The sequence below is a fragment of the Halomonas sp. C22 genome, assembly GCF_007655045.1.
Taxonomy (GTDB): domain Bacteria; phylum Pseudomonadota; class Gammaproteobacteria; order Pseudomonadales; family Halomonadaceae; genus Vreelandella; species Vreelandella hamiltonii.
Genome location: NZ_VBVC01000004.1, coordinates 229,037 through 286,197, shown reverse-complemented (window position 1 = coordinate 286,197; position 57,161 = coordinate 229,037). Strand labels below are relative to the sequence as shown.

Sequence of the window (57,161 nt, the reverse complement as noted above, 5' to 3'; positions counted from 1 at the left end):
ATGGGGCCATGCTCCCGATCCAGCACCATATCGGTGCCGAGGTACCCCAGCCCGGTCATTTCATAGCAGCCCGCTGCGAGGTGCAGCAGCGTTTCCCACTGAGGTACCACCAGGCTAGCCAGATCATGCCCGGTGTCCGGGTGGCTGAAGCAGGGGCGGTCGAACTGCACACCGCGCAGCGCGGCTCCCGTGGCGATGTTCAGCCCTACACCCACTGCTCCCTGGTGGAGGTTGGCCTTGCCATCCGAGGCCGCCGTGGACAGGCGCATCATGGCCATGACCGGATACCCCTTGAACACGATGACGCGAATGTCCGGCACGCCTTCGTAGGTATACTCCAGCAGGCTCTCGTCGAAGTTGATCAGCGTTTCGATGACCGCGACGTCAGGGGAGCCCCCCAACGAATAGAGCCCCGAGAGCAGGTTCGAGACATGTCGCTCGATATCTTCCATGGTCAAGGAAGCGCCGCTGGGCTTGAAGAACAGGCCATCCTCGACCCGCTCGATCACCAGTATTCCCTTGCCGCCGCTGCCTTTGGCGGGCTTGATGACGAAACCATGGTGACCTACCAGCATCTCGCTCATGTGTTTGACGCCGAATTGCGTGGTCACGGTACCGATCAGTTTGGGCGTGGTAATGCCGTACTGCTCGGCCAGCAGCTTGGTCTTGAGCTTGTCATCCACCAGCGGATAAAGATGGCGCGCGTTATATCGGCCGATATAACGAATATTGCGCCGATTCATGCCAATGATGCCTTTATCCCTCAGCCTGGTCGGCCAGGTCCAGTTTTCGAACCAACTCATGAGGGCTTCTCGTCATCGGTGATGGGTTTGAAGCGACGCAGTTCCAGCAGGCGATAGCCGGTGTAGTTGCCCAGCAGCAGAATGAACGCCATCAGGATCAGCTGTACGCCAAGGAAGTTGAAGGTGATGTGGCGCACCCAGGGGTTGTTCATGGCCAGGTAAGCCAGCACCGCCGTGAGCAGGCTGCCGCCGCCCTGGATCAGTACTTGCTTGGGGCCTTCCTCTTCCCAGAGGATCGACATGCGTTCGATGGTCCAGGCAAGAATGATCATCGGGAAGAAGGTCACCGTCAGACCCGCACTCAGGCCCATGCGGTAGGCGAGTACCGTAAAGATGGAGATGATCGCGATGACCGTGATGATCACCGCCGACACCCTCGCCACCAGCAGCAGGTTGAGGTAGGAAAGGTAGTTGCGGATGATCAGACCAACGCTGACGATCAGCAGGAAACCGATCAGACCGGTCAACAGGGTGGTCTGGATAAAGGCCAGGGCAATCAGCACGGGCATGAAGGTGCCCGACGTTTTCACGCCCACCAGCACGCGCAAGAAGACCACCACCAGCGCGCCAATCGGGATCAGCAGAATCGTCTGGAACAGCGCTTGCTCTTCCAGGGGCAGGCTGTGAATCGAGAAGTTGAGCAGCGTATCATCGGAGTAGTGGTTGCGAACCGCCGCTGACGCGGGCTGATTGTGGGTCAGCATGGAGAACGATACTCGCGAGTTGGTACCGCCCTGTACTTCGAGCACGGCACGCCCGCCGGTTTCCCAGAGCAGCAGGTTCTCAGGGCGACCGCGCTCGCCGGTGGCAGGGTTGAACAACGCCCACTCTTCGGCGGTCTGGTCGAATACCTGGATCCAGCTACTCAGGTTCTGGCGACGCCGTCCATCCTCGAGCAGCAGGCCACTCACTTCACGGGCCTGAACGCCCGCCTGGTTGAGCAGACGTACGATCAGCGGCGAAGGCTGCATCTGGGTCAGCAATAGACGGGCATTTTCCCCTTGGCGTTCGCCAGTGATGTCGAGGATGAGCTCGCGGGCAAAGGTCGCGTTGTTGGCGCTACGCGCCCAGGCACGCTCGATGAGCTGGCTGGCGGCCGTGTCATAGGGGCTTTCCCAAGGGGTAATGCTGGGGATCCCTGGTGGCGTTTGAATGGGAGAGCGAGCGTCGGGGGATACCAGCATCTGCACGGAGTAGTAAAGCTGCTGACTACCGGCCGCATCACGAATGGTCCACTGCGCCTGACGACCCATCTCATCGGCCTGGTACGCCAATCCATAGCCGGAAGACGCAGTATTTTCAGTCAATACGCGGTAACCCGCCTGATGAGAAGGCAGCGCGAAGTCTACCTGCACCGGCCCGTTCTGCGCATTGAAATTGATGACGGCTTCGATTTCCCATACCTGCCGCTGTTCACCCGGAAACCAGGGTATTTCGAACTGCAGATGCCTATGCACACTGGTGGCAATACCCGCCAACAGCAGCAACCCAACGATAAAATAAAATGGTAACCGGGACATGATGATTCCTTTCAGCGTAAAGCGGCAGGGGAGTGATATTACTCTTCGGTATCGTCTTGATCGGCCGCTTCATCATCAGCCGCCTGCTCAGAAGGTTCACCGCCTGGAAATTCGGGGCGTTCATGAAGGTAGGTTTCCGCCACGTCGATAGTGGCAATGTCCATCATGAAGCGGCGACCCAGCAGCACCGGAAAATCCAGATGGGTACGGTCGTTCAGGGTGAACTCGACGTTCTCGCGGATCGGCCCCAGAGTCATCAGCAGCGAGATCACCGGACGCGACTCTTCGCCAGAAGCTTGCACGATTCTGACACGACGCTGGATGGGCGCCTCGATCCACTCGTCCCGAACGCGATCTACGACCACATCGTCTTCATTGAGTGCCAGCTTGAAGCGCACCCAGTTTTCACCGTCACGCTCAAAGCGCGTAATGTCCGAGGCGGACAGCGAGGAAGTATTGGCGCCAGAATCCACTCGGGCCTTGAGGTACGTCCCGATGCCGGGAAAGCCGACCCATTCGCTGCGCCCAAGCAGCGTCTTGCCGTCTTCGACGGCTTCTGTCGGACACTCTTCACGAATGATCACGGGCTCCTCACCACGTGCTTCGAGATTGGCGACATCGTCACGCAGCAGGCGCAGGAGGCTTCCCACTTCGCGCACGTCGGCGGTCAGGGTGCGCTGCTGGACAAGCTGCTGTTCATTGAGCGCCGAAGAAGCCTGACACTGTTGCTGCAAGCTGGATTCGAGTTCAAGGATACGCGTGTTGAACGACGCCTCGCTTAGTGGCGGGGGCTCATTCGATTCGGGCTGCGTCACTGCACAGCCTGCAAGCGACATCGACAAACCGGCCATTAGCCATAAAACACCTGAGCGCATAACGAGGGATATCCTTAAACAATAAGAGCACGAATGATAAGGAGAAGGGTATCTGCTTGTCCAACGTCACGACGGCTTTTCATGGGCTCGCAAGGTGTTTGCGGCACCCTATTTAACATAATATATATTATGCGAACTTATGTGCCTGAAAAGACGCGGATGAACGCTCATAGGCAGAACTGCAAGTGGCGCCAACCGACGACTGACGCAAAGCGGCCTGGCACCAGGCCAGGCCGCAAACACCTACGTCCGACGATCAGTCGTCAGCGGGTGCGTAGGATCCATCTTCACGGTGCACTTCGTTGCCGGTAATCGGCGGCGTGAACACACAGGCCAAGTGCATGGTCTTGTGGGCACGCAGCAAGTGCTCATCGTGCTGGTCGAGGATGTAGATGTCGCCCGGCTTGATGGGCCAGATCTTGCCATCTGCCAGGGTTTCCACTTCGCCTTCGCCTTCGATGCAGTAGACGGATTCGTAGTGGTGCTTGTAGTGAATATGAGTCTCGGTCCCTTCAAAGATGCGCGTGATATGGAACGAGAAATTGCCGCCGTCATTGGCCAATACCAGGCGCGTGCTATCCCAGTTGCCGTTTTCGGCCGTGACGAGACGGTCGGTCTTGCGAGCTTCTTCGATATTACGAACGATCATGGGCGTACTCCATAACGTGGCAGCCAAGGCGGCTGCCGTTCCATTAAGCGTTGATGACTTTCTTGACCGACGCTTCCAGAATATCCAGCGCTTCGAGCAGGTCGGCATCCGGAATGGTCAGCGGGCACAGACATTTGACCACTTCGCCATCCTGGCCACTGGTTTCGATGATCAGACCCTCCTCGAAAGCCTTGCTGGTGATCTTGTCGGCAATCTCACCCGAGACCACATCGATACCACGCATCAGGCCACGACCGCGCTCTGTAGCAGGCATGCCGTTCTCGCTGAGCAGCGCTGCCAGGGCCTTGAAACGTTCTTCGACGATACGCGCTTTACGCTGAACGTCGCGTTCGAAGGTATCGTTGGACCAGTATTTTTTCAGCGCCGCCGTGGCAGTCACCATGGCGAGATTGAAACCACGGAACGTACCGTTGTATTGGCCTGGCTTCCACTTGTCGAGCTCCGGGCGCATCAATACGTGGGCGAACGGCAAGCCAAAACCTGACAGCGACTTGGAGTTGGTCACGATGTCTGGCGTGATGCCTGCATGCTCGAAGCTGAAGAATTTGCCGGTACGGCCACAGCCTGCCTGAATGTCGTCCACGATGAGCAGAATGTCGTGGGCACGGCAAATCTGTTCCAGGCGCTTGAGCCACTCCAGGCCCGCCACGTTGATACCGCCCTCCCCCTGCACGGTCTCGACGATGACGCCGGCCGGAACATCGAGACCACCCGACTTGTCGTTGAGCAGCTTCTCGAAGTAATCCAGCGTATCGGCGTGCTCGCCCATGTAGCCATCGAACGGCAGAAAGCTGGCGCCCTGAGTGGGAATACCGCCGGTGGCTTCGCGGAACTTGCGATTACCGGTGGTGGCCAGTGCGCCCATGGTGACACCGTGGAAACCGTTGGTGAAGGTCACAATGTTATGGCGACCTTTAGCAACACGGGCCAGGCGAATGGCCGCTTCCACTGCATTGGTGCCTGTGGGCCCCGGCAGATGCACCTTGTAATCCAGACCCCGTGGTTTGAGGATCACATTTTCCAACGTTTCAAGATAGTCACGCTTGGCGCTGGTCCACATGTCCAGGCCATGTACGACACCATCCGTAGCCAGATAGTCGATCATTGCCTGCTTCAAGTGCGGGTTGTTATGACCGTAGTTGAGCGTGCCGGCACCGGCAAGAAAATCGATGTACTCACGCCCATTCTCATCGGTCAGGCGTGCGTTCTGGGCCTTTTTGAAGACGACAGGAAAAGAACGTGAATAGGTACGAACATTGGATTCCATGCGTTCGAGCGTCTGGGTCTGCATAAGCGACCTCCTTATCAGTCGGGTCTGGTTGGCCTGATCGGCAAAAAGTGGCAGCCGGGGCAACACAAGCGGGAAAACCGTTAACCTTGAAAGCTGTCAGAGACTGCCAGTTTGAAACGGGCCGATTCTTACCAGGTTTTCCGGATCGTGCTCTCCTCCGAGCTGCTCGGTCGAAAAGTATTCACGGCTGTTCAACGGGGCCTGCCAGCGGGCAGCCAAGCGGCGAAAGAGCCCCCAGGATGCCTGATTGTCAGGGGTGATGGTGGTTTCGAGGTGGTGCACGTCATCCAGTTCAGGACGCGACATGATCGCCTCTACCAGCCGCCGTGCAAGCCCTGTACCACGCGCTTTCTCGCCTACGGCGACTTGCCACAGGAAGTAGGTATCAGGGGCATTGTCTTTCACATAACCTGAGACGAAGCCGACGATCTCACCCTCTTCGTTGGTGGCCACCGCACAGGTATCTCGAAACTGGGTCGCCAGCAAAAGATAGGCATATGCGGAATTGACATCCAGCGGCGGGCACGCCTTGACCAGTTCGTAGATGCCCCAACCGTCATCGGCATTGGGCTTGCGAATGAACAGCGGCGCTTCGGCATGGCCCACGACGGCATCGGCCACGGTGGGTCTGGCGAGCTCTGCTGAGGGTGTAAAAGGCTTGATAGGCGTACTCATGGTTATGCTTCGCTGTAGCGAATTTGAGCTTCATTATAACAGCTGATTATGAGCAATTCAAAAATCATATTATTTATCCGAAGGTTTTCCATAATCCAGGATTATCAAAGTGGCCCTGCCGCTCACAGGACTGGCCTGCACGATCACGATTCACTGAGGATTCACTGAGGATTCACTGAGTCTAGAACACCCTCACGGATGCGCGAGACAAAAAAGGCGAGCATCAGCTCGCCTCTCTTTTTTGCACTGTTATCCTGGTGGCGCAACGTTCAATAGCGTGATGGAGTGCGTAAAGTGACAAACTCTTCAGCAGCCGTCGGGTGAATCCCTACGGTGCGATCGAAGTCTTCCTTGGTCAGCCCTGCGCGCACGGCAATGGCAATACCCTGGATCAGCTCCCCCGCCTCTTCACCTACCATATGAGCCCCCACCACGACGTCAGTCGCATCGTCGACGATCAGCTTCATCAACACACGCTCATCGCTCCCCGAGAGCGTGTGCTTCATGGGCTTGAAATCGGTGCGATAGACTCGGATGCCGTCGAACTGCTCTCTGGCGGCTTCTTCGGAGAGCCCTACCGTGCCGATATTGGGATGACAGAAAACGGCGGTCGGTATCGTGTGGTAATCCAGAGGTCGCGGAGCACGCTGATGAAAGTGTATGTCGACCAGCTGCATGGCTTCTGCCAGCGCGACGGGCGTCAGTTCAGGGCCCGCGGTCAAATCCCCCAAGGCCAGAACGGAGGGCACACGGGTCTGGAATCGAGCGTCTACCGGTACTTTGCCGTCCGCATCAAGCTCGATCTGCAGCGCCTCGAGTCCCAGTCCTGCCGTATTGGATTTTCGACCCGTCGCTGCCAGCACAGCGTCTACTTCCAATACGTCGCCGTTGGTCAGCTCCACTCGGAGCGCGCCACACTCCAGCGCATCGATACGAACGATGTTGACACCGAAATGAAGATTGACGCCTTTCTTGGCCATTTCCGCGCGGGTGAACTCCCGGACTTCTTGATCGAACCCTTTCAGGAACCTCTCACCGCGATAAATGAGGTGGGTGTCGCTCCCCAGCCCATTGAAGATGCTGGCAAACTCCACCGCGATATAGCCGCCCCCCAGCACCAGGAAACGCTCTGGGAAGCGTTCGAGATCAAACACCTGATTGGAGGTGAGCGCCAGTTCGCTGCCCGGGAACTCGGGCACCCATGGCCAGCCACCCGTCGCCAGCAGGATCTTCTCGGCACTGTAAGTGATTTCCTGACCCTCTTGGGTCAACACAACCTGGTGCGGCCCTGCCAACCGTGCACGGCCATTGAGCAGCGTGACGCCCGCACCTTCCAGCATACGCTGGTAAATGCCATTGAGACGCTTGATTTCGCTGGTCTTGTTGTCGCGCAAGGTGGACCAGTCAAAGGTCGGCGGCGCACTCATTTGCCAGCCAAAACCGGCCGCATCGTCAAAGCTATCGTGAAAATGCGCAGCGTAGGAGTAAAGCTTCTTGGGCACACAGCCCACGTTGACACAGGTGCCACCCAGGTAACGATCCTCAGCCACTGCTACCCGAGCGCCCGTCGCGGCGGCCATGCGCGCGGCACGCACCCCACCCGATCCCGCCCCAATCACCAGTAAATCGTAATCATGCGCCGTTTTGGCTGACCCGGTGTCTGACATCGTTTCTGACATGGTTGCTTCTACTCCTTGCTTGAAGCTGCCGCACTTGATAGGCAGCCCCCGATTGATCTGGAACTGACGAGACGCATAAAACTCGTTACTCTGTACGCCCTCGGCAGCATTGGCATGCTGCTTCTACGATGGAACCTGTGCTCCTGGGAGACTCAATTGTCCGATAAAATTGCCACGCTGCTGGAAAACAACCGCGCCTGGGCCGAGCGGATGTGTCAGGAAGACCCTGATTATTTCAAGCGCCTCTCGAGCCAGCAAAAGCCAGACTACTTGTGGATTGGCTGCTCCGATAGCCGCGTACCGGCCAATCAGATCATCGCGTTGCCGCCTGGCGAAGTGTTCGTTCACCGCAACGTCGCGAATCTTTTGCACCATACCGACATGAACGCCCTGTCGGTGGTGCAGTATGCGGTCGACGTCCTCAAGGTCAGTCATATCATGATCGTTGGCCACTACGGCTGCGGGGGCATCAAGGCCGCCGTCACCGGAGGCGAGTGCGGCGTTGTGGACTACTGGCTGCACTCGGTGCGTGAGCAGTACAACCAGCACCGCCAAACGCTGGAAGCCCTGCCTCTCGACGCGCAAATCGATCGAATGTGTGAACTCAACGTACAGGCGCAAGTGAACAGCCTGTGTCGCACCAAGATCCTCCAGCGCGCCTGGCAGCGTGGCCAGAAGATCTCGGTGCATGGTTGGGTATATGGCCTGGACGACGGCCGGGTGAAAGACCTCGATTGCACCATAAGCGGGCTCGAACAGGTCGAAACCCTCTACCGCATCGACCGCGTTCAGTCGGGCGATTGAGCATAGGCCATCGCGCTAGTTGTAGCGATAAGCGCGGTGGCAGCTCCGGCAGCTGAGACTCACGTCCGAAAAGGCCCGCGTAGCGGCACGGTAATCCTCCTGCTGTGCGGCCTCCACCAGGTCGGCTACTTTTTCTTCCAGGTCAACGAAGCCCGCTGAGAAATCTTCCCACTCCTGCCATATTTCCGGCCGAGCATCGGAACCACGCCCATGGGTGCCTTCGATGAAGGCAGGCAAGAAGTGCGCTTGCGTGGCTTTCTGCTGCAGCTCCTCCAGGCGAGGTTCGGCCCCACGAGCATCACGATTATTGACCAGGTCAAAACGCAGCTGACGCAGTAGCCGCTCCAGATCCTTAAGCTCATCCTGACGCCAAATGACGGCGTCTCGTTCGCTGGCAAAAGGCGTGCCCTCTGCCGAGGTCGGCATATCCGACGGGCTGGCTTGAGCCATGGAGCCCATCATCAAAAGTACGCACCCTGCCAGGCTGCTGTGCCATACATCATTGCGTCTACGCTGCCGCATCGTTAGTTTCCTGTTCAAACGGATATCGTGGGCTAGCCAATGGCACAGGTCACACCCGTACCCTTCAACCCGCAGTAGCCGCCGGGATTTTTATCGAGGTACTGCTGGTGATACGCCTCGGCATAGTAGAACGTATCCAGCGGTTTGATTTCGGTGGTGATACGCCCTTTGCCCGCCGCTTCCAGCGCCTGTTGAAACGCGGCTGCACTCTGCTGGGCACGCGCCAACTGCTGCTCGGTGGTGGTGAAGATCGCTGAACGGTACTGGCTGCCGATATCGTTACCCTGGCGATTCCCTTGAGTGGGATCGTGCTCTTCCCAGAAAATCTGCAGCAGCTTTTCCAGCCCGATCACACTCGGATCATAAACGACCCGCACGACTTCCGTATGACCGGTAAGCCCGGTACAGGTCTCCTGATAAGTGGGGTTGGGAGTGGTACCGCCCGCATAACCTGCAGCCGTGACGACCACACCGGGCTGCCGCCAGAAAAGACGCTCCACGCCCCAGAAGCAGCCCATCCCCAGCACGATTTCCTCGCAGCCAGCTGGAAATGGCGGATGTAGCGACGCCCCCGTCACGGTATGCACCTCACTGGTCTCGATAGGCGTGCTGCGGCCTTCGGGTGCCGTCTGGCGAGATGTAAAAAACGACATCGATGTTCTCCTATTGCTGCGGATAGACGTAAGGATCGCCCGAGCGGGTAAAGGTGTAAATCAGGTCAACCGCTTGATTCGCACCAGACACCGCCTGGAGGTACAAGTTCCGCCACAGGGTGTAGCGCAGCGTCAGCTCAGCGATGGGTGAGAAAATGCCTACCCCGTAGCTGATGCGCAGGTCATCGGTCAATTGACCACTGACGGCAACCTGACTTTCATCGCCAGCCCCCGTGGTATCCAGCGTCAGGTCATCGATCCCGAAGGCTTGTCCCAGAGATCCGACAGCCCCACCGGTCCGACCCAATGACATGCCGATCAGTGCCGTGGTCAAAGCACTATCGATACCGCCACCCGAGGCGTCGGGAGCACGACCACGCAACAGATACGAAAGCGCGCGGGTCTCGTCCATGGAGGGCTCGGCAAAGATCAACACGTTCGGCTCTTCGGCGTTGCCCGAGACCCGCAGCCCGGCAATGACCTCGTCCTCGGTGATGTCCGGGTTACGGATCGCTTCGAAATCCAGCACGGGCAAGCCAGGCGGACCGCTGAACAGCAGTTGCCCACGCCGGATCAGCAAGTCCTGCCCAAAGGCCTGGAAACGGCCATCGACCAGATTCACATCACCAAACAGTTGCAGCACACCGCTCTCCTGGCGTATCTCCAGGCTACCTCCCAAGCCTGACTCCAGACCGTAGGCGGAAATCTGCATATCGCGACCCAGGGTCAAGGTGATCAGGACATCGATGGCCATGCCCGTAGCCGCCAGTTCCTGTGCGGCGCTGGGATCTTCACCCACCTCGATGGCGCGCTGGCGCGCCTGTTCGGCTTCTCGATCATCACGTTCGGTAATGATGATTTCATCAGGGCTGGGTGACGTGGCCGACGAGGGAAGATCGCCTATTTCCAGCCGCGCCCAGGGCAAATCGACATTGCCTCTGACCTGCAAACGCTCTGGCGTGATACGCACACGAATATCCGGCGCAGCTTCCAGGCGGCCAAACTGGGGCAGCACCACCAGCAGGGGCTCTCGAGAGGCATTGAGGTCTACACCAATCCGCCACGCATCGCTGGCCGGCCAGTAAGCCTCGCCAGTGATATTCAGCCGCCCTCTTTCCGCGGCCACGAAGCCGTCGATATCGCCTTGTTCGCCGTCGAACGTGATGCTGATTTCACCGTCCTGTACATCCACCGGAATATCTGGGCCGTGTACACGTAGGCCACGTAGGGCGAGCTGACCCTGCAGATCGGGTTGCTGAGTGCTACCGGCAATCTGAACGTTGCCATTCAATGCCCCCTCCAGGCGGTCCATGCCCAGCATCATCGGGCGATAGGGCTCCAGAGAGACGTTGTTGGCCCGCAGCTCACCCGCTAAAGCACCCTGCCCCAGAGGGTCGTTGACGGAGACGTTGAGCGTCATTTCTCCGGCCTCGGACAGTGAGAGCAACAGGTTGGCATCCGCCTGTGATTGGTTGGCCTCGATTTGGGTATCCAGGCTCAATACCGGCAGGGCCACCGGCTGGCCGTAATCGTTGATGGCGGTAATCGCCAGCTCACTGAGCACCTGCACGTCGGCTTGCCAGCGCGCACCACCCTGACGCCAGCTGGCCGCCAGCTCGGCGGTTGTGGCGCCTTCGAAGCTCCACTCTTCGGGCAGGAAAGGCTCGAGCATCTCCATGGGAACTTCGCTGAGCCGGAGGCTGGCCTGCCCTTGCTCTGCCGACGCTGTCATGGGGCCATCCGAGCAGATCAGGCCACCTTCCAGCCGCCGCAAGCAGAATGGCGACAGCCGCGCTTGACCATTGGCCAGGTTGTAGCCGATATCCAGCGGCGCCTCGAGGCGAATACTGCCCGCCTCACTGTCCAGCTCCAGCGGCATCAGCCGGGCTTGATACTGCTCGGCGGCCTGATTGAAGCGCCCGCTCAGGGCGAGCGATGCGGCGCTGAGCACGTTGCCTGGCGCACCGTCGACAGTGACGTTCAGGGTGTGCTGGGACAAGCGCCCGTTCAGATTGATGGCCAGATTGGATAACGCCTGACCACCGGCATTGACGTTTTGAGCATCGAGTTCGATACGCAAGGTGGGATCATCTATCCCTTGTACATTGGCTGCCAAACCCAGGTTGTCGATACGATTCTCTGCAAATCTCAGCTGGTTGCCGGTCAGCCTTGCCACCAGCGCGGGTGCGCTGAAGCTGCCGGTGGCACGCAGGTCACCATTGAGGCGCCCTGCCAGCTCCGGATGCAGCGTTTGCAGTTCGGTGAGCGCAATATCCGCCTGCAGCGACATGGCTTGTTCACTCACTTGGCCGGAAGCCGTCAAGCGGTTGTTACCCTGGGTGAACAGCAGTCGTTCGATATCGACTTCCAGATCGCTATTGGCCTCCAGCGCGGCCGCCAGCGTCAGCGGATACTCTTGCAGCTCACCGTCGATGGCCAGCTCAGGGAGAGCGATGTCCCAACGCTCTCCCTGCTGCTGAACGCTGGCAGTAATGCGCCCATTCAGGTTGCCTTCCAGCTGATCGACGAATAGCGAGGGATCAAGGTTACTCAATTGCACATTGGCATCGATGCGCAGTGCGTCGGCCCAGTTCACTTGGCCTTCGCTGGTCAAGCGGCTCTCTTCGATACGCAGATTCAAGGGCGCCCAGCGGAAGGAAGTCATGTCACCCTCGCCGGTCAAGTCGATGGAAGTACCCGGCACTTGAGGTGCCTGGGTATCGACCAGCAGTCTGACGGCGTAGGCATCCAAGTTGCCGTTGATGGTCAAATCCAACGCCTGCGCCACGTAGGTGTTGTCTGCATCACGCTCCATGCTTTCCAACGGCCACTCGACGCGTTCGCTTTGCAAACGCGCGGTAAAGGGCACATCAGGCGCGAGGACATCTGCCTCGGCCGCCAGGGTCGCGTTGATCTGCCCCGACACATCCAGCTCCGCCGACAGATCCGCCAGCGAGCCCGAAAGCCTTAGCGTCAGCGTTTCTCCGCTCAAGGCCGGGAAGAGTTCCGGCAACAGGAGTACGCTTTGCAACTCGGCCTCCAACGGGTAATCGTCTACCAGCGTTACCTCCGCCATCAATCGTGCCGTGGCATCTTGGGTATCCACTTCAAGCGTAGAAAGCACCACGTTGTCACGCTCTGCATGTCCAGCCAGCAGCACCCGCTCCACATTGTAGGTAAACGCACCGGCCACGCTGATATCAGTGACCAGCAACGACGTAATGGCGACATCAATAGGGAGCTCGATGGCAGGCAGCGACAGCCGTTCACGCGGTGCCAGGGAACCCGCTATTGGATCCTCGTCGTGGGGCTGACTCACTTGGATGGCACTATCGATACCGACGGCTGTCAGCGGAGTGTCGATATCCTCCGTAAGCTGCCCACCTGGAGACAGCGGCAGATGAACGGCCAAGCGTTCGAGGCGAGTCGGTTCGATGATGACCTGCTGCTGCGCGGCGGAGATGGAGGTAGTAAAGCGCTCCCAAGCCACATGAGTGCCATCGGCCAAGTGCAGCTGAACGTCGCTGAGATCGATATCGCGCAGTTCGATGGGGAATGGCAAATGAATGCGCGAGAGCGGTGCCGATTCACTGTCGGGCTCTTCAGATGCATCGCTGGCAGTCAGGCGGATATCGGCACCTGAAAGATGCAACCTTTCCAGGCATAGCCTTCCCGATAGCAGGCAGTCATCTGCCCAGACAAGCTCCACCCGATCCAGGGTCACCCGAGTGCCGCCCATCGCCAAGTGAAAGCCCTGAAGTCGGAAGCTCTCCAGCAGCGCGCCTTCTTGCTGCTCGTAGCTGAACCAGCCACGCTGCTCGCCTTGCGAAAACAGCTGCCCTGTCCCCCAGGGGGAAAGCGCCGTCCCCAGCAGCAGCGCTACCAGGCCCAGCACCCAAAGGGGTAGCCATATGACCAGCCTCAGCAGACTCCACAGCGTCAGCCACAGACGACGCCGGGTAGAGAGCATCTCGCGGTTTGGGGGTGTCGTTACATCAACCTTGGCCAAAGAGCTCTCCTAGAATTCTGGTCCGATCGAAAAGTGCACTCGGTAGTCATCGTCGTTGTCGAACGGGTGCGCAACGTCAAAACGTATTGGGCCCACCGGCGATACCCAGCGCACGCCTACCCCTGCCCCGGTTTTCAGCTCCTCGGGGCCCCAGTTATCGAATGCATCACCGCTGTCGATGAAGGTAGCGCCCCACCAGTCGCCTGTCACACGGCGCTGATATTCCAGGGTGGACGTCAGCATCTGCTGACCGCCGCGCAAACGACCCTGCTCATTACGGGGCGATAGGCTTTCGTAGGAGTACCCGCGCACGCTGCGATCCCCTCCGGCAAAAAAGCGCAGCGATGGGGGCAGCTTGTCGAAGTCATCGGTTTCGATAGCCCCGATGCTCAGGCGAGCCACGAAGCGGTTGTCGCTGCCCAGCATACGAATCCATTCGGTGTCTCCCGTAAGACGGGCAAAGTCGGCATCGGAGCCCCAGGCACTGTCGGAGTATTCTAGTGACAGCTGCTGGCGATCCCCCCAGAGGGGAAAGCGCTGGGGGCGAGTCCGTGTGCGCGACCATTGAATGCCGGGATAGAAAAGCCATACCTGGTCGGCCTGACCCCCTTGGGTAAAGTCCTCATAGGTGGTTCTGAAGTAAAGCGTTTGCACCCAGCGGTTCTCGAACTCCCAGCGACGCGCTACCTCGACCGTACCCTGCAGTGAGCGGGTATCGCTGTCATCGATATTGCGCACGCCGTACTGGAGGCGATAGTTATCGCGGATCGGGTCTTCTAGCGGAATGTTATACACCCCGGTGAAGCGCTGTTCCGGCGCTGAGAGGTAGAGATTGTGTTCCAGACTGTGGCCCAACGAATTGATCCACGGCTGACGCCAGCCAAAACGCAGCCTGGGGCCTACATCGGTGGCAAACCCTATCCCCACCTCGTACTGATGGCGGTCGGCGGGTTGCACGTTGACATCAACAGGAAGGCGCGTATCGTCGCGGCTATGAAGACTCAGCGCGCTGGCCAGTGCCGCACCGCTGATACGCGGCCGAACAGGCTGTGAGGCCACGGCTTCGCTCCACCAGGGGGAGCCTCCCGTTGGCGGCGCAATGATCAGTTCCCGAGCGGTTTCAAGGCGTGGTCGCACCGACACCGAGCTGAACCAGCCGGTTTCGGCCAGGCGCTGGTTGTAGAGGGCCAGGGACTCCGCCAGGTAAGGGTCGCCTTCGTCGAATGTCTGCATCTGTCGCAGGCGTTCAGGGTCGATGTGACTACCGGTAATCAGCGTATTGCCGAACTGGTAGCGAGGCCCGCTATCGAACCCCATGTAGAGTCTGGCACTTTCCAGGTAGGGACGTACTTCCATACGGCGGTCCGAAAACCCCCAGTCGAAATAGCCGCGCTCGATGGCCAGCCCGGAAAACTGGTTGCGCAGTCGGTCCCAGGGTGCGTGACGCAAAGGGTCTCCCACTTTGAGCGGAAAGTCGTCTAGCGCTTCCTGGAAGGGGGGGTCATCCGCCGCATCGCCAGTGACGTTGATCTCGAGTACGTCTATCGTCACCCGTGGCCCAGGCTCGATACGAACGGCAATCGGAGTCTCTTCGAGAGAGACACGCACCTCGGGCTGGTAATAGCCATATACCCGCATGGCTTCCTGAGTGCGCTGGCGAATTTCACCTTCCAAGCGCACATCGGTGTACTGTTCGGCGTCGATGTTTTCCAGATAGGCATCGATATTGTTACGCACTTGCTGATCGACACCGCTGATGTTGGCTTCCAGCCCCCATACCGACACCGAAGCCGCCAATAACGGTAGTGCACAAGCCATGCGCACCATGCCAGGCCATTGCCGTTGTCTTCCCATACGTCTTTATCCCTAACCCCAAATTATCGGCGTGTGGCGTGCTAGTTACGCAGCATCTCCATTTGTGCGCTAAATGCCAGTTGGGCTTGCCGCACCTGTCGTACATCGCTTTCGAGGGTCGCCAACCGCTGCGACCACTCGGCTTCCAGTGACGCCAGCTCGGACTGGCTTGCAAACGTGGCGGTGGTGTCATCCTCCAGCGCTTCAGAGAGCTGGGCAAGCTGTTGCTCCATGGTATCACGCCACTGCTGCTGCTCGGCCAAGACAGCCTGCTCGCTGGCCAGTTGCTGCTCCAGCTGCTCGAGTCGTTGGCCGAAGGACTGTTCCAGATAAGACACCTCTTCAAGCAGATTTTGTCTACCGGAAGTCCCTACCTGCTCCAGCGCATTCAGCGAGGCACGAATCGCTGCCAGCTGGTTGTCTCGCATGGCAGCCTGCTCCTCCAGACGCTCGAACTGCTGAGCGACGGAGTTCAGCGCATCACTGGAGGCACTGGCCTCATGGTCAGTGAGCAGGCCATACAACTCTTCACGCGTGGTGGAGAGCGCAATGGCAAGTTGCTCCTGCTCCTGGAACAGTGTGGCCATTTGAGCCTGTACAAAGGTTATCTCATCCTGAGCATCGGTGTCACCCGAGTCCAATCTCGCATGAAGATTGGAGACCTCGCCACTCACCCGGTTGACTTGTCGCAGGAGCTCTTCACGCTCGTACCACAACAGCACCGATGCCCCGGCCAAGGCCACGACGAGCAGCATCAGGAAACACCATAATGGCCAGAGCCTTGGGCCTTTGCGATGCCGCAAGTGCTGCGCAGTGAAGCTCTGGTCGACATCCGGCACGATACGAGGTGATGAGGTGGCGTCAGACATGATTTTTCCTTAGGGCAACATCGGGTCGGCGCGTCGTCCAATTCCCCGGTAGTGTAGGCCACAGCTGGCGACAAAAGCAGGGTCATAAATATTGCGGCCATCCAGTACCAGTTTTTCTCCCAGCAGCGTCGCCAGGCGATGCCAATCCGGGTTCCAGTAAGTCTTCCATTCCGTCACCAGCATCAAGGCATCTGCCCCTTGGCACGCCTGGTAAGGGTCGCCTTGGACGGTAATCAAGTCATCGCGCTGGCCGACGGCTTCATGCAGGGCCGGCAGTGCTGCCGGGTCATGCAACTTGACCGTTACGCCCTGCGCCCAAAGGGCTTCCAGCAGTGTCAGCACAGGGGCGTGGTCGATTCGTGCCGTTCCCGGCTTGAAGGCAGCCCCCCACACGGCAATCGTCTTGCCTGCCAGGTTACCATCGAAAAACGCCCACAATTTTCTGAACAAGGTCTCTTTCTTTTGCTCGTTGATATCCATGACCTGCTCCAGCAAAGCGGAGTAACGGCCATGCGCCGATTGAACATCGGCCAGGCCCATCAGATCACGGGAGAAATTGGGGCCACCAAAACCACAGCCGGGATAGAGATATTCGAAACCGATTCGGCTATCCGCCCCCATCCCCTGGCGCACATGCTCCACGTCCACACCCAATGTATCCGCCAAGCCAGCAACTTCATTCATGTAGCTGATACGCGTGGCCAACATACCATTGATGGCCAGCTTGGTCAGTTCAGCCGCTCGACAGGGCATACGCTGAAACACTTCGCTGCGGCGATTGAAGGCCCGCAACAACTCACGCGTGACCTGCTCACCGTGAGCATCATCACAGCCCAGTAGCCAACGCACCGGCCGAGTGAAAGCGGACCATGCCCGGCCTTCTTCCAACGTGTCAGGCAGCGCCACACGGCTATGCTGATGGCCCATCAACGCATGAAGGCGCTCGGTTTCACCCACAGGGAAAGTCGAGTTATTGATCAGCACGCCGCCTTGATAATCAGCAAACGTGGAACTGTTGAGCAGACGGCGCGCTGAATCACGTTGGCTAGGTGACAGAGCCAGCCAGACCACATCGGGCGCGTGAGACGAGTCGAGTGTTTCGATGACGCGCAGTTGCCCCGACGCCAAGGCCTGTTCCAGCTGCGCCATGAGCGAAGGCTCACGGCGCAGCCAATCGACCTGAGCCAATGATGACCAGGGCATGTCTTCGTGCAACAGCCAGTCCACCTGATGACCTACCCAGGCGAGGGCGGCAGCCGCCGTGGCGGCACTCAGCTCGCTACCGTGCAGTAATACCCGCATTCAAAGGCTCTCCATGGCAAACAACCGTCGATAAAATAGGGGGTTGGGCATCATGCCTCGCTCCTTTTCATGCGTTCCGCTCCGGGAGTGGTTAGAATACTCCCATACTCAACGATAGAAGGGTGATGGGCAAGGCATTGCCCTCTCCGCTTTATTGCCGACTTGCTCAGGGAGCCATACCATGTCATCGACTCTTCAGGATAGCACCACTGACCGCCTACAGGGCAACGTTGATGCGGCAGAAGTTGCCAAATTTGAAGCACTTGCCAGCCGCTGGTGGGATCCTCACAGTGAGTTCAAGCCACTGCACGACATCAACCCTTTGCGGCTGGACTTCATTGATGCTCGCGCTGGCCTGGCAGGCAAACAAGTGCTGGATGTAGGTTGTGGGGGCGGCATCTTGAGCGAAGCCATGGCGCACCGTGGCGCACGCGTGACCGGTATCGACATGGGCGAAGCACCGCTGGGAGTGGCCAGACTGCACGCTGAAGAGAGTGGTGTGGCTATCGACTACCAGCACATCAGTGTCGAAGCACTGGCAGCCCAGCAGCCTGGCACGTTCGATGTGGTCACCTGCATGGAGATGCTGGAGCACGTGCCAGACCCGGCTTCTATCATCCGTGCCTGCAGTCAACTGGTGCGGCCAGGCGGCCACGTGTTCTTTTCTACGCTGAACCGCACGCCCAAGTCCTACGCCTTCGCTATCGTCGGTGCCGAATACCTGCTCAAGCTACTTCCCCGTGGCACCCACGACTATGCAAAATTCATTCGCCCCTCCGAAATGGCCCACTGGGCGCGTAGCGCCTCGCTGGAAGTGCGTGAGCAGAGCGGTTTGACCTATAACCCGCTGACACGACACTACCGCCTGGTGGCCCATGACGTATCGGTCAACTACATGATGCACTGTCGCAAGGTGAGCGAATAGATGCGCCCTTCTGCCCCCCACGCCGTGATCTTCGACCTGGATGGCACGCTGGTGGACACAGCGCCGGATCTGGCCGCCGCCACCAATGCCTTGAGAGCCCATCATGGCCTCGCGGCCCTGCCCTTCGAACAGATTCGCGGGCAGGTCTCCAATGGTGGCAGTGCTCTGGTCTCGCTGGCTCTGGGTCTTGACAGCGGCAGTGACGAGCATGAGCAGGCGCGTGACTTTCTACTCGATGCCTACGAGCAGAAAGTCGCCGTACACAGCCGCCTGTTTTCTCCGCTGGACGTGTGGCTGCATGCCTGGCAAGAACGCGCTCGCCCTTGGGGAATCGTCACCAACAAACCAAGGCGCTATACCGTTCCGTTATTGGATGCCTTGGAACTCACACCTGGGGCACTGCTGTGTGCCGATGACCTGAGCGTCAAGAAGCCTGCGCCGGAACCCTTGTGGGAGGCCGCCAGACAGCTGGGAGTCGCGCCTGAGCGGTGCTGGTACATTGGCGATCACGTCAGGGACATGCAGGCAGCGCGAGCGGCTGGCATGCTGGCCGTTGCGGTGGGCTATGGCTACATCAGTGAAGAGGACGACTATCAGCAGTGGCCTGCCGATGTCTGGTTTGCGACGTGCGAGGAGCTGGTGGCCGCGTTAGACGACCACCACTCCCAGTGACATGCTCATCGGCCCATGGGGCCGATGGCGCACTTGCTGCATCCTTCAGGCAAATCAACTACGCGGCGGCTGGGCATCGTACTTCTGGCCGCTGACCCCTTGGCTGTCCGGGCCCATCAGCCATAGGTAGGTGGGCATGATCTCTTCTGGCGTGCGCAGCGTCAGCGGGTCTTCGCCAGGATAGGCCGAACGCCGCATCTGGGTTCGCGTGGCACCAGGATTGAGCGTGTTCACCCGCACATGCGGCTGATTTTCGAGCTCGTCTGCCAGCACTTCCATGAACCCTTCGGTGGCAAACTTGGAGACTGAGTAGGCGCCCCAATAAGCACGACCTTTACGACCGACGCTAGAGGAGGTAAAGATCACCGACGCGTCATCAGACGCCTGCAGCAGCGGCAACAGCGCCTGCGTCATCCAGATGGGGCCGTTGATGTTCACCTGCATGACCTGTTCCCACAGCTCGGGATTGTACTGGTCGAAGGGGGTGATACGGCCCAACAGCCCTGCATTGTGCAACAAACCATCCAGCCGACCGAACTCGTTGTTCAACGTCTCGGCCATGTCGTGGAAGTCTTTTAACGTAGCGCCTTCGAAGTTCAACGGGAAAATGGCTGGCTGAGGACCGCCTTGAGCTTCGATTTCATCGTAAACGCGTTCCAGCTTGGCAATGGTACGACCAAGCAAAATCACGGTTGCCCCATGTTTGGCATACTCAAGCGCTGCAACACGCCCTATGCCATCGCCCGCACCGGTTACCAACACGACGCGGTTTTCAAGCAAGCCAGGCGCTGGTTGATAGTCGATTTTGCAGTTCATGAGGATTCCTTGATCCAAGAAAGCCGATTAACCGGCTGATTGACGGAGAAAATCATTGGCAAGGCCAGCAGCGCTGCTTTGCGGGTAGTCGTCACGCACTTGCTCCAACAGCTCACGACTGCGTGCCGCTTCCCCTTTACGCGCCTTGACCAGTCCCAGCTTGTAAAGCGCATCAGGCACTTTGGAGCTGCCACTGTATTGCTCGATGACACGTGTAAAGGCCTGATCTGCCGCGTCCAACTCACCTTCTGCCGCGTACAGTTCGCCCAGCCAGTAATGGCCATTGGCAGTCAGGCTGCTGTCCGGGTGGTCGGCCACGAACGATTCGAAAGCCGCAATGGCATCGCCGAACTGGCGCGCCTGCACATGAGCAAAGGCAGCCTGGTAATCGGCCTGAGCGTCGTCACTGACGTTGCGGGTCGATGGGGCCTGGGCTACCTGCTCGGCAACTTCCGGTTCGACTTGGGGCGTGGACTGCTCGATCTGACTGGGGCCGCTGCTCATCAGGCGGTCTTCGATATCCAGATACTGCTGCTGAGACTGTCTACGCAGCTGTTCCAACTGGTGACGCAGCTCTTCGATCTGCCCCCGCAACTGCTGGATTTCCTGCTGGTGCTCTTGAACCTGATTGAACAGCACCAGGTTGCCACCCGAGGACTCCTGACGCTGCGTCTGTTGGTAGAAACCCGAAGAACCAGAAGAGAGATCTTGCACCAGCGGCTGCTGAGCAACGGCGGAGGCAGTAAACAGGGATAAGGGCAATACGGACAGCGGGAGCACCAAGGCTCCCGCACCGCACAGCCTCTCAAAATAGCGTTTGAGACTGTGATTCATTGATAGCTCCGAAAGGCCATTGGCGTGCCTGATGGCAGGCACGCCAACGCTATCAGTAGTTGAAGACTACGCGACGGTTCTGAGAGTAAGCGCTTTCGCTCTGACCGCTCACTGCCGGACGCTCTTCACCATAGCTGACAACGCTCATCTGTGAAGGAGAAACGCCCTGAATGTTCAGGAAGCGCTGCACGGCTCCGGCACGACGCTCGCCGAGGGCCATGTTGTATTCACGCGTACCGCGCTCATCGGTGTGACCATGCAGAACGACGCGCGCGTTCGGGTTGGCACGCAGGTAGCGAGCATGTGCCATGACGACGGACTCATATTCGCTCTTGATGGTATCGCGGTCAAAATCGAAGTAGATGGTACGTACTTCGGGAATACGCGAGTCGGCTTGCTGACCAGCACCCGAGCCAGTGGTGGAACCATACTGACCACCCGCACCTGCGCCCGACGTGCCAGACCCTACGCTGCTGCCAGACTGGCTGCCGTAGGCGTCCCCGTCCTGGGATCCGCCGGTGCTGGAACAGCCAGCGATCACTACGATAGATAACGCTACTGCCAATGAGCGAGCCAACGGCTTAAGTTGCATAATCAGACTCCTTGCCTGAAAACAGAGTTTAGTGCTGTTCATTCGTTAATTTAAAAAAGGTGACCATGCAGGGTCACGCACTTCGCCTTGTGCTGCTGGCAGCCTGAACGATGAACGGCCATCGGCTGAAACGGCACTGAGCACTCCCGCACTACCCTGCTGGGTAGCGAAGATTACCATGGTACCGTTCGGTGCAACACTAGGAGATTCATCTCTTGTCGATTCGCTCAAGACCACTAAGCGACCACCCCCAAGATCCTGCTTGGCAACCTGATAACCCCGGCTTGAACGATGGATGAAGAAGATCTCTTCACCGTCGGGAGAGAAGCGGGCACGGGCATTATAGTTACCTGTGAACGTAATGCGATTAGTTTCGCCACTACCCAGCGAATATTGATAAATCTGCGGCCCACCGCTGCGGTCAGAAGTAAAAATCAGGCTGCGGCCATCGGGTGACCATGCTGGCTCGGTGTCGATGCTGTTGCTTTGGGTGACACGCTCCACGGAGCGGTTGGCCACATCCAGAATGTAGATTTCAGGCTGACCATCCTTTGACAGCGACATGGCAATGCGACGGCCATCGGGCGACCAGGTGGGCGCGCCATTGATGCCGTCGAACGACGTCGCCTGCACACGCTGGCCGGTAGCCACGTCCTGAATGTAGATGGCGGCCTGGCCAGACTCGAAAGACACATACGCCAGTTTACGTCCATCCGGTGACCATGCTGGCGACATGATGGGCTGGTCAGAGGTCAGCACTTGCTGGCTTCTGCGGCCATCGGCATCGGCCACGTAGAGGCCGAACTGCATGTTGTCGCCCACGCCTTGCGCAGTCACATAGGCAATGCGCGTGGAGAATGCGCCACGAATATCCGTGATCGCTTCGAAGATCTCATCGCTGATATAGTGCGCCGCACCACGCAGATCATTACTGTTGGCGGTGACGGTTTCACTCAGGATGGGACGCTGACCACTGATATCCATAAGGTCGAACTGCAGCTCATAGCCACTGCCCGATTGGCGCGCTCGGCCTACTACCAGATAGCGGACATCCAATGAACGCCAGGTGCCGAACTGAACGTCGCTGGCCTGGCTGGGGCGCTCGAACATGGCGCCTCTATCCAGCGGTGAAAAGAAGCCGCTGCGCTCGAGGTTGTCCTGGATGATCTGAGCCACGTCTTCCGGGAAGCCTTCGCCTCCCTCGAACGGGACCACGCCAATGGGCAGCGCACGGTCACTGCCACGGGTTATTTCAATGGTCAGGTTTGCGCTTGCCACACTGCTGATCAATAGCAGTACGCAAAAAAGCCACACTTTGCTCAACGTTTGCATCAGCGAACATCCCCCGGGGTAAATCGCAGATTAAATTGACGTAAATTGCGCTGCTGATCCGCTGGCAAGTCGCGTAACTCGCCAAACGGTGCTGCATGTTCGACCGCCTGCATTGCCGACCGGTCAAAGGCACTGTCGCCACTTGAAGTGACCACCGATGTGGCAAGCAGTTCGCCCGATGGTCCAAGCCTTACTTGTATGGTAGCACTCATCGAGTTGCTTGCTCCCGGCGGAATGACCCAGGCCTGCTCAACGGCTCGCCGCACGATGTTGATAAAGCTGTTTGCCGCCTGCTGGGCCTGCTGAGCATTGGCAGCCGCTTCGGCTTCACCCGCCAACTGGCGCTGCATGGCCGCTTCTGCCGCTTCGGCAGCACGTCGCTCCTCAGCCTCACGCTGACGCTGGGCTTCGGCTTCCCGCTGACGCTGGGCTTCTGCTTCAGCCTCCCGCTGGCGTTGGGCTTCTGCTTCGGCTTCCCGCTGGCGTTGGGCTTCTGCTTCAGCCTCCCGCTGACGTTGGGCTTCTGCTTCGGCTTCCCGCTGGCGTTGGGCTTCTGCTTCGGCTTCCCGCTGGCGCTGGGCTTCTGCTTCGGCCTCCCGCTGGCGCTGGGCTTCTGCTTCGGCTTCCCGCTGGCGCTGGGCTTCTGCTTCGGCTTCCCGCTGGGCTTGGCGTTGGGCTTCTGCTTCTTCCCGGGCGCGCTGCTCAGCGGCCTGCTCTTCTGCTGCCCGCTGAGCTTCCTGCTCACGCCGCTGGGCCTCTGCTTCGGCCTCGGCTTGGGCTTCGGCCAGCTCACGGGCTTGCTGCTCTGCACGGGCTGCGGCTTCTGCCTCGCGCTGTGCCGCCGCGGCAGCCTCTGCTTCAGCTGCCTGCTCTGCGGGGCTAGGTGCTTCAGGTGCTGGCTCGCTCTCGGCCGGCTCGGTCGCACTGTTCAGCGCGGCCTGCTGCTCGGTGACCTGCTGCGCCTGATCGGTAAAGGTTTCCGTGCTGACAAAAGTGGCCTGCACGATCGATGAGGAGTCGGGCTCTGCAGGCGTGCTGGGTAGCCGAATCAGCGTGAACGCAATCACGACGAGATGCACGCCAATCGCCAGAACCGTCGGCAATGTGTAGCCGACATCCTGGGGGTCGCGTGGTGGTTTCACTGCCATCGGTGACTCGCCCTTAGCCATCTTGCGGCGGCTCTGAGAGCAGCCCAACGTTCGCCACACCAGAGCGTTGCAGGGTGCTCATCAACATGACGACCTGGCCATAAGGCACGCTACGGTCGCCCCTGACCATGACAGGGGTGCCAGGTCGCCGTTGGAGAATGGCAATGACGCGTTCGGAAATCTGCTCCAAAGAGACATTGCTGGTGTCTTCACCCAGGGTGATGAAGTAGCCACCGTCACGATCCACCGAAATGATGATCGGATCACTGTCTTCTTGAGTCTCGATAGGTTCCGAAGTGACCTGCGGCAAATCCACCTGTACGCCTTGCGTCAACATGGGCGCCGTGATCATGAAAATGACCAGCAGCACCAGCATGACATCGATGAAGGGGACGACATTGATCTCCCCCATGGGCTTTTTCTTGCCGCCGCGATTAAACGAACCTTGCATGACGAACTCCTTTAGCGGGCATCGGGCTTGCCGTCGCGACCTTGCAAGTTGCGATGCAGGATCGCATGGAATTCTTCAGCAAAATTTTCGTACTTGCCCAACAGGCGAGAGGCTTCGTTGGAAAGGCGGTTATAGAAGATAACGGCAGGAATCGCTGCCAGAAGGCCCATGGCGGTGGCGATCAGGGCTTCGGCAATCCAGGGCGCCACGGTGGCCAAAGTGGCTTGCTGGGTCATGGAAAGCGACTGGAACGAGCCCATGATGCCCCACACCGTACCAAACAGGCCGACGTAAGGGCTGACCGATGCCACAGTGGCCAGAAAAATCAGGTGCTGGGTAAGGCGATCCTCTTCCCGCGACCAGGCAACGCGCATGCTGCGCTGAACGCCTTCGAGGATCGTGTCGGCGTTACGCGTCTTGGGCATCAGACGGTTGAACTCGCGAAAGCCGGACTGGAAGATATGCTCCGCGCCGTGGCGTGGGTCATCGGCAGGAATTTCGCGGTACAGTTCATTGAGGTCGACACCCGACCAGAATGACTCTTCGAATTGATTGTACTCCTGCTTGGCACGACGCAATGCCATGCTGCGCTGGAAAATCACCACCCAAGAGAGGATCGACCCCACCACCAGCAGTAACATGACGAGCTGCACGACGGTGCTGGCACTCATTATCAAGTGGGGTATGGACATGGTGTTATCGTTCACAGTTGCCCTCTTCAATCTATTGGCGTCGACATGGCGACATGGGTAGCGGTGGTCATTTCACCGGGTTTAGCTAGCACGAGATCACACTGAAGGTCGGCTAGTGAGCCGACACAGAAAGATCGAGCGATGCAGGCCACGCTTTGGGCCGTAAGGTATCAGCGCTCAAACAGGCTATCTCGACTGTGGCGGAGCACAAGAGTTCCTTGTCTCGCCACACCTGCTGCTCGAATGTCATTCGACAACGGCCTTGATTGGCCATGGTGGCCGTTACGGTCAGCGCATCGTCGAGACGTGCTGGCTTGGCATAGCGGCAGGCAATGCGGTATACCACTAGCTGCGTCCCTTCGTCTAGCAGCGTTTGCTGATTCAGGCCCAATTCTCTCAACCATTCACTGCGGGCGCGTTCCATAAACTTCAGATAGTTAACGTAGTAGACAATACCGCCCGCGTCAGTATCTTCTATGTAAACGCGCACTGGCATCGCAAAACCATCGGTCATGGCCGCCGCTCCCCTTCTGCATTCATGGCACTGTCGGGCGCTATACGCTCGAAATGTTGCCACGCCTGGCGCGTCACCACCCGACCACGTGGCGTACGCATCATCAGGCCCTGCTGAATCAGGTAAGGCTCGATCACGTCCTCGATGGTATCGCGCTCCTCGCCAATCGCCGCCGACAGCGAATCGACCCCGACAGGCCCACCGTCGAACTTGTCGATCATGGCCAGCAGCAGGCGGCGATCCATATGGTCCAGGCCATGATGGTCGACGTTGAGCATGTTCAAGGCGGCATCGGCAAGGGTCACATCGACCACCCCGTTGCCCTTGATCTCGGCATAGTCACGTACGCGGCGCAGCAGGCGATTGGCGATGCGAGGCGTCCCCCGCGAGCGCCGTGCAATTTCCACCGCGCCTTCTCGGCTGGTTTCCACCCCTAGCAGGCGTGCCGAACGGGCGACGATTTCCGTCAGCTCTTCGAGATTGTAGAACTCCAGACGCTGGACGATACCGAAGCGATCGCGCAGCGGCGAGGTCAGCAGTCCTGCTCGCGTGGTCGCCCCCACCAGCGTAAAGCGGGGAAGGTCGAGCTTGATGGAGCGCGCCGCAGGCCCTTCACCAATCATGATGTCGAGCTGAAAGTCTTCCATGGCGGGATAGAGGACCTCTTCCACCACGGGCGAAAGGCGATGTATCTCATCGATGAACAGAACGTCACCCGGCTCCAGGTTGGTCAGCATCGCAGCCAGATCCCCGGCCCGCTCGAGCACCGGCCCGGAAGTCGACTTCAGGCCGACCCCCATTTCGGTGGCGATGATATTGGCCAGCGTGGTCTTGCCAAGGCCTGGTGGGCCAAACACCAGCGTGTGGTCAAGGCTCTCTTCCCGCAATCTGGCCGCGCCAATAAAGATTTCCAGCTGCTCACGGACTCGGGGCTGGCCAATGTAGTCCCGAAGGCGCTTGGGCCGAATGGCGTGATCGATGCGAACTTCCCCGTGCTCCGGTTCAGCGGCGATCAATCGGTCATGTTCTAGCATGGCAACTCTTCTACTGGATCTGATCAACGCCGGAGCGACACGAGGTCCGGCACGCGGTGTATCAAGTGGAATTTGCGTTGCGCTCAGCCACTCATGCGCTGAGTCAGCGCCGCCTTGATCAACGCTTCGGTGGATTGATTAGGATCTACATCGGCCAGCATTTTAGCAGCTTCGGTCAGCTTGTAGCCGAGGCTGACCAGCGCTGCCTCTGCATCGGCCAAACTGTCGCGCGGGGCTGGACGGCCACTGGTGGCCTCCAGGGCCAACGGGGCGTGGCTCTGCTCCCAGTCGGGAAAGCGATCACGCATGTCGATGATCAGCCGTTCGGCCGTCTTTTTGCCCACCCCAGGCAAACGGGTCAATGCCTTGCTGTCATCGTCACGCACGCAGCGCATGAAGGCGTCCTCATCCATCCCCGAGAGAATCGCCAGCGCCAGTTTGGGGCCTACACCACTGACCTTGATCAAGGCGCGAAACAGCGCACGCTCATGCTCACGGCCGAAGCCATACAGCAAATGGGCATCGTCGCGAATGGTCAAGTGCGTATATAACGAGACGTTTTCACCTGGCGCAGGCAGCGCCACCAGCGTGTTCATGGAGGCTTCCAGTTCGTAGCCAACGCCATGGACATCCACCACGATCCAGGGGGGATGCTTCTCGATCAATAAACCAGTTAACCGACCAATCATAGGGGTGCTCGCGGGTAGTGAAAACGGTAAGCCACTATAAAGCGACTCTGTACAGATGACCAGTAACGGCTATAGCCGCCAACGCCCCGTAGAGCGTCGTTTACCCTGCTTGGCCGCGGGGGGAACTCGACCACTTCCGGTGAACGCGTGGGTCAAGGCAATGGCCAGCGCGTCGGCCGCATCGGCTTGAGGCGTGGCGGTCAACTGCAACAGCGTCGTCACCATGTGCTGCACCTGTGTTTTCTCGGCACCCCCATGTCCCGTGACGGCCTGCTTGATATGCCGGGCAGCATACTCGGAAATACTCAGCCCATGGTTGGCCAGGCATACCAGCGCGGCGCCTCGAGCTTGGCCCAGCTTTAGCGCCGAGTCGGCATTCTTGGCCATGAACACACGCTCTACCGCGACTGCTTCAGGTCGATACAGGCCGATCACTTCCCCGAGCCCGGCATAGATCTGCGCCAAACGCTGCTCCAGCGCCCCATCAGAGGTACGTATACAGCCGCTGGCCACATAGCGAGGCTTCATGCCGATCAGGTCAATGACGCCGTAGCCGGTAATCCGTGACCCAGGGTCGATCCCCATGATTCGAACGACTGCCACGGACTGATGTCCTTCCATGTACTGACTCCTGGTAACGCGATGGCAGATAAGGTGACACATAACAAAACACCGACGCAGAGCGTCGGTGTTGGCTACCTCTGGCAGGCGACAGAGCGTTTACTCGCCTGTGGTCTCCGCCTTGGCCTTTTGGCGCAGTCGAATGCTCAGCTCCTTGAGCTGCTCGGGGCTGACTTCGCCGGGGGCGTCGGTCATCAAGCAGCCAGCGCTTTGCGTTTTCGGGAAGGCGATCACTTCACGGATGGTTTTGGCACCGACCATCAGCATGACCAGGCGATCCAGACCGAAAGCCAAACCACCATGGGGCGGTGCACCGTACTGCAAGGCATCCAGCAGGAAGCCGAATTTCTCCTGCGCTTCCTCCTGGCCAATCCCCAGAATGTCGAATACGGTGCTTTGCATGGACTGATCGTGGATACGAATGGAACCACCGCCCAGCTCGGTACCGTTCAATACCATGTCGTAAGCACGCGATAGTGCGGCGGCCGGGTTGGCCTTGAGCTCTTCCGGCGTGCAGGAAGGCGCCGTGAAGGGATGGTGCAGCGGGCTCAGGCGGCCTTGATCATCGGCTTCGAACATCGGGAAATCGACCACCCAGAGCGGCGCCCAGGGCTGGGTATACATGGCCAGATCAGCGCCCAGCTTGACACGCAGTGCGCCGATGGCTTCGTTGACGATGCGCGTTTTGTCGGCACCGAAGAAGATGATGTCGCCATCTTCTGCACCCACGCGATCGAGCAGTTCCTCGACGACGTTCTCCATGAACTTGACGATGGGCGACTGCAGGCCTTCCAGCCCTTTGGCGCGCTCGTTGACTTTGATCCAGGCCAGGCCCTTGGCGCCGTAGATACCGACGAATTTGGTGTATTCGTCGATCTCTTTGCGCGACAGCTTCGCTCCACCCGGCACACGCAAGGCAGCTACACGGCCATCTTCCGCGCTGGCAGGACCAGAGAACACCTTGAAATCCACCTGCTGCATCAGGTCATCGACATCCGTCAGCTCCAACGGAATGCGCAGGTCCGGTTTGTCGGAGCCGAAGCGATCCATGGCTTCCTGCCAAGTCATGCGCGGGAACTCCGGCAGCTCGACATCCAGCACTTCCTGGAACAGCTGGCGGATCATGGCTTCGGTGATGCCCATGATATCGTTTTCCTCGACGAACGAGGCCTCGATATCGATCTGGGTAAACTCTGGCTGACGGTCGGCACGCAGGTCTTCGTCACGGAAGCACTTGGCAATCTGGTAGTAGCGGTCAAAGCCCGCCACCATCAGCAGCTGCTTGAACAGCTGCGGCGACTGCGGCAGTGCAAAAAAGCTACCCGCATGGGTGCGGCTCGGCACCAGGTAGTCGCGGGCACCTTCGGGTGTCGCGCGGGTCAGGATGGGCGTTTCGATGTCCAGAAACCCCTGGCCTTCGAGAAACGCACGAACGCTGTGCGAAATACGTGAACGCAGGCGCAGCTTCTCGATCATGTCCGGCCGGCGCAGGTCGATGTAACGATGCTTCAAGCGCACCTCTTCACCCACCTTGCCATGCTCGTCCAGCTGGAAAGGCGGCGTGAGGGCAGTGTTGAGCACCTCGACTTCCTTGGCCAGCACTTCGATCATGCCAGTCGGCATGTTGGGGTTCTGAGTGCCTTCGGGACGCAGGCGAACACGCCCTGTAATACGCAGAACATATTCACTGCGCGCACGGTCGGCATTAGCAAACGCCTCGGCGGTATCGGGGTCGACGACGAATTGCGCAATCCCATCGCGGTCGCGCATGTCGAGAAAGATAACCCCACCGTGATCACGACGGCGATGTACCCAACCGCAGACGGTGACCGTTTGATCCACCAATGTTTCGTTCAGCTGGCCGCAATAATGGCTGCGCATGTCTCTTCCTGTTCTGTTGCGTGACTATGTAAGGGGTCGCCAACTACCTCGGCTGACCGCCGCGGCTAAGCCGCGGCGCCTTTGCTGGGGGATGGCGTGCTGGTGTCGCTGGACGAAGAGCCAGCCGAGCCACCGCCAGCAGCAAGGTTCTTTTTGCTACCGGTTTTGAAATCGGTTTCGTACCAGCCGCCACCGGCCAGACGAAAGCCTGCCGCAGACACCAGCCGTTCGAGGTCATCCTGCTGGCAAGCGGGGCATTGAGTCAGCGGATCAGCGCTGACCTTCTGTAGTTTTTCCATGCGATGGCCGCAGGCCTTGCACTCGTACTCATAGATAGGCATGTTGAGGGCTCCTGAAAAGCACAACGTCAACAGACTGATATTTACAGAAAAGTGGCGAACGACTAGGCCGCCGAGCTGACAATATGTGGCCTGCTGGGATAAATTCCAAGACTGCGGTTGATAGCGCGAACATTATACCCTTTTGTGCCCCCTGCCGGGCAAGGCCAAGCGCCACTTGGCAGCCAATGGAGAAAACAACATGCCTCATGCGGTAATGCTGGATGCAGAAAGCCTGGGCCCCCATATCGACCTGACGCCGATTCGTGAGGCCGTCGATCACCTGGAAACCTATCAACAAAGCACCCCAGAGCAGGCCCGCGAGCGCCTGAAAAACGCGGATATTGCCATCGTCAACAAGGTCACACTGGACGCCGACACGTTGTCGCAGTTGCCTTCGCTACGGCTGATCTGCGTCCTGGCCACGGGATTGAACAATATCGATCTTGACGCAGCCAAAGCTCATGGCATCGTCGTCAAGAACGTCTCCGCCTACGGCACGGCCAGTGTCTCTCAGCACACGCTGATGCTGATGCTGTCGCTGGCCAATCGCCTGCCGCGCTATCAGGCAGATATCGCCGCAGGAGCTTGGCAGAAAAGTGATTTCTTCTGCCTTCAGAACCACCCGACGCTGCAGCTGGCTGGCAAGCAACTGGTCATGGTAGGTAGTGGCGAACTGGGCTCGGAAGTCGCTCGTCTGGCCGAGGCCTTCGGCATGCAAGTGACCTTCGCCGCGCGTCCTGGCAACGAAGCCGCCGATAAGCGCCCGGCTCTGGACGACCTGCTGCCCAACGCCGATGTCATCAGCCTGCACTGCCCCCTGAACGACGACACACGACATTTGATCAGTCAAGCGCGTTTGGCCAAGGCCAAGCCTTCACTGCTGCTGGTCAACTGCGCGCGCGGCGGCATCATCGACGAAGAGGCCGCTCTGGAGGCGCTGCGCAAAGGAGCGCTGGGCGGGCTGGCCGTTGACGTGCTGCCCGCCGAGCCCCCCCGCCAGGGGCATGCGTTGCTGGATGCCTTGGCAGCAGGAGAGCCGCTCAATTTGATCGTCACGCCGCATAACGCCTGGATCACCCCCGAAGCGCGTCAGAACATCGTCTTGCTGTCGGCGAAAAACATCACTGACTGGCAGGCAGAGCAGTCCGCCTGAGGCGGCAATACGTCAAAACGTCGCAAAATGACCAGAAGCGTGATGTAGGGCCAGGGGTTCCATTGATACGTGGGTCACCCTGGCCCCTTGAACCTTCCCAGGCACCATTCCACGCAGACAGCACTGCGACAATGGCAACCTCCTGTTCATCAAAGCAATTCTTGGCGTACCAATACCGCACTGTTGCGGGGCACCAGAGGGCGCCCTCGGCGCAGCAGCAGCGAACGGGTAAACGATGCACCGAACAACAGTATCAAGGAACTGTAGTAGACCCACAGCAGGATCATCACTACCGAGCCCGCGGCACCATAGGTAGATGCGGTGGCCGTATAGGCCAGATAGATGGCGATCAGGCTGCGGCCTATCGTGAACAGAATCGCCGTCACCAGCGCGCCGATCAGCACGTCCTGCCAACGCAATACCACATCGGGCAGCACTTTGAAGATAGTGGCAAACAGCAAGGTCACCATGGCCAGCGAAATGAGCGACTCGGCAGTGGTAGTGACGATGGTCGCGATGGGCAGCAGGTCACTGGTGGCGTGCAGCATGCTGCGCAGGAAAACGCCCAGCACCAGAGAAACGAGCAGAATGAAGCCAATCGAAAGCACGACGGTCAGCGACAGCAGGCGCGTCTTGATGAAAATGAAGGCGCTGTTGCTGGTAGGCTTGGCCGTGACGCCCCAGATGGTATTGAGTGAAAACTGCATCTGAGCAAAGACCGTGGTGGCACCCACCAGGAGCGCAACCACCCCTAAGACAGTAGGCAGAAGCCCGGACTCTTCGATACGCGACTGGGCAACCGCCTGTTCCACCGCCTGGGCAGCCTCGGCCCCTAACGTGCCTTGAAGCTGTGCCACGATTTGCCCTTGAGCAGCATCTTCCCCCAGCACCACCCCGATCACGGTGACGGCAATGATGATCGTCGGAGCCAGCGAAAAAAGCGTATAGAACGCCAGCGAACCAGCGTAGCTGAAGGCATTGCGCTCCAGCCATAGAGAGATTGCATCTTGTACCACGTTCCACCAGAAAACGAGCGTGCGCTTCAGCATAGTTATTCCCTTTAAAACCATTCCCAGCGTCCTTTTTTATAACGCCACTATCACTATCAATAGGTAAGCATACCGAATGAAACCGTTGAGCGCAGGGTTTGATGCATTGCACAGAAGTGACTCACTGACCATAATGGCCACGCCTGATGGCCAACTGACCAGCGCGCAAGGACACCCCATGACACCGGATGCTGCCCTCTCCCCTTCGAACCATGAGTTTGACTGCCTAGTCTTCATTGGTCGTTTTCAGCCGCCACATCTGGGGCATTTGGCCATCATCCGCGAAGCGCTCAAACAGGCGCGTCAGGTCATCGTCATGGTCGGCTCTTCGTGGCAAGCGCGTTCGTTACGCAATCCCTGGCACTTCAATGAACGCCAAGCCATGATCCGCTCGGGATTCGACGAAGCCGAGAACCGCCGCCTGGAAATCACGCCCCTGCTGGATGCCCTTTACAATGACGATGTCTGGGTGCGGGATGTGCAACGCAAGGTGCGTGACCTGGCTACCCCCGCCAAGGCTCGTCTGCCACGTATCGGACTGATCGGAGCCAGCCGTGGCCAATCGAGCTACTATCTTTCGCTGTTTCCTCAGTGGGAATCGGTCAGCGTTCCGCTGGTGGAAGGCATTTCAGCCAGCCAGATTCGAGAACGGCTGTTTCGCTCCCCGGACGCCACCGGCGACTATCTGAGCACTGGCGCTTATCATGATCTTCCCCCGGGGGTGGTCAGAAGCGTAGGACAGTTCTGCAAGGGTGATGCTTATCATCAGTTGCTGGAGGAGCAGCATTTGCTGGACCAGTATCGCCAGGCCTGGGCAAAAGCCCCTTACCCGCCCATCTTCGTGACGGTAAATGCCGTGGTGGTGCAATCTGGCCATGTATTGCTGGTGAAGCGCACTGCCGCCCCTGGCAAGGGGCTGTTCGCGCTGCCCGGCGGCTTCATCAACCCTCACGAACGCTTGCTGGATGCCTGCCTGCGCGAGCTGCGCGAACGCTTGCGGCTCAAAGTGCCGGAACCGGTGCTGAAGGGCTCGCTACGCGGCCAGCGTCTGTTCGATGAGCCACACCGCAGTTGGCGAGGGCGAACGCTCGCCGAAGCTTTCTATTTTGCGCTGACCCCCGACCAGCAGCTACCTCGCCTGAAGCCGGTCAAAGGCGGCGAGCATGCCCGCTGGGTGGCGTTGGCCGACCTGGAGCCGGAAAGTCTGTTTGAAGACCACTTCTTCATCATTCAAAACTTTCTAGGGCTACCGGCCAACCTGGGCGGCGTTTAGCCCTGCAGAAAATCGCGCGGCAGCTTCATCATTTGCCGCCATAGGCGCTCTACCCCGGGCTTGTGCACCAGCGAGCAACGATACAAACGGATTTCCAGAGGAATATCCCACCCCTCATCTCCTGCCCGAACCAGCCGACCGCTCTTCAGCTCTTCACGGATGCAGAAATCGGGAATCCAGGCCACGCCGACTCCTTGCAACACCATGCCCTTCAGGCCCTCGGCCATGGCCGTTTCGTACACCGTGCGCAGCTTCATGCGTAGCGGATCGTTCTTCAGCAGCATGCGCACGCTACGCCCCAGGAAAGCACCCTGTGTGTAGGCCAGGTAGGGAATCGACTGATCACGCAGCAGCGAGAACAGCGGCTTGCCCTGCTCATCAGGGAGCGACACGGGCAACATCTTGACCTTGCCAATCGAAAAAGACGGGAACACTTCGGCGTCCAGCTGCATGGTGGCAAACGGGTCATAGTAAGCCAACATGAGGTCACAGTTGCCTTCCCGCAGAACGTGAATCGCCTCGCCCACATTCATGGCCACCAACCGCGTCGGCAGTTCGCCCAAACCCTTCTGCAGCCGCGAGATCCAGGGCGGATAAAAACTCAACGCCAAGGAGTGCGCGGCCACGATATCCAGCGCCTCGTTGGCAATCGAGAGGCCACGCAAATGGCTGAGTGATTCATTGAGTTGCTCTACCAGGTTGCGCGCAGTGACCAAAAAAAGCTGGCCTTCCGAGGTGAGCCCTATGGGTGTCGTCGAGCGGTCCACCAAGGTGACTCCCACCGCTTGTTCCAGCGCCCTGATGCGACGACTAAAGGCAGGTTGGGTCACATGGCGCTGCCTGGCAGACGCAGAAAAACTGCGCGTGTTGGCCAGTGCCACAAAATCTTCTAACCATTTTGTTTCAAGATTCACCCAACACTCCCTTTGTTTATTGGTTCTTTGTGATCGCGGCTGGCCCAGCGGCTACTGGACGGGTGACATCAGGTACGCGGCGCGGGATACGACTTTTTTCCACATTGGCCGCTGGCTGACTTCATCGAGGGTAACGCGTCGACACTGGGCGAAATCGGCTTCCAGCATCTCGGCCACCTGTCGGGTAAAATCAGCGCTGGGTATGAAGGCGGTAATCTCGAAATTCAATCTGAACGAGCGATTATCCAGATTGACCGTACCGACGGCAGACGAGCTGTTGTCGATAAGCATGACTTTTTGGTGTAAAAAGCCAGGCTGATAACGGTATATTTTCACACCTGCCTTGAGCATGTCGGGCAAGAACGAGAACGCCGACAGGAAAACCAGCAAGTGATCCGGCCGCTCCGGGATCATCACACGCACATCTACACCGCGCATGGCCGCCAGTCTCAATGAATCCTGAACGCCCTGGTCCGGCACGAAATACGGGCTGGTGACCCAGAAACGTTCGTTGGCACTGTGAATCAGCTGCTGCACCAGCAGCCCTGCCGTGTCCTGCTTGTCCGCAGGCCCCGACGGCACGATGACCACTTGTTGGTCATGCCCCGCGGCGGGTGCCGCGTGCCAGTTCAGCGTAATCACTTCCCCTGTGGCCCAGTGCCAATCCTCCCAGAACGCTTCCTGGAGGCCGAGAACGCTAGGACCGTGCAGTAACAGATGAGTATCGCGCCAAGGGCCATGCTTCTTACTCTGCCCCAGATACTCTGTGCCGACATTGAAGCCGCCTACCCACCCCTGCTCCCCATCCACCACGGCAATCTTGCGGTGGTTGCGGAAGTTGAGCTGGAAGCGGTGTTTGATGCCACGCGACGATCGAAACGGGGTCACTTCGACACCTGCCTGTTTCAGCTCTTTGAAATAACCGTCTCGCAGCTTGCGGCTGCCAATTTCATCGTAGAGAAAATAGACACGCACACCGCGCTGGGCCGCGCCTACGAGATGCTGCTGCAACTCACGTCCAAGCGCATCATCACGCACGATGAAGAACTGCAGCAACAGATAGTGCCGAGCCTGCGCGATGCCTTCGAACAAGCTGTCGAACGTTGCTTGCCCATCGATCAGCAACTGCGGGTGATTGCCTCGGGTCAGCGGCATCATCGCCAGCTGCTCAACGGCCTTGATATCGGTATTGGTGGACTCGACCACGTGGGGCTTGATGTTGTGACGATAGCGCACCAAGACTCTGCGCAGCACCGTATCTCTTGCACCGCGTGCGGTCACATAGCCATAGAAGCGGGGGCGTCCAAAAAACCAGTAGGCGGGTAAAGCGATATAGGGAAAGGTCAGCAGTGAAATGATCCACGCGACAGCACCCTGGGATGTCCGACTGGACATCAACGCCATTACTGCCGAGACCATCCCCAGAACGTGGATCATCATGATCGCCGTGCCTAGCAGCCATGAGGCCATTAACGCTTCCTCGTCATCATCAGGACATCTTGCTGTTTTTCTATAGCGACCATGCGGAGAAGCCCCGCCTGGGACGGGGCTTCCGGTCACTCATCTGGTCACACAGGTTGCCAATCGGCCATCAGGCCTTTTGGGCAATGATTTCTTTCCACTTGGCAGGCCCCGTCTGGTGCACCGACGTGCCCTGGCTATCGACGGCGACCGTGACCGGCATGTCTTCCACCTCGAACTCATAGATGGCTTCCATTCCAAGGTCCTCGAAGCCTACTACACGAGACTTCTTGATGGCCTGGGCCACCAGATAGGCAGAGCCCCCGACCGCCATCAGATAGACGGCCTGGTTGTCGCGAATCGCGTCGATGGCCGCCTGGCCACGCTCGGCCTTGCCTACCATCCCCAGCAGCCCGGTCTCTTCCAGCATGGTACGGGTGAACTTGTCCATACGAGTGGCGGTCGTTGGCCCTGCTGGCCCCACGACTTCATCACCTACCGGGTCTACTGGCCCGACGTAGTAGATGAAGCGACCTTTCATGTCTACCGGCAGCGGCTCACCTTTGGAGATCATGTCGACCATACGCTTGTGCGCCGCATCGCGTCCGGTCAGCAGTTTACCGTTGAGCAGCAGCGTGTCGCCTGGCTGCCAGGTGCTGACCTCTTCGGGAGTGACCGTATCGAGATTCACGCGCTTGACGTTATCACCCGCTTCACGAGTGATTTCCGGCCAATCTTCCAGCTTGGGAGCTGGCAACGAGACGGCACCGGAACCATCCAGAGTGAAGTGCGCATGACGCGTCGCCGCACAGTTGGGAATGATGGCCACCGGCTTGTTGGCCGCATGGGTGGGATAATCCTTGACCTTGATATCCAGCACCGTGGTCAAGCCGCCCAGCCCCTGGGCACCGATGCCACTCTTGTTGATCTTGTCGAACAGCTCCAGACGCAGCTCTTCTGCCCGGTTGCTGGGGCCACGTGCCTGAAGGTCTTGGATGTCGATAGGATCGAGGAGCGCTTCCTTGGCGATTTCCATGGCCTTTTCGGCGGTTCCACCAATCCCGATACCGAGCATGCCGGGCGGGCACCAGCCAGCGCCCATCTTGGGCAACTGTTCCATGACCCAATCCACCACGCTGTCGGAAGGGTTGAGCATGGCAAACTTCGATTTTGCCTCGCTACCGCCGCCCTTCGCTGCCACGTGAATATCGACCTTGTCGCCAGGCACGATCTTGTGATGGATGATGGCGGGCGTATTGTCCTTGGTGTTTTGGCGCTTGCCATCCGGGTCGGCCAGAACCGATGCACGCAGAACGTTATCGGGCAATTGATAGGCCCGGCGCACGCCTTCGTTGATCATGTCATCCAGGCTGAGGTCCGCTTCCCAGGTCACGTTCATGCCGACATGCACGAATACCGTCACGATACCGGTGTCCTGGCAGATGGGGCGATGGCCCGTGGCGCACATCCGTGAGTTGATCAGGATCTGAGCAATGGCATCCTTGGCCGCCGGATTCTCTTCGCGCTCATAAGCGGCTGCCATGGCATCGATAAAATCCTTGGGGTGATAGTAAGAGATGTACTGCAGAGCATCGGCAACGCTTTGAATCACGTCGTCCTGGCGAATCACGGTCATGGATGAACAGCTCCTCGGTTATCGTGCTGAGTGCGACCTTCTCGGCCGTCTAAGTGTGCTGGAAGTATACCGTATTGAAACAATCCCGGCAGCCACTACAGGTGCTTCCCTCCATGCAGGGGTTAACGCTTTGGTTTGACAGTGAGCCAGCAGGTAAGATAACGGTATAACTATGATGGCGAAACACCCTGACAGTTCGGGCAGCGATAGAGTCGGCGAGAACCGACCATGGTGCGCTCGATGACATCACCACAGCGATGGCAACTGAGTCCAGCCCGCTCGAACACTGCAAAGCGCCACTGCCTGCGAGGTTCTCCTGAGGCCACCGCCTGGGATATCCACTCGGGCAGGTTGGTGACGCCCGCCTGTAGATAGGCCTGCCGGGTGACCTCGATGATAAGCTCGGCCAGTAACGCGAGCTGCGTATCGCTCAGTTCAGCGGGCCGCTGGCGGGGATGCAGCTGGGCGAAAAACAGAATTTCCGAGCGCAGATAATTACCCAGCCCCGCCACCAGGCCCTGATCCAGCAGCAGCGCCCCCAGGCTACGCCGCCGAAAGGCAGGCAACAACAAGCGTTGCCTGACCTGCGCGGGGGTAACCTGTTCGCTCAACAGATCAGGGCCAAGCCGAGACAAGAATGGATGTTGAAGCAGGTGCTCTTCATGCCACAAGGAAACATCCGAGGCACTGTAAAGACTGGCAGACCTTCCCTCAGCGCTCAGCCGGACACGCAACGAGCGCTGGGTGTCCGGCGGCCTGTCCTCGGCATGCAGCTTCCAGACGCCATAAAGCTGATTGTGTGAATAGAGCACGCGCTGGTCGGCAAAGCGAATCAGCATCGCCTTGCCGCGGGTATCCACCCTCTGCACGTTAACACCAATGAGCGATGCCGCCTGCGGGGCCAGCTCCGGAAACGCAAACCACACGTCTTCCAGCGTCTTCCCCGCGAGCTGCTTTTCGATACGATCCGCAGCACGCCGGATTTCAGGGCCTTCAGGCATCGCCTACCCCAGCGCCAGCTGCTGTTCTTTCATGCGGTGCACCTGGTCACGCAACCGCGCCGCCTCTTCGAACTCCAGGTTCTGGGCGGCCTCGAACATGGCGTCTTCCAACTTGCTGATGGCCGCCAGCAGGTCTTGGCGACTCATGGACGCCACGTCATAGCTACCCTCAGGCTCGGCCACCTTGCGCTCGTTGCCACGTCGGCGGGAGCTCTTCTTGCCGGGCGTTTGGGCGGCTTCGAGAATGTCGGCTACCGAACGCGTCACGGTGGTCGGCGTGATGCCATGCTCTTCGTTATGGGCCATCTGCTTGGCGCGGCGGCGCTCGGTTTCATCGATGGCCTTGCGCATCGAGTCGGTAATCCGATCACCGTAGAGAATCGCTTTGCCGTTGGCATTACGCGCCGCGCGGCCAATGGTCTGGATCAGCGAACGTTCGGCACGCAGGAAACCTTCCTTGTCTGCATCCAGAATGGCGACCAGCGATACTTCCGGAATATCCAGCCCTTCACGCAGCAGGTTGATCCCCACCAGCACATCGAACTTGCCCAGCCGTAGATCGCGGATGATTTCCACCCGCTCGACAGTATCGATATCGGAGTGCAGATAGCGCACCCGAATATCGTGTTCGTCGAGATAGTCGGTCAAATCCTCGGCCATACGCTTGGTCAGCGTAGTTACCAGCACGCGCTCGCCCACTGCAGTGCGCAAGCCGATTTCGGACAGCAGATCGTCGACCTGGGTGCTGGCAGGGCGCACTTCGATTTGCGGATCGAGCAGCCCCGTGGGGCGCACCACCTGCTCGACCACCTGACCGGCATGCTCTGCTTCATAAGGCCCCGGGGTGGCCGAGACGAAGATGGTCTGTGGCGAAATCGACTCCCACTCTTCGAACTTCATCGGCCGGTTGTCCAGCGCGGAAGGCAGGCGGAAGCCGTACTCCACCAGCGTTTCCTTGCGGGAGCGGTCACCTTTGTACATGCCACCCACCTGGGGCACGCTGACGTGGGACTCATCGATGAAGAGCAGCGCATCGTCGGGCAGGTAATCGAAAAATGTCGGCGGCGGCTCGCCAGGGGCACGGCCAGACAAGTAACGCGAGTAGTTTTCGATGCCGTTGCAGTAACCCAGCTCCAGCATCATTTCGATGTCGTAGAGAGTGCGCTGTTCCAGGCGCTGGGCTTCCACCAGCCGCTCATGCTTTCTCAGCCACTCGAGCCGCTCTTTCAGCTCCCCCTTGATGGCATCGATGGCCTCCAGGATGGTTTCCCTGGGGGTGACATAGTGCGACTTCGGGTAGATCGTCATGCGCGGCACCTGGCCACGAATATCCCCTGTCAGTGGGTCAAACAGGCGGATGGAATCGATCTCGTCGTCGAAGAGCTCGACCCGTACGGCCTCCTCGTCGGCGTCCGCCGGAAAGATATCGATTACATCACCACGCACACGGTAGGTGCTGCGACGAAAATCCATGTCGTTGCGCGTGTACTGCAGCTCCGCCAATCGGCGCAGGAAGGCACGCTGATCGATCAGCTCGCCGCGGGTAAAGTGCAGGCGCATTTTCAGATACTGGTCCGGGTCACCCAGACCATAGATCGCCGATACCGACACGACGATCAAGGCATCACGCCTTTCCAGCAGCGCCTTGGTGGCGGACAGCCGCATCTGCTCGATGTGATCATTGATCGAGGCATCTTTCTCAATGAACGTGTCCGAGGAAGGCACGTATGCTTCCGGCTGATAGTAGTCGTAATAAGAGACGAAATATTCGACGGCGTTGTCGGGAAAGAACGACTTGAATTCGCCGTAAAGCTGGGCCGCCAGCGTCTTGTTGGGCGCCATGACGATGGTCGGCCGCTGTAGCTGCTGCACCACATTGGCCATGGTGAAGGTCTTGCCGGAGCCGGTAACGCCCAGCAGCGTCTGGTGGGCAAGGCCCGACTCCAGGCCGCTTACCAGGCTGCGGATCGCGGTGGGCTGGTCGCCCGCAGGCTTGAATTTTGACTGCAGACGAAATTCCTTGCTCATCATGGCTCCTGGGATGGTCACTCGGTGCGAGTGGTGATCTCGATGGTGGCCTGGGTCATCAACCGCTGAATGGGGCATCGATGGCTGATCTCTTCCAGCTTGGCTTTCTGCTCAGGGTCGCTGATACCGTGCAGTTCGAGCTGAACGGCCAGCCGGTAAACGCCCTTCTTTTCATCCTGGTCGTCTCGCTGCACCGTGACCGTAATGCCTTCCAGCGGCCACTGCTTGCGCTTGGCATACATTTGTACGGTAATGGCCTTGCAGGTTCCCAAGGCAATGTCGAAATAGTCGTGAGGGTCCGGCGCACTTTCATCGCCACCCACCACCGCGGGTACGTCTGCGTAGAGGTCTTCCAGGCCATTTACCTCGATACGCTGACGAAACGTCCGGTTGCGCTCACTGATCACCACGATAGGCGGATGCATTCACGACACCTTGATGGGTAGCTTGAGCCGTTCGACCGCCTGGATCAGCGCGTCGCGCTTGGCACGCCCTTCCACTTCGGCGCCATGACGCCCTACTTCGGCGCTGTCCACCCCATCCAGCATCATCAATGCCGTGGTGATCTTGTTGACCTGATCAGCGTTGGAAACCCCTTGGAAACTGAGTGATTGCACTGCCATGCGTTGCCCTTTTATGTGTTAATGAGTCTTGTTAAGTATATGCTAGCGGGATCGATCGGCGATACGACGCAAAATTCTTGTGCAAGACCGATACGCGGAATTGAAGTTTAGCACGCGCAAGTGCGCTTGCAATTGCAGCCTACTGCCCGCACCTAGCGTAACCTATCGCCGCGCCGCGTCTTTCACTCCATGCCGCGCAGCATTCATCTTCAGGAGAGACCATGGCCACCGCCGAAACTCACCCCTTCACCGGTACTGTTTACCTGACGCACCTGGCAGCGCTGGACGTCACGGGCCCTGACGCCGAAAAATTTCTCCAGGGTCAAACCAGCGCCCATGTCGGCCTCGCCAATGGACATTTCGCCCCCCTGACCTGCTTTTGCACTCCCAAGGGGCGCATGCTGGCCAACGCCCAACTGCTGCGCCTGGCGCCACAGCACTATCGCCTGATTCTCGACGCCTCGCTGGCCGAGTCTCTGGCCAACCACCTCAAAAAATTTGCTGCTTTCTACAAGACCGAGCTGACGATTGCCACGTCCGTGACATTCGTGGGCAGCAGCGCCCCCGACGCCACGCTACTGGAGCAGGCAGGCGTGACGTTGCCCGATCAGGCCTATGCCCACCATACCAGCCCTTCGGGCACCGCCCTGCGCATGCCGGGCACTCCTCGCTGGCTGCTGATGCTGGAAACCACACCCCCAGAGCATGTTTCGCAAGAGGGGCAACAGCAAGCCTGGCAGCTGGCAGATATCCGTAGCGGCCTCGCCTGGTTGACGGCGGCACAGCAGGATCACTTCCTGCCACAAATGCTCAACTGGGAAGCGCTGGGCGGCATCAGCTTCAAAAAGGGCTGCTATACCGGGCAAGAAGTCGTCGCTCGGGCGCACTTTCGCGGCCAGGTCAAAAAACGCCTGGTGCATGCGCACGTGAGCGCCAGCGCATTACCCCAGATAGGCGACAGCCTGGTGGATCAGGAAGGGAAAGCCTTGGGTGAAGTCGTCAACAGCGCGTTCAGTGACGAGCAGCAGATAGAGTTGCTGGCGGTCATGAATACCAAAGTGGCGGAGGAGCAGATCTCCGTCTACTGGCAAGCGCAGCCAGTGAGCCTGCACGCGCTGCCTTACCCCGTCGAGCGCCTGGACCCTGAAGCGCTAGCGGCTCAATTGAGCTGACACCAGCGGGGCAGCACTCACAGGCCAAAAATGCGCGCAGCGTTGGCACTGCTCAGCGCTGCGACGTGTTCCAGCGATTGCTGACGCAGCTTAGCCACCTGCTCAGCGACGTGCTTCACGCGCGAAGGTTCATTGCGCTGCCCTTGGAAGCCACTCAGCGGCATATCGGGGCTATCGGTTTCCAGCACGAACCCGTCATCCGGCAATGTGGCCACCACACGATGCAGGCGCTGAGCACGAGCGTAGGTGACGGCGCCTCCCAGCCCCAGTACAAACCCCGCATCCAGAAACCTTGCGGCCTGCTGGTAAGAACCGGCAAAGGCATGGATCATGCCGGGCCTCGCCAGTGCACATTGATGAAGCCGCTTGGCCACGTCATCGTTGGCCTTCACACAGTGCACGACGGGGGGAAGCTGACAACGGCTCGCGATACCGAGCTGGGCATCGAAATATTCCCATTGCGGCGAGAGACTCTCGCTGAAGCGGCCATCGATACCACACTCGCCAATCGACACCAGGGCGGTTTCTGGGCGGGTCAACTGCTGCTTGACCAGCGCCTCCAGCGCCACCAGGTCATCGGTGTGATGCTGAGCAATGAAATAGGGGTGAAGCCCGAGGCAGATACTGACCCCTTCGCTCTCGCCCAGCGCCAGCACATTCTGCCAGCGCTGGCGCACCGTGGCAGGCACGATGAAACCCGTGACGCCCACGGCCCTGGCCGCGGCAATGACGGCCTTTCGGTCTTCATCGAACTCCGCGGCATCCAGGTGGCAGTGGGCGTCAATGAGCATAGCAAGCGCTCTCGTTTGGGTAGGCGTCTTGAGGCGAGTCTTGAGATTAGTGCTCTCGGGTCGGCTGGAAACGGATATCCGGCCAGCGCTCCTGGGTCATTTGCAGATTGACCCGGGTCGGGGCGATATAGGTCAGGTAGCCACCGCCGTCGATCGCCAGGTTGGCACTTGCCTTGCGCTTGAACTCTTCCAGCATCTTCGCATCGTCACAATAGACCCAGCGAGCCGTCTGCACATTGACGCCTTCGTAGAGACAGTCGACCTTGTACTCTTCCTTCAAGCGGTGTGCAACGACGTCGAACTGCAGCGTACCTACTGCGCCAAGAATCAGATCATTGTTATCCACCGGCATGAAGACCTGAGTAGCCCCTTCCTCCGATAGCTGCTGCAGGCCTTTCTGAAGTGCTTTCATCTTCAGCGGGTCTTTCAGGCGCACGCGCTTGAACAGCTCCGGCGCGAAGTGCGGGATGCCCATGAAGCGCATGTCTTCACCCACGGTAAAGGTGTCACCAATCTGAATGGTGCCATGGTTGTGCAAGCCGATGATATCGCCGGGCCAGGCCTCCTCGACGTGGGAGCGGTCCGAGGCCATGAAGGTCAGCGCATCGGCAATCTTGACGTCCTTGCCAATGCGCACATGGCGCATCTTCATGTTCTTTTCGTACTTGCCGGAACACACCCGCAGAAAGGCAATGCGGTCACGGTGGTTCGGGTCCATGTTGGCCTGGATCTTGAAAACGAAACCGGTAAAGCGATCGTCCTTGGCCGTGACTTCTCGAGTATCGGTCTCGCGGGGCTGGGGCGATGGCGCGTACTCGACGAAGCCGTCCAGCATTTCACGCACGCCGAAGTTACCCATGGCGGTACCGAAATAGACCGGGGTCAGCTCACCACGACGATACGCTTCCAGGTCGAACTCATGGGAAGCGCCGCGCACCAGATCGACTTCCATGCGCAGCTCTTCGGCCTGCTCTTCGCCCAGAATCGCATCCACCTCCGGGTTGTCCAACCCTTCGATACGCTTGTCGTCAGGGATACGGCTGCCCTGCCCCTGGGTATAGAGGTGAATCACGTCGTTGTAGAGATGATAGACACCCTTGAAGTGCCGCCCCATGCCAATGGGCCAGGTCATCGGGGCACATTGGATATTGAGCACCGTCTCCACTTCATCCATGACTTCGATGGGATCACGAATATCGCGGTCCATCTTGTTCACGAAGGTGAGGATGGGCGTGGTACGCAATCGACACACTTCCATCAATTTGATGGTGCGATCTTCGACACCCTTGGCCCCGTCGATGACCATCAGTGCGGAGTCGACGGCGGTCAGGGTGCGGTACGTGTCTTCCGAGAAGTCCTCGTGTCCTGGAGTGTCCAGCAGGTTGACGATGCGTCCGCCGTAGGGGAACTGCATGACCGACGTCGTCACCGAAATGCCCCGCTCCTGCTCCATCTTCATCCAGTCGGACGTCGCGTGGCGATCATTGCGCTTGCTTTTCACCGAACCGGCCATCTGAATGGCGTTTCCGAACAGCAGCATTTTTTCGGTGATGGTCGTTTTACCGGCGTCAGGGTGGGAAATAATGGCAAAGGTGCGGCGTAGCTCTGCTTCGCGCGCTAATTGAGCGTCAGACATGGAGTTCTCTAAATAGGGGGACTGCGTAATAACCAAATAAGCGCCAGACCAGTGGCGGGGTGCGCCTATGGTAACGCAACTCCCTGCCTGCGGCATACCAAAGCAAAAAACGCCGACAAGGTCGGCGTTTGGGGATCAAAAAGCGAGAGCTTCAGGCGAAGGTGTTGATCTGCGTACCGACGCTACCTTCCTGAGCAAGCTCAGGCTGCGCTGCCGCATCGGCCGAAGCCAATACTTCCGTGACCTGATCGGCTTGCTGCTCCAGCGCATCTCTGAACATTTGCATCTGCGCCTGCTCGACCGTTTGCGCCTGGTTCATGTAAAGCGCAGTGCTGACCGTATTACTGACCGCGACATCCATTGCGGAACCTCCATCTGGCGGAATTTCATCTACAGCCTAGCAAACATCCCTTCCAGACGCCAAGCAAACCGGAAAGCGACCTGACATCTAGAAGCGGTCCGCGCGGAACGGTGCCATATCGATGGCTGTCGGTTTATTCTCCATCATGTCGGCCAGCAGCTGGCCGGTAGCAGGCCCCAGCGTAAAGCCCTGGTGGCCGTGACCGAACGCCAGCCACAGGCCAGGATGGCGTGGTGCAGGGCCAATTACCGGCTTCATGTCCGGCAGGCAAGGACGCGCGCCCTTCCAGGCACGTTCGTCTTTGCGATCGGCCAGCGGAAAAATGGTTCGCGCCACGCTCTCTGCCGCCCCTAGCTGCTCTTCGTCGGCAGGCGATTCCAGACGATCCAGCTCCGCTCCCGTGGTCAGCCGCACGCCTGCATTCATGGGGGCCAGAAGATAACCGACTTCCGCATCCATCAGCCAGTAATGCAGCTTGGTATCGGGCTGTGTGGCGTAGTGCATATGGTAGCCACGCTTGACGAATGTCGGGAAGTGGTAGCCCAGCGGCTTCATCCATTCTCCCGCCCAGGGCCCTAGTGCCATCACCACGTCATCTGCCGTGAAAGTGTCGGTGCCGGTGCTCACCTGCCACTGCGCCCCCTGCTGGCTGACGTCGGTGATGTCCGCCTGTACCAGCTGGCCACCCAAAGCCACGAACGACTCTGCGTAGGCTGCCACGAGGCCACCGGGGTCAGCAACGGTCCAGGGGTCCAGCCAATGGATGGCTCCGATGATCTGCTCTCCCAGCTGGGGCTCTTTTTCGGCAACCCCCTGGCGGTCGAGCACCGCAAACTGCACACCATAGAGATCGCGGGCTTCCTCTGCTTCCTTGACACGCTTGGCCAGCTTCTCGGGGGTTCGATAGATCTCCAGCCAGCCCTCGCGACGTACCAACGCATCGGCACCTGCCGCTTCGATCATCGGCGCGTGGGCGTCGAGACACAGCTGAATCAGCGACGCGTACTCCGGGACGATCTTCTTGTAGAGCCGCGACGACGAATGATGCCAATAACTGAGCAGCGGAGAAGCCGCCTTGACCATGCCGGTGGGCCGATAGCGAATATCGACACGACGGTTGGGCAGCACGCTCAAAATGGTTTTCATATCGCGAGGAAACGGATACGGCCGTACCGCCTCACGCTGGATGATGCCCGCGTTACCGAACGAGGTTTCACGACCAGGCTGGCGGCGATCGATCAAGGTGACCTGAAAACCGCGCTTTTGCAGTTGCCAGGCGATACTGACGCCGACCATCCCTGCCCCTAAAACCACTGTTTGACGCGCCATTTTGATGCACTCCTCATTGAAAGATGATGCCACTACCAGCCCGTCCTGGCAGCGCCGCAACATATTGAAAAATATCACCAATCAAACAGCAATTACACAGTCATAAATACTGTTTTAAATCATCATTTCAGTTTTTATTAACGTAAAAATCAAAAATAAGGATGAGTCCACTAGCCACGGCACGACAATTGCTTCATTCACGTTAGCAGTGCTTGAAGCGCTCGTCACGCTGACGGGGCTGCCTGCCTCGTCACTCGACGGTGATCCCTTCACCTTCCGACAAAGCACCAAATTAGCGCATACGCCGCACCATGCAGCGACAAGGAGAGGCAGATGACAGTGATGCTGGAAACAAGGCTTCTCGACACTTTATGGGTCCTTTGGGCCGCCGCCATGGTGTTCGTCATGCAGGCAGGCTTTCTGTGCCTGGAAGCCGGCACTACCCGTACCAAGAACGCCATCAACGTCGCCATGAAAAACCTGGCCGACTTCGCGGTTTCGGTGACGGTTTTCTGGCTGATCGGCTTTGGCATGATGTTCGGTGTTTCACAGGGGGGTTGGCTGGGACTGTCGTTATTCGGCTGGGAAATGGAGGCCAGCAACGCCTGGCTGATGACCGTGTTCATCTTTCAAGCCATGTTCTGCGCCACCGCAGCCACTATCGTGGCGGGCGCAGTGGCGGAGCGCATGCCTTTCCTGGGCTACCTATGGACAGCCTTCTGGATAGCACTATTGATCTACCCAGTGTTTGGCCACTGGGCGTGGGGAGGCTTACTCGGTGGCACGCCTGGCTGGCTGGCCGCTCGTGGATTCGTCGACTTTGCCGGAGCAACGGTAGTGCATAGCGTGGGCGGCTGGGTGGCCCTGGCCGCCGTCCTGGTGATCGGCCCCCGCACCGGGCGCTTTCGCGATGGCGTTCATGCCAACCCGTTCCCGGCGGGCAACCTGCCGCTGGCCATGCTGGGCGCACTGTTCATGATTCTGGGCTGGTTTGGCTTCAATGGCGGCAGCACCCTGGCCATGAATAGCGCCATTCCCGGCATCATCGCCAACACGCTGCTGGGGGCGGCTGGCGGCATTCTGTCGTCCATGCTGATGGGCTGGCGCATTCGCCGCTATGCCGATGTGATGTATGCCATCAACGGTGCCATTGCCGGTCTTGTCGCGGTCACGGCAGGCGCTCATGCCCTGTCGCTGCACGCGGCCTTCATGCTGGGCAGCATTAGCGGCGTGCTGATGGTGGCGGCCAGTGAGTGGCTGCTCAAAAAACGCATCGATGATGCCGTAGGCGCCATTCCCGCCCACCTGGTCACCGGCATCTGGGGCACGCTGGCACTGCCCTGGGTGGCTAACCTGGAGGCGCTGGGAACCTCGCTGAGCCGCTGGGAGCAGTTTCATGTTCAGCTCATGGGCGTGATCGTGTGCGGCGCATGGAGCTTTGGCGTCGCCTGGCTACTGCTGCAAGCGAGCAAGCGCATCATGCCTCTGCGGGTTTCACCGGAGGCAGAGAAAATGGGGCTCAACCTGGCAGAACACGGTGCCCGGAACGAACTGCATCAACTTCTGGAACACATGCGCCAGCATGAGCGCCAGGGGGACATGCGCCAGCGCATCGATGCCGACCCGTTTACCGAGGTAGGGGAAATCGCTGCCAGCTACAATCGAGTATCCGCCGCGCTTGAGCGCGCCGTGGGCCATACCCGGGTCATGCTGCGTAATTTGCGTGACGGCGTCTTGACCTGGCAGGCAGATGGCACGCTCACCAGCCTCAACCCCGGCGCTGAAGCACTGTTCGGCGTTCAGGCACAGCAGCTCGTCGGGCAACCCATTACCACGCTGCTTCCTCATCGGCCATTGACCCCCGGCACACGTCTGGAAATCAAGCGACGTACCGAAGACCAGCAAGTGCGCTATCTCGAAATCCAGGTCAGCGAGGGGGCTGCGGGGTCACACTCGGAACGTTCAGGCATGGTGCGGGACATCACCGAGCGAAAACTGCTGCAAGAGCAGCTGAATCGAGAGCGCGACCTTGCTCGCACCACGCTCGCCTCCATTGGCGACGGGGTGATCACCTGCGATGCCAGTGGCAACATTACTTTCATGAACAGCGAAGCGCAGCGCCTGACCGGCTGGGACGCCAGCGAAGCCTTGAACAAACCGATTCACCGTATCTATCAGCTGCGTGACGAACATAGCGACGAACCAATCAACAATCCGGCCCGCCATGTCCTGACCCAGCACCGCCCACTGCAATACACCGACCCCGGCATGCTGCTGAACCGCAATGGAAAGCGCTACCCCATCCAGCACAGCGCCTCGCCTATTCGCTCGCGCAGCGGCATTACTCTGGGTGCCGTCGTGGTCTTTCAGGATGTCAGCCTGACGCGCAAGCTCTCCGAACAACTCAGCTATCAAGCTTCCCACGACAACCTCACCGAGCTTGTCAATCGACGCGCCTTCGAGGCCCTCCTTGCCAAGCTGCTGACACAGACGGAAAGCGACCATGCCCTATGCTACCTGGATCTCGACCAATTCAAGATCGTCAATGATACCTGTGGTCATCAGGCGGGTGACGAACTGCTCCGACAGGTGGCTCGCAAACTGAAAGCGCATGTCCGCAACAGCGATACCGTGGCACGCCTGGGAGGCGACGAGTTTGCGCTGCTGCTGCCCGACTGCCCGCTGGAAAAAGCCAAATTGATTTGCGAAGCGCTGCGCAGCGACATCGAGCAGTTTCGCTTTGCCTGGCAAGAACACACCTTCGGCATCGGTGTCAGTATCGGGCTCGTTGCCATTACTCCGACGCAACCTCGGCGTCTGGCGGAAACACTCCACGCAGCCGATGCCGCCTGCTATAGCGCCAAGGAGGCAGGCCGCAACCGGATTCACTGCTACCAGCCCGACGACCGCCTGCTGCTGGAGAGGCACGGAGAGCTGCAGTGGGTACAGCGCTTGCAAAATGCACTGGATAACGACACTTTCCGTCTGTTCGCGCAACCGGTTCACCCAGTATGCACGCGAAACAAAGGCTATCAGGAGATCTTGATACGCCTGGAAGAGCATGGCCAGTTGATTGCCCCCGGAAGCTTTTTACCCGCGGCACAACGCTATCACTTCATGCCACGTATCGACCGCTGGGTCATTCGCAACACGCTCGCCTGGCTGAGCGACCGCTATCGCAGCGCGGAGCCCGACGCTATTGGCCACTGGGGCATCAACCTGTCGGGCGATTCGTTATCCGATAGCGATTTCTGCAACGACTTGATTCGGCAGGTACGTGCCGCCAAGCTGCCTGAAGGCAGCTTGTGTTTCGAAATTACCGAAAGCGCCGCCATCGCCCAGCTCTCGAAAGTCAGCGAGCTGATTCAGACACTGAAATCGTTGGGCTGCCAATTCGCTCTGGATGATTTCGGTACGGGACTCTCGTCGTTTGGCTACCTCAAACAGCTATCGGTCGACTATCTCAAGATCGATGGCCGCTTCATCCGCAACCTGCACCACGACCCCATCGACTGCGCAATGGTCGAAGCGATTCATGCGGTAGGCAAAGCGCTGCATATCGAAACGGTCGCTGAATTCGTGGAGACGCAAGAGACCCTGGATAAATTGCGCACACTGGGCATCGACTATGCACAAGGGTATCTGCTGGGCAAGCCAACGGAAATAACACGTGCAGAAGGGAATAACATCAAAGTCATGCCAAGATGATCACGTACAGCTTGACCATAGAATATTGGCAAAAGACATAAAAGAGTTGATATGAGGGTAGAACTTCGAGGGAGAGATAATCAGGTTAATGGGGTGGATGATGGGGATCGAACCCACGACCACCGGAGCCACAATCCGGGGCTCTACCACTGAGCTACATCCACCACAACCTGGATACTGCAGAACGTCTTGTCGATGGGGTGGATGATGGGGATCGAACCCACGACCACCGGAGCCACAATCCGGGGCTCTACCACTGAGCTACACCCACCATGACAAAACAGATGCTTGATAATACCGACTGGAAAAAACGAGACCGTCTTCTTGATGGCACGCCCAGCAGGACTCGAACCCGCAACCTACGGCTTAGAAGGCCGTTGCTCTATCCGGTTGAGCTATAGGCGCACATAATGTATCCAGAGATACCGATGAGCACTTGACCACAACCAAAGCTTGGAAAGCAGTGTTACTTTTGACTTCAAGTAATCGGCTTCAAGTAAATGGTCGGGATGGAGGGATTCGAACCCCCGACATCCTGCTCCCAAAGCAGGCGCGCTACCAGACTGCGCTACATCCCGATACTTGCCTTGACCGCTGCTGCGTGTCCCGTCTCAAGCGAGGCATATATTACTATTTCTGATTCTAAAGTCAACACTTAAAGTGTTTGATTCGATAGATGCTTTGCCTGACCGCCCTGCCATGCGAAAATTGCGCAGCCGAATTGCTCGGTTACCGAGCCGTATCCTTTATTAGCTTCTCCATCTTCAATAGGGATCTCACTACATGACCGCCCAACTCATCGATGGCAAAGCCATCGCCGCGCATGTCCGTCAACGCGTTGCCGCCCGAATCCAGGCGCGTCAGCAGGAAGGTGTGCGTGCACCCGGACTAGCCGTGGTCGTGGTCGGCGAGGACCCTGCCTCACATGTCTATGTCAACAACAAGCACCGCGCCTGTGAGCAGGCAGGCATTCTTTCTTTTCAACATGCCCTGCCCGCCGATACGACGCAATCTGCCCTGGAAGCCTTGGTAGACGAACTCAACGCCGACCCCAGCGTCGATGGCATTCTGGTACAGCTACCGCTACCGGCACACCTCGATGCCAGGCCCATCCTGGAGCGCATCCGTCCCGACAAGGACGTGGATGGCTTCCACCCCTACAACCTGGGACGCCTGGCGCAACGACTGCCCTCCCTGCGCCCCTGCACGCCCAAAGGCATCATGACCATGCTGGCACAAAGCGGCATTGCCGTGCGCGGCATGGACGCCACGATCGTTGGCGCATCAAACATCGTGGGCCGCCCCATGGCCCTGGAACTGATGCTGGCAGGCTGTACGACAACGGTCTGCCACCGCTTCACACGCGACCTGGCAAGTCACGTCAGCCGTGCAGACCTGGTGGTCGTCGCCGTGGGCAAACCCGGCATCGTTAAGGGTGAGTGGATCAAACCCGGCGCGGTGGTCATCGATGTAGGCATCAACCGCCAAGAGGATGGCAGCCTGGTCGGCGACGTGGACTTTAGCGCGGCAGCCGAGCGCGCCAGCCACATCACTCCCGTGCCTGGCGGCGTTGGCCCCATGACGGTGGCCACTCTGCTCGAAAACACGCTGGAAGCCGCTGAGCGCCACGACCAGCAGCGCTGAACCCGGACACGCTCTAGACACTGGCAGCTCCCTGCCTCATTGACCTGCGGAGAACATCACGGTGCAACGTATTGGTATCATCGGCGCCATGGCGCAAGAAGTGAACATCCTGGCCAGCCAACTGGCGGATGCTGAGCGTGCCGAGCACGCAGGCTTCGTATTTCACACCGGCACATTACATGGGCTGGAAGTCGTCATTCTCCAATCCGGCATCGGCAAGGTGAACGCCGCCGTCGGTACCGCCATTCTGCTGGAGCGCTACCAGCCAGAAGCCATCATCAACACCGGGTCTGCCGGCGGTTTTGCCACGGACTTGGCCATTGGTGATGTGATCATTTCGGATGAAGTGCGCCACCATGACGTGGATGCCACGGTCTTTGGCTATGCCTTGGGACAAGTGCCCGGCATGCCCGAGGCCTACCAGGCCAGCGAACACCTGCGCAGCGTGGCACGCAGCGCCATTGCCGCCCTGGGCGAAGTGACGGTGAGAGAAGGCATGGTCGCCACCGGCGATTCGTTCATGGCCGACCCGGAGCGGGTAGCCAAGACCCGCGCCCAGTTCCCCACCATGCTGGCGGTCGAGATGGAAGGTGCTGCCATTGCCCAGACCTGTCATCTGTATGGCTGCCCCTTCGTGGTGATTCGCGCTCTGTCCGATATCCCGGGCAGCGGTGACAACCACCTCTCCTTCGAGCAGTTTCTGGAAGTGGCCGCCGACCACTCTTCACGCATGGTCAATCAGATGCTGTCGAAGCTGGCCAGCGAATGACCCTGAAAACCCCATCGCCGCCAGGCGATGGGGGTTCACCTCTTACCCCTCCATTTTCCACGCCAGGGTTTCACCCGCCTGCAAAGGCACGATGGTCTGCCCTGAAGCATAAGGATAGCTTTCCGGCAGCTGCCACTCCCGGCGCACCAGAGTAACCGTATCGGCATTGGGCGCCAGCCCATAAAAACGTGGCCCGTTCAGGCTGGCGAATGCTTCCAGCTTGTCCAGTGCCCCAACCGACTCGAACGCCATCGCGTAAAGCTCGATAGCGGCAGGTGCCGTATAGGCGCCGGCGCAGCCGCAGCTTGATTCCTTGTCGCCCTTGGCGTGAGGAGCGCTGTCGGTTCCCAGAAAGAATTTCGCACTGCCGCTGGTGGCCGCTTTCAACAGCGCCTGACGGTGCTGCTCACGCTTCAGGATTGGCAGGCAGTAGTAGTGAGGACGAATGCCACCGGCCAGCATCTGGTTACGATTGAACAACAGGTGGTGAGCGGTGATGGTCGCTGCGACATTGTCCGACGCATCAGCGACGAATTCAGCGGCTTGCTGCGTCGTGATGTGTTCGAACACGACCTTCAACGTCGGGTGACGAGCCAACAGAGGTTTCATGACGCGCTCGATGAACACGGCTTCACGGTCGAAGATGTCGATGTCGTGGTCGGTCACTTCGCCATGCACCAGCAGCGGCATTCCCAGCCGCGCCATGGTGGCAATGGCTGCGTCGCAATGAGCGATATCGGTGACGCCGGAAGCCGAGTTGGTCGTTGCCCCCGCCGGATAGAGCTTGACCGCTTTGACCACACCGCTGGCAACAGCTCGCTCGATCTCTTCTGCGGGCGTCGTGTCGGTGAGGTACAGCACCATCAGCGGCTCGAACGCGCTGCCTTCCGGCAAGGCCGCCAGGATACGTTCACGATAGGCCATGGCCTGCTCGGTCGTCGTCACCGGCGGCTTGAGATTGGGCATGATGATGGCCCGCCCCATCTGGGCTGCGGTATGGCCTACCACCGCATTCAGCGCCTCGTCGTCGCGAAGGTGAAGGTGCCAATCGTCGGGGCGAGTGATCGTGATAGCGTCCACGGCAAGTCCTGTCTTGAAAGTGAAAGAGGGGTGTCACGGCTGCACAGTATACCCAATCGCCCCGTGGGATAAATCTGCACACGACCCCCACAGGCCCAGCCAAGTGTCGTATCATGACGCCACGTTGTAAGACCAAGGATGCTGTTGTTTATGCAGAACGTACGACGCTATGCGGATGTCATTGCCAGCATAGAGGGGTTGGTGTGGCTAGGCCTTGCCTGGTCGATCTCCATTTCCATGTATCAGCAGAGTACCGAGCCTACGCTAGCCATGTTGTTCGTGGTAGGCGCACTGCTGCTGTTCAGTTGGGCACACCGACCGCTGCGCTATCTGCTGATGCGCTACCACATTCGCAAGCGGCGCACCGACATGTGGATGCACACATTGGCCCTGCCCCTGTTGCTGGCCATGTTTTTCCATATCCTGCTGGAAACGCTGCTGGGCACTGCCTGGCTGCCACCCAAAATACTGCTGTTCAACCTGCTGGCATCGGCGGGTTGGTTAACCTTCGTCATGACGCTATTCATCAAGTTCGTGATTCATAGCGTCAAGACATCGAGCAAGTAATCGTCCATGGCCACCGCCCTGCCCCTGCCGCTCTCCACGCCCAACCGCAATCTGGTCCGGCTGACCATCGTCCGAGGGATCACCTGGACGGGCTTTCTGATGGCGATCATCGTCGGCATCGAACTGCTGGCGTTCAATCTGCCGGTCACGGCGGTGGTCAGCGTAGTCATCGCCATGGGCATGCTGAACATTGCCACCTGGTGGCGGCTGGGCCGCCCCAGAGCGGTCACCCATATCGAGTATCTGGCCCACCTGCTGGCAGACATCACCGGGCTGACGCTGCTGTTCTATTTTTCCGGGGGGTCTACCAACCCTTTCATCACCTATTATCTGGTGCCGGTGACCATTGCCGCTGCCACACTGCCGTGGCGACATGCCTGGATCATTGCTGCCTGTGCCATGGGCGGCTACACCTTCCTGATGTTTTTCTACCACCCCATACCGCAGCTGGGGCATATCAGCAGTGACGGCCCTTTAAGCCTGCATGTGCTGGGCATGTGGCTCAACTTTGGCCTGTCGGCGGGGCTCGTGACCTTTTTTATCTACAAGATGGCCCATGCCCTACGCAGCCGAGACAAAGCGCTATCGCGCACCAGGGAAGCCGCACTGCGCAACGAGCAGGTGCTGGCAGTGGCCACCCAGGCCGCCGGCACGGCCCATGAGCTGGGCACTCCGCTGTCGACCATGGCCGTGCTGCTGAAAGAGATGCAGGCTGACACAGCCCAGGACTCGGCGCTTGCCGATGACATCGCGCTTCTGCGCCAGCAGGTGGACATCTGCAAATCGCGGCTGCAGCATCTGGTCAACAACGCCGACCGGCGGCGCATGGCCGAGCCGGAGATCCTCGACGCCGAAGTATGGCTGGCAGGCGTGGTCCAACGCTGGCTGGTGATCCGTCCTGACGTCAACCACCATTTCGACGTGGCCGAGCGGCGGGGACGACCATGGATTGCGGTAGACGCCACCCTCGACCAGGCCCTCACCAACCTGCTCAACAACGCCGCCGATGCCAACCCCGAGCACATCGCCATTCGCCTGGATTGGCAGGACGAGAGCGTCGTGATCGATATCCGCGACCATGGCCCCGGCATTGCGATGTCGATAGCCGACCAGCTGGGTGATACCTTCGTATCGACCAAGAGCAAGGGGATGGGCATCGGGCTTTTCCTGACTCACGCCACGATCAATCGGTTTGGTGGTGGTGTGAGCCTGTATAATCACCCGGAAGGGGGAACACTGACGGAAGTGACGCTGCCACGCTGCTCCGCACCGGGCTAGCCTGCCATCAGTGCCAAGTCAGACCATCGAGGATGCCATGCAGAACCAAGACCAGCGCCTGTTGATCGTGGATGATGATGAAATGTTCTGTCACGTACTGAGCCGCGCGCTGACGCGCCGTGGCTTCGAAGTGATGGTAGCCCATGACGCCGACCAGGCCATGGCGACCGCCGCGCAGTTCCTGCCCACCATGGCCACGCTGGATTTGAAGCTCGAGCACAGCTCGGGGCTCAAACTGCTGCCCGAGCTGCTCAATACCGTGCCGGGTTGCCGTATCGTCGTACTGACCGGGTACTCCAGCATTGCCACCGCCGTCGAAGCCATCAAGCTGGGAGCCATCAACTACCTGTGCAAACCCGCCGACGCCGATGACGTCATGGCAGCCTTCGAACATCCGGAGGCCGACCCCAACGTCGAGCTGGCCGACAATCCGCCCTCGATCAACCGCATTACCTGGGAACACATCCAGAAAGTGCTACAGGAGCACGATGGCAACATTTCGGCTACGGCAAGAGCCCTTGGCATGCATCGCCGGACGCTTCAGCGCAAGCTGCAGAAGCGCCCGGTACGCCGTTAGCCGTTAGCCGTTAGCCGTTAGCCGTTAGTGGGCAGTCCAGCCCAGGTCGATGTTCCAGCTGGCACCGGTCACCGCGCCAGCGGCATCCGACGCCAGATAAGCGACTAGCTGGGCCACTTCGGAAGGCTCGATCAGGCGTTTCACCGCGGCGTTTTTCAACATGATCTTCTCGATCACTTCCTGCTCATCCATGTTATTGAGCTTTGCCTGGTCGGCAATCTGATTGTCGACCAGCGGCGTCTTGACGTAGGCCGGGCAAATGGCATTGGCCGTGATGCCCTGCTCGCCCCCTTCTAGGGCCGCCGTCTTGGTCAGACCGATAATGCCATGTTTGGCACTGATGTAGGCCGCCTTGCCAGGAGACGCCACCTGCGCATGGATAGAAGCGATATTGATGACCCGCCCCCATCCCTTCTGACGCATGTGCGGCCAGGCGGCCTGGGTCAGCAGGAAAGGCGCGGTCAACATCAGGTCGATGATTTGCCGCCACTTCTCTTCGGGGAACGACTCGATGGCCGCGACGTGCTGGATGCCAGCATTGTTCACCAAAATATCCACGCCACCAAAGCGCTTCACGGCGTCGGCAATGGCACCACGGCAGGCGTCCGGGTCGGTCAAATCGGCCCTGTAGAACGCCGCACCGGCCTGGTCGGCCACCTCCTGACCCGCCTCGTTGAAATCCACTGCCAAGACCTGGTGGCCCTGCTCGCAAAAATGCTTGACCACAGCGGCACCGATACCACTGCTGGTACCGGTGACGACTGCAACACGGGGCGTTGACGCTTTATCTGCTGACATGCAGGCTTCCTTTTATCGATGTGTCTGAAATGAAGATATAAACACTTAAAACTATAGGTGCTGTCTCGGGCTTCTGCCTTCTGCCAAGTAAATTCAGAGAGTGGCAGATGACATCAACTGTTCCATCATGCGCTGGGCAAGCCGAGACGCCTCTTGCAGACTCTCAAGCTCACTCAGGTCGTCCAGAATGCAGCGCTGATAAAACTCGATACCATTCGGCAAGCGCTCGAGCGTCATGCGATAAC

At 59.1% G+C, this 57,161-nt stretch carries 53 protein-coding genes and 4 tRNA genes (2 of these 57 running past the window's edge); 12 read left to right on the top strand and 45 right to left on the bottom strand.

The features are described 5' to 3' along the window. From FEU76_RS10685 to gorA, 7 genes are all read right to left on the bottom strand, one after another. Positions 1–803, bottom strand: partial view of an alpha-L-glutamate ligase-like protein gene (locus FEU76_RS10685; protein ID WP_039177944.1) — the 5' portion only. The gene continues 196 nt to the left of window position 1, outside the view; the window shows 803 of its 999 coding nt (coding positions 1–803); its start codon is at positions 801–803; the stop codon falls past the left edge of the window. Further along, complete coding sequence (locus tag FEU76_RS10680) at positions 800–2,323, bottom strand: inactive transglutaminase family protein (RefSeq protein ID WP_096922994.1); 1,524 nt, start codon at positions 2,321–2,323, stop codon at positions 800–802. The genes FEU76_RS10685 and FEU76_RS10680 overlap by 4 nt, the downstream gene beginning before the upstream one ends. A gap of 38 nt (positions 2,324–2,361) precedes the next feature. Further along, positions 2,362–3,198 carry an ATP-dependent zinc protease family protein gene (locus FEU76_RS10675; RefSeq protein WP_096922995.1) on the bottom strand — a complete coding sequence of 279 codons (837 nt, stop codon included), beginning with the start codon at positions 3,196–3,198 and terminating at the stop codon, positions 2,362–2,364. Between the two features lie 256 nt (positions 3,199–3,454). Continuing rightward, positions 3,455–3,847 carry an ectoine synthase gene (locus FEU76_RS10670; RefSeq protein WP_016913836.1) on the bottom strand — a complete coding sequence of 131 codons (393 nt, stop codon included), beginning with the start codon at positions 3,845–3,847 and terminating at the stop codon, positions 3,455–3,457. A 43-nt stretch (positions 3,848–3,890) separates the two neighbouring features. Beyond that, positions 3,891–5,159, bottom strand: coding sequence for a diaminobutyrate--2-oxoglutarate transaminase (gene ectB / locus FEU76_RS10665; protein ID WP_144982800.1), 1,269 nt, complete (start codon positions 5,157–5,159; stop codon positions 3,891–3,893). A gap of 96 nt (positions 5,160–5,255) precedes the next feature. Further along, positions 5,256–5,834 carry a diaminobutyrate acetyltransferase gene (ectA, locus tag FEU76_RS10660; protein WP_039177953.1) on the bottom strand — a complete coding sequence of 193 codons (579 nt, stop codon included), beginning with the start codon at positions 5,832–5,834 and terminating at the stop codon, positions 5,256–5,258. 269 nt (positions 5,835–6,103) lie between these two features. After that, positions 6,104–7,513, bottom strand: coding sequence for a glutathione-disulfide reductase (gorA, locus tag FEU76_RS10655; protein WP_144982797.1), 1,410 nt, complete (start codon positions 7,511–7,513; stop codon positions 6,104–6,106). A 156-nt stretch (positions 7,514–7,669) separates the two neighbouring features. Here gorA and can point away from each other — a divergent pair, with 156 nt between their 5' ends. Further along, positions 7,670–8,317, top strand: coding sequence for a carbonate dehydratase (gene can, locus FEU76_RS10650; protein ID WP_081193195.1), 648 nt, complete (start codon positions 7,670–7,672; stop codon positions 8,315–8,317). A gap of 15 nt (positions 8,318–8,332) precedes the next feature. On the opposite strand, the gene FEU76_RS10645 is transcribed toward can, so the two are convergent. Genes FEU76_RS10645 through FEU76_RS10620 form a run of 6 tightly spaced genes read right to left on the bottom strand, consistent with a single transcriptional unit; the run spans position 8,333 to position 17,526 of the window. After that, positions 8,333–8,839 (bottom strand): c-type cytochrome, encoded by a 507-nt coding sequence (locus FEU76_RS10645; protein ID WP_144982794.1) that lies wholly within the window; start codon positions 8,837–8,839, stop codon positions 8,333–8,335. Between the two features lie 32 nt (positions 8,840–8,871). After that, positions 8,872–9,492 carry a peptide-methionine (S)-S-oxide reductase MsrA gene (gene msrA, locus FEU76_RS10640; protein WP_096923000.1) on the bottom strand — a complete coding sequence of 207 codons (621 nt, stop codon included), beginning with the start codon at positions 9,490–9,492 and terminating at the stop codon, positions 8,872–8,874. A gap of 10 nt (positions 9,493–9,502) precedes the next feature. Continuing rightward, the gene (gene tamB, locus FEU76_RS10635; RefSeq protein WP_446718806.1) at positions 9,503–13,501 is read right to left on the bottom strand and encodes an autotransporter assembly complex protein TamB; all 3,999 of its coding nucleotides are present in this window, start codon (positions 13,499–13,501) and stop codon (positions 9,503–9,505) included. 9 nt (positions 13,502–13,510) lie between these two features. Continuing rightward, positions 13,511–15,355 carry an autotransporter assembly complex protein TamA gene (tamA, locus tag FEU76_RS10630; protein WP_096923002.1) on the bottom strand — a complete coding sequence of 615 codons (1,845 nt, stop codon included), beginning with the start codon at positions 15,353–15,355 and terminating at the stop codon, positions 13,511–13,513. Between the two features lie 41 nt (positions 15,356–15,396). Then, positions 15,397–16,224 (bottom strand): hypothetical protein, encoded by an 828-nt coding sequence (locus FEU76_RS10625; RefSeq protein ID WP_096923003.1) that lies wholly within the window; start codon positions 16,222–16,224, stop codon positions 15,397–15,399. A gap of 9 nt (positions 16,225–16,233) precedes the next feature. Further along, positions 16,234–17,526 (bottom strand): nucleotide sugar dehydrogenase, encoded by a 1,293-nt coding sequence (locus FEU76_RS10620; RefSeq protein ID WP_039177964.1) that lies wholly within the window; start codon positions 17,524–17,526, stop codon positions 16,234–16,236. Positions 17,527–17,707: 181 nt separating this feature from the next. On the opposite strand from FEU76_RS10620, the gene ubiG reads away from it, so the two are divergent. Together ubiG and FEU76_RS10610 are read left to right on the top strand one after the other, a co-directional pair. After that, entirely contained in the window at positions 17,708–18,451 is a 744-nt protein-coding gene (ubiG, locus tag FEU76_RS10615; RefSeq protein ID WP_016913825.1) for a bifunctional 2-polyprenyl-6-hydroxyphenol methylase/3-demethylubiquinol 3-O-methyltransferase UbiG, read from the top strand. Next, the gene (locus FEU76_RS10610) at positions 18,452–19,123 is read left to right on the top strand and encodes an HAD-IA family hydrolase (protein WP_144982791.1); all 672 of its coding nucleotides are present in this window, start codon (positions 18,452–18,454) and stop codon (positions 19,121–19,123) included. It begins immediately after the preceding gene. Between the two features lie 54 nt (positions 19,124–19,177). Here FEU76_RS10610 and FEU76_RS10605 read toward each other — a convergent pair whose 3' ends face one another. From FEU76_RS10605 to FEU76_RS10545, 13 genes are all read right to left on the bottom strand, one after another. After that, positions 19,178–19,939, bottom strand: coding sequence for a YciK family oxidoreductase (locus FEU76_RS10605; protein ID WP_016913823.1), 762 nt, complete (start codon positions 19,937–19,939; stop codon positions 19,178–19,180). A gap of 27 nt (positions 19,940–19,966) precedes the next feature. Then, complete coding sequence (gene ybgF / locus FEU76_RS10600; protein WP_039177973.1) at positions 19,967–20,773, bottom strand: tol-pal system protein YbgF; 807 nt, start codon at positions 20,771–20,773, stop codon at positions 19,967–19,969. A 52-nt stretch (positions 20,774–20,825) separates the two neighbouring features. Continuing rightward, a complete protein-coding gene (gene pal / locus FEU76_RS10595) occupies positions 20,826–21,365 on the bottom strand; it encodes a peptidoglycan-associated lipoprotein Pal (protein ID WP_039177975.1) in 540 nt (179 codons plus the stop codon). A gap of 45 nt (positions 21,366–21,410) precedes the next feature. Then, the gene (gene tolB, locus FEU76_RS10590; protein ID WP_039177977.1) at positions 21,411–22,697 is read right to left on the bottom strand and encodes a Tol-Pal system beta propeller repeat protein TolB; all 1,287 of its coding nucleotides are present in this window, start codon (positions 22,695–22,697) and stop codon (positions 21,411–21,413) included. Beyond that, on the bottom strand, positions 22,697–23,845 hold the full coding sequence (tolA, locus tag FEU76_RS10585; RefSeq protein ID WP_144982789.1) for a cell envelope integrity protein TolA: 1,149 nt from the start codon (positions 23,843–23,845) through the stop codon (positions 22,697–22,699). The genes tolB and tolA overlap by 1 nt, the downstream gene beginning before the upstream one ends. A gap of 13 nt (positions 23,846–23,858) precedes the next feature. After that, the gene (gene tolR / locus FEU76_RS10580) at positions 23,859–24,296 is read right to left on the bottom strand and encodes a protein TolR (protein ID WP_016913818.1); all 438 of its coding nucleotides are present in this window, start codon (positions 24,294–24,296) and stop codon (positions 23,859–23,861) included. Positions 24,297–24,307: 11 nt separating this feature from the next. After that, positions 24,308–24,988: a protein TolQ gene (gene tolQ / locus FEU76_RS10575; RefSeq protein WP_227408033.1), complete on the bottom strand. Its 681-nt coding sequence runs from the start codon at positions 24,986–24,988 to the stop codon at positions 24,308–24,310. Positions 24,989–25,100: 112 nt separating this feature from the next. Continuing rightward, the gene (gene ybgC / locus FEU76_RS10570; protein WP_039177985.1) at positions 25,101–25,502 is read right to left on the bottom strand and encodes a tol-pal system-associated acyl-CoA thioesterase; all 402 of its coding nucleotides are present in this window, start codon (positions 25,500–25,502) and stop codon (positions 25,101–25,103) included. Continuing rightward, positions 25,499–26,536, bottom strand: coding sequence for a Holliday junction branch migration DNA helicase RuvB (gene ruvB, locus FEU76_RS10565; protein ID WP_039177987.1), 1,038 nt, complete (start codon positions 26,534–26,536; stop codon positions 25,499–25,501). The genes ybgC and ruvB overlap by 4 nt, the downstream gene beginning before the upstream one ends. 83 nt (positions 26,537–26,619) lie before the next feature. Then, the gene (gene ruvA / locus FEU76_RS10560; RefSeq protein WP_039177989.1) at positions 26,620–27,225 is read right to left on the bottom strand and encodes a Holliday junction branch migration protein RuvA; all 606 of its coding nucleotides are present in this window, start codon (positions 27,223–27,225) and stop codon (positions 26,620–26,622) included. 69 nt (positions 27,226–27,294) lie between these two features. Next, complete coding sequence (ruvC, locus tag FEU76_RS10555) at positions 27,295–27,846, bottom strand: crossover junction endodeoxyribonuclease RuvC (RefSeq protein WP_096923010.1); 552 nt, start codon at positions 27,844–27,846, stop codon at positions 27,295–27,297. 99 nt (positions 27,847–27,945) lie between these two features. Continuing rightward, positions 27,946–29,727, bottom strand: coding sequence for an aspartate--tRNA ligase (gene aspS / locus FEU76_RS10550; protein WP_039177993.1), 1,782 nt, complete (start codon positions 29,725–29,727; stop codon positions 27,946–27,948). Between the two features lie 65 nt (positions 29,728–29,792). Continuing rightward, a complete protein-coding gene (locus tag FEU76_RS10545; RefSeq protein ID WP_016913811.1) occupies positions 29,793–30,068 on the bottom strand; it encodes an FmdB family zinc ribbon protein in 276 nt (91 codons plus the stop codon). Positions 30,069–30,267: 199 nt separating this feature from the next. On the opposite strand from FEU76_RS10545, the gene FEU76_RS10540 reads away from it, so the two are divergent. After that, positions 30,268–31,221 (top strand): D-2-hydroxyacid dehydrogenase, encoded by a 954-nt coding sequence (locus FEU76_RS10540; protein WP_144982786.1) that lies wholly within the window; start codon positions 30,268–30,270, stop codon positions 31,219–31,221. A 149-nt stretch (positions 31,222–31,370) separates the two neighbouring features. Here the strand turns inward: FEU76_RS10540 and FEU76_RS10535 are convergent, their stop codons facing one another. Further along, a complete protein-coding gene (locus tag FEU76_RS10535; protein ID WP_039177997.1) occupies positions 31,371–32,270 on the bottom strand; it encodes a YihY/virulence factor BrkB family protein in 900 nt (299 codons plus the stop codon). Between the two features lie 178 nt (positions 32,271–32,448). On the opposite strand from FEU76_RS10535, the gene FEU76_RS10530 reads away from it, so the two are divergent. Then, positions 32,449–33,543 (top strand): bifunctional nicotinamide-nucleotide adenylyltransferase/Nudix hydroxylase, encoded by a 1,095-nt coding sequence (locus FEU76_RS10530; protein WP_144982783.1) that lies wholly within the window; start codon positions 32,449–32,451, stop codon positions 33,541–33,543. On the opposite strand, the gene FEU76_RS10525 is transcribed toward FEU76_RS10530, so the two are convergent. The 7 genes from FEU76_RS10525 to FEU76_RS10495 all read right to left on the bottom strand — a co-directional run bounded on the left by FEU76_RS10525 (position 33,540) and on the right by FEU76_RS10495 (position 41,206). After that, complete coding sequence (locus FEU76_RS10525) at positions 33,540–34,457, bottom strand: LysR substrate-binding domain-containing protein (RefSeq protein ID WP_144982780.1); 918 nt, start codon at positions 34,455–34,457, stop codon at positions 33,540–33,542. The genes FEU76_RS10530 and FEU76_RS10525 overlap by 4 nt on opposite strands. 51 nt (positions 34,458–34,508) lie before the next feature. After that, positions 34,509–35,927, bottom strand: a complete 1,419-nt coding sequence (cls, locus tag FEU76_RS10520; RefSeq protein ID WP_144982777.1) for a cardiolipin synthase — start codon at positions 35,925–35,927, stop codon at positions 34,509–34,511. A 121-nt stretch (positions 35,928–36,048) separates the two neighbouring features. Further along, positions 36,049–37,554: a fumarate hydratase gene (locus tag FEU76_RS10515; protein WP_039178005.1), complete on the bottom strand. Its 1,506-nt coding sequence runs from the start codon at positions 37,552–37,554 to the stop codon at positions 36,049–36,051. Positions 37,555–37,724: 170 nt separating this feature from the next. Continuing rightward, on the bottom strand, positions 37,725–38,555 hold the full coding sequence (gene nei / locus FEU76_RS10510; RefSeq protein WP_144982774.1) for an endonuclease VIII: 831 nt from the start codon (positions 38,553–38,555) through the stop codon (positions 37,725–37,727). Between the two features lie 3 nt (positions 38,556–38,558). Continuing rightward, on the bottom strand, positions 38,559–40,583 hold the full coding sequence (gene uvrB / locus FEU76_RS10505) for an excinuclease ABC subunit UvrB (protein WP_144982771.1): 2,025 nt from the start codon (positions 40,581–40,583) through the stop codon (positions 38,559–38,561). 17 nt (positions 40,584–40,600) lie between these two features. Then, complete coding sequence (locus FEU76_RS10500; protein ID WP_144982768.1) at positions 40,601–41,008, bottom strand: OsmC family protein; 408 nt, start codon at positions 41,006–41,008, stop codon at positions 40,601–40,603. After that, the gene (locus FEU76_RS10495) at positions 41,009–41,206 is read right to left on the bottom strand and encodes a hypothetical protein (RefSeq protein WP_039178013.1); all 198 of its coding nucleotides are present in this window, start codon (positions 41,204–41,206) and stop codon (positions 41,009–41,011) included. 221 nt (positions 41,207–41,427) lie between these two features. Here FEU76_RS10495 and ygfZ point away from each other — a divergent pair, with 221 nt between their 5' ends. Continuing rightward, positions 41,428–42,378 (top strand): CAF17-like 4Fe-4S cluster assembly/insertion protein YgfZ, encoded by a 951-nt coding sequence (gene ygfZ / locus FEU76_RS10490; RefSeq protein ID WP_144982765.1) that lies wholly within the window; start codon positions 41,428–41,430, stop codon positions 42,376–42,378. 17 nt (positions 42,379–42,395) lie between these two features. On the opposite strand, the gene FEU76_RS10485 is transcribed toward ygfZ, so the two are convergent. From FEU76_RS10485 to FEU76_RS10470, 4 genes are all read right to left on the bottom strand, one after another. Next, a complete protein-coding gene (locus FEU76_RS10485) occupies positions 42,396–43,169 on the bottom strand; it encodes a TatD family hydrolase (protein WP_144982762.1) in 774 nt (257 codons plus the stop codon). A gap of 46 nt (positions 43,170–43,215) precedes the next feature. Further along, on the bottom strand, positions 43,216–44,805 hold the full coding sequence (locus tag FEU76_RS10480) for a peptide chain release factor 3 (protein ID WP_016913797.1): 1,590 nt from the start codon (positions 44,803–44,805) through the stop codon (positions 43,216–43,218). Between the two features lie 151 nt (positions 44,806–44,956). Further along, positions 44,957–45,166: a putative motility protein gene (locus FEU76_RS10475; protein WP_039178020.1), complete on the bottom strand. Its 210-nt coding sequence runs from the start codon at positions 45,164–45,166 to the stop codon at positions 44,957–44,959. 87 nt (positions 45,167–45,253) lie between these two features. Then, positions 45,254–46,495 (bottom strand): NAD(P)/FAD-dependent oxidoreductase, encoded by a 1,242-nt coding sequence (locus tag FEU76_RS10470; protein WP_144982760.1) that lies wholly within the window; start codon positions 46,493–46,495, stop codon positions 45,254–45,256. Between the two features lie 333 nt (positions 46,496–46,828). Here FEU76_RS10470 and amt point away from each other — a divergent pair, with 333 nt between their 5' ends. Continuing rightward, positions 46,829–50,203 (top strand): ammonium transporter, encoded by a 3,375-nt coding sequence (gene amt, locus FEU76_RS10465; RefSeq protein ID WP_052196388.1) that lies wholly within the window; start codon positions 46,829–46,831, stop codon positions 50,201–50,203. An 89-nt stretch (positions 50,204–50,292) separates the two neighbouring features. On the opposite strand, the gene FEU76_RS10460 is transcribed toward amt, so the two are convergent. The 4 genes from FEU76_RS10460 to FEU76_RS10445 all read right to left on the bottom strand — a co-directional run bounded on the left by FEU76_RS10460 (position 50,293) and on the right by FEU76_RS10445 (position 50,781). Beyond that, positions 50,293–50,367: transfer RNA gene (locus FEU76_RS10460), tRNA-His, on the bottom strand. A gap of 32 nt (positions 50,368–50,399) precedes the next feature. Continuing rightward, positions 50,400–50,474: transfer RNA gene (locus tag FEU76_RS10455), tRNA-His, on the bottom strand. 57 nt (positions 50,475–50,531) lie between these two features. Continuing rightward, a tRNA-Arg gene (locus tag FEU76_RS10450) sits at positions 50,532–50,608 on the bottom strand. Between the two features lie 96 nt (positions 50,609–50,704). After that, positions 50,705–50,781: transfer RNA gene (locus FEU76_RS10445), tRNA-Pro, on the bottom strand. Between the two features lie 205 nt (positions 50,782–50,986). Here FEU76_RS10445 and folD point away from each other — a divergent pair. Both folD and mtnN read left to right on the top strand, forming a co-directional pair. Further along, positions 50,987–51,847, top strand: coding sequence for a bifunctional methylenetetrahydrofolate dehydrogenase/methenyltetrahydrofolate cyclohydrolase FolD (folD, locus tag FEU76_RS10440; protein ID WP_096923019.1), 861 nt, complete (start codon positions 50,987–50,989; stop codon positions 51,845–51,847). 61 nt (positions 51,848–51,908) lie between these two features. Continuing rightward, positions 51,909–52,616, top strand: coding sequence for a 5'-methylthioadenosine/S-adenosylhomocysteine nucleosidase (mtnN, locus tag FEU76_RS10435; RefSeq protein ID WP_039178027.1), 708 nt, complete (start codon positions 51,909–51,911; stop codon positions 52,614–52,616). 42 nt (positions 52,617–52,658) lie between these two features. On the opposite strand, the gene pyrC is transcribed toward mtnN, so the two are convergent. After that, positions 52,659–53,696, bottom strand: a complete 1,038-nt coding sequence (gene pyrC / locus FEU76_RS10430; RefSeq protein WP_144982757.1) for a dihydroorotase — start codon at positions 53,694–53,696, stop codon at positions 52,659–52,661. Between the two features lie 150 nt (positions 53,697–53,846). Between pyrC and FEU76_RS10425 the strand changes: the two genes are divergently transcribed. The 3 genes from FEU76_RS10425 to FEU76_RS10415 are packed head-to-tail and all read left to right on the top strand — an operon-like array spanning position 53,847 to position 56,118. Then, positions 53,847–54,263 carry a hypothetical protein gene (locus tag FEU76_RS10425; protein ID WP_096923021.1) on the top strand — a complete coding sequence of 139 codons (417 nt, stop codon included), beginning with the start codon at positions 53,847–53,849 and terminating at the stop codon, positions 54,261–54,263. A gap of 6 nt (positions 54,264–54,269) precedes the next feature. Continuing rightward, a complete protein-coding gene (locus tag FEU76_RS10420; RefSeq protein WP_039178032.1) occupies positions 54,270–55,541 on the top strand; it encodes an ATP-binding protein in 1,272 nt (423 codons plus the stop codon). Positions 55,542–55,578: 37 nt separating this feature from the next. Beyond that, positions 55,579–56,118: a response regulator transcription factor gene (locus FEU76_RS10415; protein ID WP_016913788.1), complete on the top strand. Its 540-nt coding sequence runs from the start codon at positions 55,579–55,581 to the stop codon at positions 56,116–56,118. A 24-nt stretch (positions 56,119–56,142) separates the two neighbouring features. Here FEU76_RS10415 and FEU76_RS10410 read toward each other — a convergent pair whose 3' ends face one another. Continuing rightward, positions 56,143–56,916, bottom strand: coding sequence for a 3-hydroxybutyrate dehydrogenase (locus FEU76_RS10410; RefSeq protein WP_144982754.1), 774 nt, complete (start codon positions 56,914–56,916; stop codon positions 56,143–56,145). Between the two features lie 93 nt (positions 56,917–57,009). Beyond that, positions 57,010–57,161, bottom strand: the final stretch of a protein-coding gene (hybE, locus tag FEU76_RS10405) for a [NiFe]-hydrogenase assembly chaperone HybE (RefSeq protein ID WP_144982751.1). Its footprint extends 280 nt past the window's final position; only the last 152 of its 432 coding nucleotides appear in the window; the start codon falls outside the window, past its right edge; its stop codon occupies positions 57,010–57,012.

Bases quoted from the DNA above. Each gene is read 5' to 3' on its own strand.
- tamA (WP_096923002.1), bottom strand. From the start codon at position 15,355: ATGGGAAGACAACGGCAATGGCCTGGCATGGTGCGCATGGCTTGTGCA.
- msrA (WP_096923000.1), bottom strand. From the start codon at position 9,492: ATGTCGTTTTTTACATCTCGCCAGACGGCACCCGAAGGCCGCAGCACG.
- ruvA (WP_039177989.1), bottom strand. From the start codon at position 27,225: ATGATTGGTCGGTTAACTGGTTTATTGATCGAGAAGCATCCCCCCTGG.
- FEU76_RS10515 (WP_039178005.1), bottom strand. From the start codon at position 37,554: ATGACCGTGATTCGCCAGGACGACGTGATTCAAAGCGTTGCCGATGCT.
- ygfZ (WP_144982765.1), top strand. From the start codon at position 41,428: ATGGCCACCGCCGAAACTCACCCCTTCACCGGTACTGTTTACCTGACG.
- cls (WP_144982777.1), bottom strand. From the start codon at position 35,927: ATGGCCTCATGGCTGCTAGGCACGGCGATCATGATGATCCACGTTCTG.
- amt (WP_052196388.1), top strand. From the start codon at position 46,829: ATGACAGTGATGCTGGAAACAAGGCTTCTCGACACTTTATGGGTCCTT.
- FEU76_RS10480 (WP_016913797.1), bottom strand. From the start codon at position 44,805: ATGTCTGACGCTCAATTAGCGCGCGAAGCAGAGCTACGCCGCACCTTT.
- FEU76_RS10410 (WP_144982754.1), bottom strand. From the start codon at position 56,916: ATGTCAGCAGATAAAGCGTCAACGCCCCGTGTTGCAGTCGTCACCGGT.
- FEU76_RS10535 (WP_039177997.1), bottom strand. From the start codon at position 32,270: ATGCTGAAGCGCACGCTCGTTTTCTGGTGGAACGTGGTACAAGATGCA.
- FEU76_RS10605 (WP_016913823.1), bottom strand. From the start codon at position 19,939: ATGAACTGCAAAATCGACTATCAACCAGCGCCTGGCTTGCTTGAAAAC.
- FEU76_RS10530 (WP_144982783.1), top strand. From the start codon at position 32,449: ATGACACCGGATGCTGCCCTCTCCCCTTCGAACCATGAGTTTGACTGC.
- ubiG (WP_016913825.1), top strand. From the start codon at position 17,708: ATGTCATCGACTCTTCAGGATAGCACCACTGACCGCCTACAGGGCAAC.
- ruvC (WP_096923010.1), bottom strand. From the start codon at position 27,846: ATGGAAGGACATCAGTCCGTGGCAGTCGTTCGAATCATGGGGATCGAC.
- uvrB (WP_144982771.1), bottom strand. From the start codon at position 40,583: ATGAGCAAGGAATTTCGTCTGCAGTCAAAATTCAAGCCTGCGGGCGAC.
- ruvB (WP_039177987.1), bottom strand. From the start codon at position 26,536: ATGCTAGAACATGACCGATTGATCGCCGCTGAACCGGAGCACGGGGAA.
- gorA (WP_144982797.1), bottom strand. From the start codon at position 7,513: ATGTCAGAAACGATGTCAGACACCGGGTCAGCCAAAACGGCGCATGAT.
- FEU76_RS10495 (WP_039178013.1), bottom strand. From the start codon at position 41,206: ATGGCAGTGCAATCACTCAGTTTCCAAGGGGTTTCCAACGCTGATCAG.
- ectB (WP_144982800.1), bottom strand. From the start codon at position 5,159: ATGCAGACCCAGACGCTCGAACGCATGGAATCCAATGTTCGTACCTAT.
- FEU76_RS10545 (WP_016913811.1), bottom strand. From the start codon at position 30,068: ATGCCTATCTATGAGTACGAGTGCAAGGCCTGCGGCCATCGCATGGAA.
- FEU76_RS10625 (WP_096923003.1), bottom strand. From the start codon at position 16,224: ATGTCTGACGCCACCTCATCACCTCGTATCGTGCCGGATGTCGACCAG.
- FEU76_RS10470 (WP_144982760.1), bottom strand. From the start codon at position 46,495: ATGGCGCGTCAAACAGTGGTTTTAGGGGCAGGGATGGTCGGCGTCAGT.
- tolA (WP_144982789.1), bottom strand. From the start codon at position 23,845: ATGGCAGTGAAACCACCACGCGACCCCCAGGATGTCGGCTACACATTG.
- FEU76_RS10610 (WP_144982791.1), top strand. From the start codon at position 18,452: ATGCGCCCTTCTGCCCCCCACGCCGTGATCTTCGACCTGGATGGCACG.
- nei (WP_144982774.1), bottom strand. From the start codon at position 38,555: ATGCCTGAAGGCCCTGAAATCCGGCGTGCTGCGGATCGTATCGAAAAG.
- FEU76_RS10420 (WP_039178032.1), top strand. From the start codon at position 54,270: ATGGCCACCGCCCTGCCCCTGCCGCTCTCCACGCCCAACCGCAATCTG.
- FEU76_RS10500 (WP_144982768.1), bottom strand. From the start codon at position 41,008: ATGCATCCGCCTATCGTGGTGATCAGTGAGCGCAACCGGACGTTTCGT.
- ybgF (WP_039177973.1), bottom strand. From the start codon at position 20,773: ATGAATCACAGTCTCAAACGCTATTTTGAGAGGCTGTGCGGTGCGGGA.
- tolB (WP_039177977.1), bottom strand. From the start codon at position 22,697: ATGCAAACGTTGAGCAAAGTGTGGCTTTTTTGCGTACTGCTATTGATC.
- FEU76_RS10415 (WP_016913788.1), top strand. From the start codon at position 55,579: ATGCAGAACCAAGACCAGCGCCTGTTGATCGTGGATGATGATGAAATG.
- aspS (WP_039177993.1), bottom strand. From the start codon at position 29,727: ATGCGCAGCCATTATTGCGGCCAGCTGAACGAAACATTGGTGGATCAA.
- FEU76_RS10620 (WP_039177964.1), bottom strand. From the start codon at position 17,526: ATGCGGGTATTACTGCACGGTAGCGAGCTGAGTGCCGCCACGGCGGCT.
- FEU76_RS10540 (WP_144982786.1), top strand. From the start codon at position 30,268: ATGCCTCATGCGGTAATGCTGGATGCAGAAAGCCTGGGCCCCCATATC.
- pal (WP_039177975.1), bottom strand. From the start codon at position 21,365: ATGCAACTTAAGCCGTTGGCTCGCTCATTGGCAGTAGCGTTATCTATC.
- FEU76_RS10680 (WP_096922994.1), bottom strand. From the start codon at position 2,323: ATGTCCCGGTTACCATTTTATTTTATCGTTGGGTTGCTGCTGTTGGCG.
- folD (WP_096923019.1), top strand. From the start codon at position 50,987: ATGACCGCCCAACTCATCGATGGCAAAGCCATCGCCGCGCATGTCCGT.
- tolR (WP_016913818.1), bottom strand. From the start codon at position 24,296: ATGCAAGGTTCGTTTAATCGCGGCGGCAAGAAAAAGCCCATGGGGGAG.
- FEU76_RS10670 (WP_016913836.1), bottom strand. From the start codon at position 3,847: ATGATCGTTCGTAATATCGAAGAAGCTCGCAAGACCGACCGTCTCGTC.
- FEU76_RS10475 (WP_039178020.1), bottom strand. From the start codon at position 45,166: ATGGATGTCGCGGTCAGTAATACGGTCAGCACTGCGCTTTACATGAAC.
- FEU76_RS10425 (WP_096923021.1), top strand. From the start codon at position 53,847: ATGCAGAACGTACGACGCTATGCGGATGTCATTGCCAGCATAGAGGGG.
- ybgC (WP_039177985.1), bottom strand. From the start codon at position 25,502: ATGACCGATGGTTTTGCGATGCCAGTGCGCGTTTACATAGAAGATACT.
- FEU76_RS10485 (WP_144982762.1), bottom strand. From the start codon at position 43,169: ATGCTCATTGACGCCCACTGCCACCTGGATGCCGCGGAGTTCGATGAA.
- FEU76_RS10675 (WP_096922995.1), bottom strand. From the start codon at position 3,198: ATGCGCTCAGGTGTTTTATGGCTAATGGCCGGTTTGTCGATGTCGCTT.
- FEU76_RS10645 (WP_144982794.1), bottom strand. From the start codon at position 8,839: ATGCGGCAGCGTAGACGCAATGATGTATGGCACAGCAGCCTGGCAGGG.
- tolQ (WP_227408033.1), bottom strand. From the start codon at position 24,988: ATGTCCATACCCCACTTGATAATGAGTGCCAGCACCGTCGTGCAGCTC.
- ectA (WP_039177953.1), bottom strand. From the start codon at position 5,834: ATGAGTACGCCTATCAAGCCTTTTACACCCTCAGCAGAGCTCGCCAGA.